Source organism: Corynebacterium silvaticum (assembly GCF_002162115.2).
Lineage (GTDB): Bacteria > Actinomycetota > Actinomycetes > Mycobacteriales > Mycobacteriaceae > Corynebacterium > Corynebacterium silvaticum.
The window spans coordinates 1,958,873-2,016,543 of sequence record NZ_CP021417.2 but is presented as its reverse complement, the minus strand read 5'-3'; the positions used below and the strand labels follow the sequence as shown (position 1 = coordinate 2,016,543).

At 55.7% G+C, this 57,671-nt stretch carries 46 protein-coding genes, 4 tRNA genes and 4 pseudogenes (2 of these 54 running past the window's edge); 22 read left to right on the top strand and 32 right to left on the bottom strand.

The window, feature by feature from the left end:
- Positions 1-315 carry the 3' end of a phosphoserine phosphatase SerB gene (gene serB / locus CBE74_RS21920; protein ID WP_087454447.1) on the top strand. The gene continues 963 nt to the left of window position 1, outside the view, so only the last 315 of its 1,278 coding nucleotides appear in the window; its start codon lies off the left edge, out of view; the stop codon is at positions 313-315.
- Positions 316-363: 48 nt separating this feature from the next.
- On the opposite strand, the pseudogene CBE74_RS21915 reads toward serB, so the two are convergent.
- The 3 genes and pseudogenes from CBE74_RS21915 to CBE74_RS21905 form a co-directional block, all read right to left on the bottom strand.
- Positions 364-774, bottom strand: a pseudogene (locus CBE74_RS21915) (GNAT family N-acetyltransferase); the annotation flags it as partial.
- Between the two features lie 65 nt (positions 775-839).
- Positions 840-2,805, bottom strand: a pseudogene (locus CBE74_RS21910) (ATP-dependent DNA helicase).
- A gap of 66 nt (positions 2,806-2,871) precedes the next feature.
- A complete protein-coding gene (locus CBE74_RS21905; protein WP_087454928.1) occupies positions 2,872-4,227 on the bottom strand; it encodes a nicotinate phosphoribosyltransferase in 1,356 nt (451 codons plus the stop codon).
- Between the two features lie 124 nt (positions 4,228-4,351).
- Between CBE74_RS21905 and clpS the strand changes: the two genes are divergently transcribed.
- The 7 genes from clpS (at position 4,352) to rdgB (ending at position 9,457) form a co-directional block, all read left to right on the top strand.
- The gene (gene clpS / locus CBE74_RS21900) at positions 4,352-4,732 is read left to right on the top strand and encodes an ATP-dependent Clp protease adapter ClpS (RefSeq protein ID WP_087454445.1); all 381 of its coding nucleotides are present in this window, start codon (positions 4,352-4,354) and stop codon (positions 4,730-4,732) included.
- 93 nt (positions 4,733-4,825) lie between these two features.
- Positions 4,826-5,362 (top strand): DUF2017 domain-containing protein, encoded by a 537-nt coding sequence (locus CBE74_RS21895; RefSeq protein WP_087454444.1) that lies wholly within the window; start codon positions 4,826-4,828, stop codon positions 5,360-5,362.
- An 85-nt stretch (positions 5,363-5,447) separates the two neighbouring features.
- A complete protein-coding gene (locus CBE74_RS21890) occupies positions 5,448-6,266 on the top strand; it encodes a rhomboid family intramembrane serine protease (protein ID WP_087454443.1) in 819 nt (272 codons plus the stop codon).
- A gap of 89 nt (positions 6,267-6,355) precedes the next feature.
- Positions 6,356-7,225 (top strand): glutamate racemase, encoded by an 870-nt coding sequence (gene murI / locus CBE74_RS21885; protein ID WP_375167324.1) that lies wholly within the window; start codon positions 6,356-6,358, stop codon positions 7,223-7,225.
- Positions 7,226-7,297: 72 nt separating this feature from the next.
- Positions 7,298-8,065, top strand: a complete 768-nt coding sequence (locus CBE74_RS21880; protein WP_087454441.1) for an MBL fold metallo-hydrolase — start codon at positions 7,298-7,300, stop codon at positions 8,063-8,065.
- A 37-nt stretch (positions 8,066-8,102) separates the two neighbouring features.
- Positions 8,103-8,837: a ribonuclease PH gene (rph, locus tag CBE74_RS21875; RefSeq protein WP_087454440.1), complete on the top strand. Its 735-nt coding sequence runs from the start codon at positions 8,103-8,105 to the stop codon at positions 8,835-8,837.
- Positions 8,834-9,457, top strand: coding sequence for an RdgB/HAM1 family non-canonical purine NTP pyrophosphatase (gene rdgB, locus CBE74_RS21870; RefSeq protein ID WP_087454439.1), 624 nt, complete (start codon positions 8,834-8,836; stop codon positions 9,455-9,457). Before rph ends, rdgB begins: the two co-directional genes overlap by 4 nt.
- Positions 9,458-9,527: 70 nt before the next feature.
- Here the strand turns inward: rdgB and CBE74_RS21865 are convergent, their stop codons facing one another.
- Positions 9,528-9,893: a DUF3817 domain-containing protein gene (locus CBE74_RS21865; protein ID WP_087454438.1), complete on the bottom strand. Its 366-nt coding sequence runs from the start codon at positions 9,891-9,893 to the stop codon at positions 9,528-9,530.
- Between the two features lie 76 nt (positions 9,894-9,969).
- The gene (locus CBE74_RS21860; protein WP_087454437.1) at positions 9,970-10,416 is read right to left on the bottom strand and encodes a hypothetical protein; all 447 of its coding nucleotides are present in this window, start codon (positions 10,414-10,416) and stop codon (positions 9,970-9,972) included.
- Between the two features lie 125 nt (positions 10,417-10,541).
- Here CBE74_RS21860 and CBE74_RS21855 point away from each other — a divergent pair.
- A tRNA-Leu gene (locus CBE74_RS21855) sits at positions 10,542-10,623 on the top strand.
- Positions 10,624-10,902: 279 nt separating this feature from the next.
- Here CBE74_RS21855 and CBE74_RS21850 read toward each other — a convergent pair.
- From CBE74_RS21850 to CBE74_RS21840, 3 genes are read right to left on the bottom strand one after another with little or no spacing between them, the layout of a single operon-like run.
- On the bottom strand, positions 10,903-11,931 hold the full coding sequence (locus CBE74_RS21850; protein ID WP_087454436.1) for a DUF418 domain-containing protein: 1,029 nt from the start codon (positions 11,929-11,931) through the stop codon (positions 10,903-10,905).
- A 45-nt stretch (positions 11,932-11,976) separates the two neighbouring features.
- Positions 11,977-12,603 (bottom strand): response regulator, encoded by a 627-nt coding sequence (locus tag CBE74_RS21845; protein ID WP_087454435.1) that lies wholly within the window; start codon positions 12,601-12,603, stop codon positions 11,977-11,979.
- Entirely contained in the window at positions 12,600-13,619 is a 1,020-nt protein-coding gene (locus CBE74_RS21840) for a sensor histidine kinase (RefSeq protein WP_087454434.1), read from the bottom strand. The genes CBE74_RS21845 and CBE74_RS21840 overlap by 4 nt, the downstream gene beginning before the upstream one ends.
- Before the next feature lie 326 nt (positions 13,620-13,945).
- On the opposite strand from CBE74_RS21840, the gene CBE74_RS21835 reads away from it, so the two are divergent.
- The 3 genes from CBE74_RS21835 to acpS all read left to right on the top strand — a co-directional run bounded on the left by CBE74_RS21835 (position 13,946) and on the right by acpS (position 24,084).
- Positions 13,946-14,209: a hypothetical protein gene (locus CBE74_RS21835; RefSeq protein WP_087454433.1), complete on the top strand. Its 264-nt coding sequence runs from the start codon at positions 13,946-13,948 to the stop codon at positions 14,207-14,209.
- A gap of 246 nt (positions 14,210-14,455) precedes the next feature.
- Positions 14,456-23,554: a type I polyketide synthase gene (locus CBE74_RS21830; RefSeq protein WP_087454432.1), complete on the top strand. Its 9,099-nt coding sequence runs from the start codon at positions 14,456-14,458 to the stop codon at positions 23,552-23,554.
- A 134-nt stretch (positions 23,555-23,688) separates the two neighbouring features.
- Positions 23,689-24,084: a holo-ACP synthase AcpS gene (gene acpS, locus CBE74_RS21825; RefSeq protein ID WP_087454431.1), complete on the top strand. Its 396-nt coding sequence runs from the start codon at positions 23,689-23,691 to the stop codon at positions 24,082-24,084.
- 4 nt (positions 24,085-24,088) lie between these two features.
- On the opposite strand, the gene CBE74_RS21820 is transcribed toward acpS, so the two are convergent.
- Together CBE74_RS21820 and bcp are read right to left on the bottom strand one after the other, a co-directional pair.
- Positions 24,089-24,742 carry a TetR/AcrR family transcriptional regulator gene (locus tag CBE74_RS21820; protein ID WP_087454430.1) on the bottom strand — a complete coding sequence of 218 codons (654 nt, stop codon included), beginning with the start codon at positions 24,740-24,742 and terminating at the stop codon, positions 24,089-24,091.
- Between the two features lie 40 nt (positions 24,743-24,782).
- Entirely contained in the window at positions 24,783-25,262 is a 480-nt protein-coding gene (bcp, locus tag CBE74_RS21815) for a thioredoxin-dependent thiol peroxidase (protein ID WP_087454429.1), read from the bottom strand.
- A gap of 88 nt (positions 25,263-25,350) precedes the next feature.
- Between bcp and CBE74_RS21810 the strand changes: the two genes are divergently transcribed.
- On the top strand, positions 25,351-25,626 hold the full coding sequence (locus tag CBE74_RS21810; protein ID WP_013912165.1) for a DUF3618 domain-containing protein: 276 nt from the start codon (positions 25,351-25,353) through the stop codon (positions 25,624-25,626).
- Positions 25,627-25,741: 115 nt separating this feature from the next.
- A complete protein-coding gene (locus tag CBE74_RS21805; protein ID WP_087454428.1) occupies positions 25,742-26,086 on the top strand; it encodes an antibiotic biosynthesis monooxygenase family protein in 345 nt (114 codons plus the stop codon).
- Between the two features lie 9 nt (positions 26,087-26,095).
- Here the strand turns inward: CBE74_RS21805 and CBE74_RS21800 are convergent, their stop codons facing one another.
- The 5 genes and pseudogenes from CBE74_RS21800 to CBE74_RS21780 form a co-directional block, all read right to left on the bottom strand.
- Positions 26,096-26,650 (bottom strand): isochorismatase family protein, encoded by a 555-nt coding sequence (locus CBE74_RS21800; protein WP_087454427.1) that lies wholly within the window; start codon positions 26,648-26,650, stop codon positions 26,096-26,098.
- A gap of 241 nt (positions 26,651-26,891) precedes the next feature.
- Positions 26,892-27,047, bottom strand: a complete 156-nt coding sequence (locus CBE74_RS21795; RefSeq protein ID WP_259484202.1) for a hypothetical protein — start codon at positions 27,045-27,047, stop codon at positions 26,892-26,894.
- Between the two features lie 54 nt (positions 27,048-27,101).
- The gene (locus CBE74_RS21790; protein WP_259484497.1) at positions 27,102-27,464 is read right to left on the bottom strand and encodes a zinc-binding dehydrogenase; all 363 of its coding nucleotides are present in this window, start codon (positions 27,462-27,464) and stop codon (positions 27,102-27,104) included.
- 111 nt (positions 27,465-27,575) lie between these two features.
- Positions 27,576-27,893 (bottom strand): annotated as a pseudogene (locus CBE74_RS21785) (NADP-dependent oxidoreductase); the annotation flags it as partial.
- Positions 27,894-28,109: 216 nt separating this feature from the next.
- Positions 28,110-28,182, bottom strand: a tRNA-Lys gene (locus CBE74_RS21780).
- 384 nt (positions 28,183-28,566) lie between these two features.
- On the opposite strand from CBE74_RS21780, the gene CBE74_RS21775 reads away from it, so the two are divergent.
- On the top strand, positions 28,567-29,754 hold the full coding sequence (locus CBE74_RS21775) for a L,D-transpeptidase (protein WP_087454426.1): 1,188 nt from the start codon (positions 28,567-28,569) through the stop codon (positions 29,752-29,754).
- A 62-nt stretch (positions 29,755-29,816) separates the two neighbouring features.
- Here the strand turns inward: CBE74_RS21775 and CBE74_RS21770 are convergent, their stop codons facing one another.
- The 5 genes from CBE74_RS21770 to CBE74_RS21750 all read right to left on the bottom strand — a co-directional run bounded on the left by CBE74_RS21770 (position 29,817) and on the right by CBE74_RS21750 (position 33,503).
- Positions 29,817-30,647 carry a dihydrodipicolinate synthase family protein gene (locus CBE74_RS21770; RefSeq protein ID WP_087454425.1) on the bottom strand — a complete coding sequence of 277 codons (831 nt, stop codon included), beginning with the start codon at positions 30,645-30,647 and terminating at the stop codon, positions 29,817-29,819.
- Positions 30,648-30,704: 57 nt separating this feature from the next.
- Positions 30,705-30,780, bottom strand: a tRNA-His gene (locus CBE74_RS21765).
- Positions 30,781-30,826: 46 nt separating this feature from the next.
- Positions 30,827-31,486, bottom strand: a complete 660-nt coding sequence (gene orn / locus CBE74_RS21760; protein WP_087454424.1) for an oligoribonuclease — start codon at positions 31,484-31,486, stop codon at positions 30,827-30,829.
- A 65-nt stretch (positions 31,487-31,551) separates the two neighbouring features.
- Positions 31,552-32,355 carry a mycolate reductase gene (gene cmrA / locus CBE74_RS21755; RefSeq protein WP_087454423.1) on the bottom strand — a complete coding sequence of 268 codons (804 nt, stop codon included), beginning with the start codon at positions 32,353-32,355 and terminating at the stop codon, positions 31,552-31,554.
- Positions 32,356-32,507: 152 nt separating this feature from the next.
- Entirely contained in the window at positions 32,508-33,503 is a 996-nt protein-coding gene (locus tag CBE74_RS21750) for an MDR family oxidoreductase (protein ID WP_087454422.1), read from the bottom strand.
- A gap of 274 nt (positions 33,504-33,777) precedes the next feature.
- On the opposite strand from CBE74_RS21750, the pseudogene CBE74_RS24660 reads away from it, so the two are divergent.
- Positions 33,778-35,607, top strand: a pseudogene (locus CBE74_RS24660) (S8 family serine peptidase).
- 97 nt (positions 35,608-35,704) lie between these two features.
- Here the strand turns inward: CBE74_RS24660 and CBE74_RS21725 are convergent.
- The 4 genes from CBE74_RS21725 to CBE74_RS21710 form a co-directional block, all read right to left on the bottom strand.
- Positions 35,705-36,412 carry a hypothetical protein gene (locus CBE74_RS21725; RefSeq protein ID WP_087454421.1) on the bottom strand — a complete coding sequence of 236 codons (708 nt, stop codon included), beginning with the start codon at positions 36,410-36,412 and terminating at the stop codon, positions 35,705-35,707.
- A 440-nt stretch (positions 36,413-36,852) separates the two neighbouring features.
- Positions 36,853-36,926: transfer RNA gene (locus CBE74_RS21720), tRNA-Arg, on the bottom strand.
- 103 nt (positions 36,927-37,029) lie between these two features.
- Complete coding sequence (locus tag CBE74_RS21715) at positions 37,030-37,230, bottom strand: YbdD/YjiX family protein (RefSeq protein ID WP_087454420.1); 201 nt, start codon at positions 37,228-37,230, stop codon at positions 37,030-37,032.
- A gap of 19 nt (positions 37,231-37,249) precedes the next feature.
- Positions 37,250-39,535, bottom strand: coding sequence for a carbon starvation CstA family protein (locus CBE74_RS21710; protein ID WP_087454419.1), 2,286 nt, complete (start codon positions 39,533-39,535; stop codon positions 37,250-37,252).
- Between CBE74_RS21710 and CBE74_RS21705 the strand changes: the two genes are divergently transcribed.
- The 4 genes from CBE74_RS21705 (at position 39,534) to CBE74_RS21690 (ending at position 44,043) form a co-directional block, all read left to right on the top strand.
- On the top strand, positions 39,534-39,875 hold the full coding sequence (locus CBE74_RS21705) for a hypothetical protein (protein WP_087454418.1): 342 nt from the start codon (positions 39,534-39,536) through the stop codon (positions 39,873-39,875). The two genes, CBE74_RS21710 and CBE74_RS21705, sit on opposite strands and share 2 nt — an antisense overlap.
- A 257-nt stretch (positions 39,876-40,132) precedes the next feature.
- A complete protein-coding gene (locus tag CBE74_RS21700) occupies positions 40,133-42,178 on the top strand; it encodes a bifunctional copper resistance protein CopD/cytochrome c oxidase assembly protein (RefSeq protein ID WP_087454417.1) in 2,046 nt (681 codons plus the stop codon).
- A gap of 186 nt (positions 42,179-42,364) precedes the next feature.
- Entirely contained in the window at positions 42,365-43,288 is a 924-nt protein-coding gene (locus CBE74_RS21695; protein WP_087454416.1) for an ABC transporter ATP-binding protein, read from the top strand.
- On the top strand, positions 43,285-44,043 hold the full coding sequence (locus CBE74_RS21690; protein WP_087454415.1) for an ABC transporter permease: 759 nt from the start codon (positions 43,285-43,287) through the stop codon (positions 44,041-44,043). The genes CBE74_RS21695 and CBE74_RS21690 overlap by 4 nt, the downstream gene beginning before the upstream one ends.
- Before the next feature lie 19 nt (positions 44,044-44,062).
- Here the strand turns inward: CBE74_RS21690 and CBE74_RS21685 are convergent, their stop codons facing one another.
- The 8 genes from CBE74_RS21685 to CBE74_RS21650 all read right to left on the bottom strand — a co-directional run bounded on the left by CBE74_RS21685 (position 44,063) and on the right by CBE74_RS21650 (position 55,161).
- Positions 44,063-45,508 (bottom strand): YcaO-like family protein, encoded by a 1,446-nt coding sequence (locus CBE74_RS21685; protein ID WP_087454414.1) that lies wholly within the window; start codon positions 45,506-45,508, stop codon positions 44,063-44,065.
- A 74-nt stretch (positions 45,509-45,582) separates the two neighbouring features.
- The gene (locus CBE74_RS21680; RefSeq protein ID WP_134316308.1) at positions 45,583-45,753 is read right to left on the bottom strand and encodes a thiazolylpeptide-type bacteriocin; all 171 of its coding nucleotides are present in this window, start codon (positions 45,751-45,753) and stop codon (positions 45,583-45,585) included.
- Positions 45,754-45,791: 38 nt separating this feature from the next.
- Positions 45,792-46,769 carry a hypothetical protein gene (locus tag CBE74_RS21675; protein ID WP_087454413.1) on the bottom strand — a complete coding sequence of 326 codons (978 nt, stop codon included), beginning with the start codon at positions 46,767-46,769 and terminating at the stop codon, positions 45,792-45,794.
- Positions 46,766-47,779 (bottom strand): lantibiotic dehydratase C-terminal domain-containing protein, encoded by a 1,014-nt coding sequence (locus tag CBE74_RS21670; RefSeq protein ID WP_087454412.1) that lies wholly within the window; start codon positions 47,777-47,779, stop codon positions 46,766-46,768. The genes CBE74_RS21675 and CBE74_RS21670 overlap by 4 nt, the downstream gene beginning before the upstream one ends.
- Complete coding sequence (locus CBE74_RS21665) at positions 47,779-50,379, bottom strand: lantibiotic dehydratase (RefSeq protein ID WP_087454411.1); 2,601 nt, start codon at positions 50,377-50,379, stop codon at positions 47,779-47,781. The genes CBE74_RS21670 and CBE74_RS21665 overlap by 1 nt, the downstream gene beginning before the upstream one ends.
- Positions 50,376-51,851, bottom strand: a complete 1,476-nt coding sequence (locus tag CBE74_RS21660; protein ID WP_087454410.1) for a nitroreductase family protein — start codon at positions 51,849-51,851, stop codon at positions 50,376-50,378. Before CBE74_RS21660 ends, CBE74_RS21665 begins: the two co-directional genes overlap by 4 nt.
- 35 nt (positions 51,852-51,886) lie before the next feature.
- Positions 51,887-53,437 carry a YcaO-like family protein gene (locus tag CBE74_RS21655; RefSeq protein WP_087454409.1) on the bottom strand — a complete coding sequence of 517 codons (1,551 nt, stop codon included), beginning with the start codon at positions 53,435-53,437 and terminating at the stop codon, positions 51,887-51,889.
- A complete protein-coding gene (locus tag CBE74_RS21650; protein ID WP_087454408.1) occupies positions 53,434-55,161 on the bottom strand; it encodes a hypothetical protein in 1,728 nt (575 codons plus the stop codon). The genes CBE74_RS21655 and CBE74_RS21650 overlap by 4 nt, the downstream gene beginning before the upstream one ends.
- A gap of 541 nt (positions 55,162-55,702) precedes the next feature.
- On the opposite strand from CBE74_RS21650, the gene CBE74_RS21645 reads away from it, so the two are divergent.
- Positions 55,703-56,269: a single-stranded DNA-binding protein gene (locus tag CBE74_RS21645; protein WP_087454407.1), complete on the top strand. Its 567-nt coding sequence runs from the start codon at positions 55,703-55,705 to the stop codon at positions 56,267-56,269.
- Positions 56,270-56,426: 157 nt separating this feature from the next.
- Positions 56,427-57,671: the 5' portion of an energy-dependent translational throttle protein EttA gene (ettA, locus tag CBE74_RS21640; protein ID WP_014526132.1), read on the top strand. The gene runs 426 nt beyond the window's last position; 1,245 of the gene's 1,671 nt are visible here — the first part of the coding sequence; its start codon is at positions 56,427-56,429; the stop codon falls past the right edge of the window.

Below are 57,671 nucleotides of genomic sequence, written 5' to 3'. Positions count from 1 at the left end.
GTGATTGGGAAGGTCGTCGATAGGGCAGCTAAGGCGGAATTCTTGGAAGAGTTTGCCCGCGAATCGGGCATAGAAATGCATCAGACTGTCGCAGTGGGCGATGGCGCGAATGACATCGACATGATCTCTGCCGCTGGTTTGGGCATTGCTTTTAACGCTAAGCCGGCATTGCGTGAGATCGCCGATACCTCTGTGAACTCCCCATTTTTGGATGAGGTCGTTCACATGCTCGGTATTACACGGGCCGATATTGATGCTGCAGATGACTCGGATGGAAAGATTCGTAGAGTCCCGCTGCCGCAGCAGAAAAACTAGTATTACGAGCGGTATTCGTCGGCGAGCAGGGAATAGACCATGGAGTCATCAGTCATCGTGGAGGCCTTGGCAAAGGAACCCGGCTTTCTCTGCAACACGCTGGCTGGCCTTGTTGTGGGGGTCTGTGCGTAGTTCAATGCGGCGGACGCCGAGTGAGAATGCATAGTCTACGGCGAGCAGTAATGCTGAGGTCATGAGGCCTTTTCCTCGTGACCATGGGTCAGTCATGTAGCCCACATCCATGGCATTGTGCTCTCCAACAAGTGGCCGTAACTCAATTTGTCCGCAGAAGCGGTCGCTTGTACGGGTCGTAATCACCCACCGCAGGTTGTCGTGTTCAGTCGTGATGAATTCTTTTGCGTTAGCAAGGGCGTAACCTGCGGGAACCGTCGTGTATTTCTGAGTCAACGGGTCAACGCAGGTGGCGGTGAGGTCGTGGGCGTCGGAAAGCAACAAAGGTCGTAGCCTTATCGATTCGTTGCTCAGGGCGGGAACGTGAGCCATGACAAGCCTTCCTAGTTCAATTACCTCGCGACGAGTCGGGCGAGAGCGGCCGCGCACTACCTGCGGATCGTTGGTACGCCAGAAAGCCGGCAGCGATTTAATAAAGAACGCCCCGTAGCGCTTGGTCACGATCCTACGGTCAAGGATAGCCACGACACCGCGGTCCGTCACTGACCTGAGCAATCGGCCTGCGCCTTGAGCAATGAGCAGCGCCGCATGGGTCGCCGCGACCTCCATGAAACCATTTCTGCCTTCTGCGTCGGCTGCGTCTTTACGCGCTTGTAGCAGTGGATCGTCCGGGCGTGGGAAGGGGATTCTGTCGATGATGACCAACGAACACGCCTTACCTGGGACATCCACGCCCTGCCAAAGACTGAGCGTGCCAAAAAGACAGGTGTTTTCTTGCTTAGAAAACTTTTCGACGAGCGCGCCGGTGGTGTCGTCCCCCTGGCAGAGGACGTCGAAAGGCAGGCGGGTGCGCATGGCTTCTGTGGCTTGTTGCGCGGCGCGGCGCGACGAGAATAACCCGAGGGTACGGCCGCCGGCAGCCATGATGAGGTCATATATTTCGTCGAGGACTTCGGGGCTTAAGCCATCGCGCCCAGGGTCGGGGAGTGCGTTGGGGGTGTAGAGAATTCCAGACTTGGCTGGGTCGAAGGGGGTTCCTGCGTCAAGGCTGTCCCACGACCCCTTGGGCAGGCCCCAACTGGCGGCCATCGCGTTGAAATTGCCGCCGATATTGAGCGTGGCAGAGGCTAGCACCACTGTGTTTTCGCTAAAAAGACGGGTGTGGAGCAGCCCCGCGATGGACAAGGGGGCGACTTTGATCATGACGCCGCGGCGGTCGTCGTGAAGCACCCACACAACGTCTTCTTGGCTGGCGGCGTCCTCCTCTTCAAAGACAGAAAGGATGCGGACAACAGAATTGTGCTGGTCACCCAAATGATTTGAGAGAGACATCCGCTCGGCGTGCCGTTCTGGATCGTTTGCTGCTTCACCTTCTGGTACCCGGGATGCGTGTTCACGGAGAGACCAGATGGCATCGCGGAGAGCGATTGTTTGCTGTTTGAGGGACTCAGGAAGGGACGTGAGCCTGCCAGGCTCCACGGCGAGCATCGCGTCTTCCCATTCTTTGGAGATGTCGATGAGCTTTTGGTCTTTGTCTCCCGCACCTAGTTTCCCCGCTCGACGCGAAGACATAGTCAGCGCGGTAACACCGATTTCATTGGTGGCTACGGCTGTGATTCTGCCGTCGAGTTCATGGGCCTCGTCGACGATGACCACCTCATGCTCGGGCAACACGTTGACGTCGGATAATGCGTCGATGGCTAAGAGCGCATGGTTGGTGACGATCACGTCTACATCATGGGCTTTTTTGCGAGCTATCTCTGCAAAACAGTCTTCCCCATGCGGGCAGCGGTTGGCCCCGATGCATTCCTGCGCGCTGACGCTGACCTGCCGCCATGCCAGGTCAGGAACACCGGGGTCAAGGCTATCGCGATCGCCGACTTCGGTCTCGTTGGCCCATTCATAAATCCGTGCCACGTGTTTGCCTAGCCAGGAGAGATCTTCCTCGTCGATCAGAGCGTCTTCTGGTTCTTCGGCCGCAGCGATCTTGTTCATGCAGACGTAATTTGCGCGGCCTTTCATGATGGCAAAGGTGGGTCGTCTGCTCATGTGCGGTTCGAGGGCGTCGGCAAGCTTGGGAAGATCGCGTTCCACGAGCTGCCTTTGCAGAGCGATCGTGGCGGTAGAAACGATGATCGTGGAGTCCGTAGCTTGAGCGTGACGCAGCGCCGGCACTAGGTAAGCCAAAGACTTACCAGTGCCTGTTCCTGCTTGAACCGCAAGATGACGTTCTGATTCGAGTGCTTTGGTCACCGCGTTGGCCATGGATACTTGGCCGTTACGACGGCTGCCGCCGAGGGCAGCTACCGCCGCATTCAGTAATTCATCGGTGGACAAAGCAAGGGGCGAATCTGACATAGGACACAGTGTAGAGGCTGCATCCAACGTTGATTCCCACGGCCCCTAGACCTGCAAAAAGGCTACTTAAAAACCAATGAATCGAGTAGAAAGAACAGGCTCGTCCTTGCTTAGTGCCAGCCCTTCCCACGGTAGTGTTATGAGCTGTTCTGCCAGATAAGCACGGGATTCTTCGAGTGTGGGCAGATTATCCACAACTATTCCGTTACGCATCAAAGGAATGGTGAGCTCATAAGAATTAAGCTGTCCGATCTGAGGGGTCTCGTGTTCATAAGGGAACACGATTTCCTCGACTGCCGTTCCAGTGGCGCGGTGGGTACGGACCGCTCGTTTAGTTCCTCCCACCATGGCTTTTCCTCGGGAGCGCTTGGCCACTGGGTGCCCATCGACTTCTACAAGCTTGTAGACCATTCCAGCGGTAGGTGCCCCCGAACCCGTGACCACAGATGTTCCCACACCGAAGGCATCAACTGGGTTGCCGCGCAGGCCTGCAATAGCGTATTCGTCCAGGTCAGAGCTCACCACGATGCCGGTATTATGCGCACCTAGGGAATCAAGTTCTTGACGCACCTTGCGCGTCATCACACCGAGATCACCAGAATCGATGCGGACAGCACCTAGTTGTGGTCCCGCTACTTCGATGGCAGTTTTAACGCCTTTGGCGATGTCATAGGTATCCACCAAGAGGGTGGTTCCTACCCCGAGGACGTTGATCTGGGATTGAAAAGCTGCCGACTCGTTGGGGGTACCATCATCGTTGACGTGCAGTAATGTCCACGCGTGTGCTGCGGTGCCGGATCCCGGAATCCCATAACGGTAGACCGCCTCAAGATTGGAGGTGCCTACAAAGCCTGCGAGGTACGCGGCGCGTGCGGCTGTGACAGCTGCGTACTCATGGGTGCGGCGGGAACCCATTTCAAAAATAGGACGACCATCGGCTGCCGTGACCATGCGGGCTGCCGCTGAAGCCACCGCCGAATCTGCATTCATGATGGAAAGAATGAGTGTCTCAAGGATTACGCACTCAGCGAATGTGCCACGAATGGTGAGGATGGGGGAATTAGGGAAGTAGAGCTCACCTTCCCGGTAGCCATCGATTTGTCCTTTGAATTCGTATGAACGCAAAAAATCGATGGTGGTAGCGTCCAAGAATGTCAGACTGGCGAGTTGTTCCTCGGTGAAACGGTAATGCTTAATAGCTTCGAGCACTCGGGCCGTTCCTGCGACAACACCATAGCGGCGTTCATTGGGGAGCCGCCTGGAGAAAACCTCGAATGTACAGCTGCGGGATGCGGTGCCGTCGGCAAGCGCTGATTGCAGCATTGTTAACTCGTACATATCGGTGAGCAATGCCGTCGATTCGAATTCAGTCACGCACACAAGTTTAGCCTTGAAAACGATGAGAGCTGAAGCACAAGTCATAAAACGCTTTTGCACATACTTGTGGTGCCGCTCACCACGGACCTCTTTTTGCTCCAGTCTTATAGGACTCTGATAAGGAAAGCCCCATGCGGAACAACGAAGGAATTGGGCTAGGCTGTGTTGTATGCAAGTCAACCAAGAAGATGTGACTCATCCCCTTAACGAGCTACCTTCTGTCGTTTTAGCACCCACTATGGACGTTGTGGTGTCTTCTCCGATGGCTACCCCCGAGCTTGAAGAGGATCTATCAGTGGACGTGGCCTCCAGCGAAAACCTGCCCTGGATGTGCATCGTGTGGGATGACCCGGTCAATCTCATGAGCTACGTAACGTATGTATTCCAAACGATTCTCGGATATAGCAAGCGCCGCGCTATCGAGTTGATGATGCAGGTTCACACAGAAGGCAAAGCCGTGGTTTCCTCCGGGGAGCGCGACAAAGTTGAAGGCGATGTGAAAAAACTCCACACCGCTGGTTTGTGGGCCACGATGCAACAGGGCGGCTAGCCCCTGGGGTCTGCGCCCATGCTCCCCACGTGCGTCCCGTAGCGCTTATACGCGAAAAGCTGAGTGCTCCTTTGATCGAAAGGCATAATCACTATGCAGCCATGGAAGAAAAAGAAAGGCCTCATGCGCGGGGTCCACTTTGTGTGTGCGTTTGAACCAATGGAACGAGAGGTGCTTGGCAACCTTGCGTCCACCGTGAGCGAGGCGCTCATTCATCGTGCACAATCCGCCCCTAAAGACGAGCTGGCAGAACTCACCGGTATGCCTAGCGGACATAAAGAAGCTCCCACCGATCCCGCTCTGGCCCGGCTACTTCCGGATTTTGAAAAGGAAGGCGACGAGGAATTCGAGGGGGATAATTCTTTGCTGCGCTGCCTGCACGAGACGGACATTACGCGTGCGAAGATCGAGCACTTGCAGGTGCTCGGGCAGGCTCTTGGTCCCGACGGCGGTGTCCATGTGGATATCACGGAGCCGGAGGCTCATGCCTGGATTGCGGCACTTAACGATATCCGCCTGTATGTGGCATCTGGGGAAGTCTTTGGAGCAGAAGCCGAAGAAGACCGAGACAGTTTGGTCGAATGGTTGGCATATAACCAAGAGTCGCTACTGACGGCGATGATGGGGTAGCCAAGGCGACTGGCCTAGGAAATGGGGACACCCGATTACTGGCAGCAGGCTGGGCGTTTTCCCAGCGTTTTACTAGCCGTAGGGGATGGAGCTGCGAGATTTCTTTACTAGGATGTGCTTCATTATGACGAACCGATTTAACCCCTACGCTCAATCAGACAGGAATACCTACGGCGGTGTATCAACTAGCGGTGGGTACCTTCTTCATGAGTATGGCGCGCAGTATCTTCCAACGCCGGATTATTCTGCGGATAGGGCGACACAGCGAGGCGTGAACACTAGTTCGTGGCGATCCATGGGGCGCAAACGTTTAGTTGACGCTACCGTACTGGCCTTGGGCTATGTGGTTATCATCTGGGCATTTCATATTGTGAACAACGTATTTTTTGGTGGCACCCTCGCTCAAGGACTTGGCGTGCACCCCCTGGATGGCGCCTCAATCTGGCACATCTTTACGTCACCGCTCGTGCACGGAAACTATATGCACATCTCAGCGAATACTCTCCCCGGGTTAGTCTTCGTGTTCCTCATCGGTCTATCTGGTCGTCGGGCATTCTGGGAAGTCACAATGATCGCTGCGGTTGTCGGCGGCATGGGCACCTGGATCTTCGGCGGGATCGGCACCACCCACATCGGCGCCTCTGGCCTAATTTACGGCTGGCTTGCGTACCTGGTGGTTCGGGGAATCTTTAACAAGAGCTTCTCCCAAGTACTGCTCGGCATGGTTTTAGCCTTTACGTACGGTGGTTTGATTTGGGGCGTTTTGCCAGGCGACGTCGGAGTCTCATGGCAAGCACACCTATTCGGAGCTATTGGTGGAATCATCGCAGGAGCGACCATCACTTCCGACGACCTACCAGCGTTGAAAGCGCGCCGGGAACAGTGGGCTCTTGAGCGCACTTAAAGCCGCTAGCCCGCAAAACGGTTGGTTGCGGTGCTTGTTATACAGTTCCCGCTGACCGGATTAGCATGGACTACGTGATACAAGACCAAATGTCGGATTCCTTAGAAGCAGAAGTGCCGGGCGTGGAGCCATCGATTGTGTACAAGGGCACGATTGATGCATCCTCGCCGATCGGCATTTTTGATTCCGGCGTGGGCGGATTGACGGTGGCCCGGGCAATTATGGAGCAGCTTCCCCAAGAGTCAGTGATATACATCGGGGATACTGCTCACAGCCCGTATGGGCCAAAACCGATCGCTCAAGTCCGGGAGCTTTCCATGCGGATCGGCGATGAGCTGGTGGCTCGCGGGTGCAAGATGATTGTGATCGCTTGTAATACGGCAACGTCAGCCGCGTTACGCGATCTGCGTGAGCGATATAGCATCCCTGTGGTCGGGGTGATTCTTCCCGCTGTACGACGTGCTGTTGCCACCACCCGCAATGGCAAAATTGGTGTGTTGGGTACCCAAGGAACAATTGCCTCGGGAGCATACCAAGAGCTATTTGCCGCTAGTCCAGGCGTGGACGTCTACGCGCAAGCTTGCCCGAGCTTTGTGAGTTTTGTGGAACGCGGCATTACATCGGGCCGACAAATCTTGGGGGTAGCCCAAGGCTATACGGAGGGGCTGCAAACCGCGGGGGTAGACACTCTGGTTCTTGGGTGTACTCATTACCCATTGCTGACAGGAGTGATTCAGCTCGCCGTGGGGGATAACGTCACCCTCATTTCTTCCTCGGAAGAATGCGTAAAAGACGTGCTCAAGACACTGAGCCGCAACGATATGCTTGCCGACGCCACCACAGATAAGCAACCTACTCGCTCTTTCGAGTCCACAGGAGACCCTGCCTTATTTGAGCAGCTCGCTATGCGTTTTCTTGGTCCACATGTGACGCACGTCGAAAAGCTACGGGAGGTGTAAAGTTCATCCACTTAGTGGATACGGCCCCTTTTTCGCTCGCTCTTGGCACGTAATCGTGGCACAGTAAAAAATATGAAGCTGACCATCCTCGGAAGTTCCGGAAGCCTGGGCGCCCCCGACAACGCTGCCTCCGGGTACCTCATTCAGGTGGATAACGCCCCCGGTATCCTCATGGACATGGGGCCAGGTGTCCTAGCGCAGCTCGAACGAGTCCAGAATCCCTCCGATGCGCATGTCGTTTTTTCGCACCTGCATGCTGACCATTGCGTCGATTTTCCTTCCCTCTTGGTGTGGCGTCGCTACCACCCGACGGCGGCAGCGAAGGGACGTAATCTGTGCTTTGGCCCCTCAGATACCCCCATCCGAATGGGGCGTCTGAGCTCGGATTCTGTGGATAACATCGACGATATGTCGGACACCTTTGCGTTTACACCGTGGGAAAATGCACAGGAAGAGCTGGTCGGCCCTGTGTCTATCACGCCCTATTCGGTTGTGCACCCGATTGAAACATTTGCCCTGCGCGTGGAACATAAACGCTCGGGCAAAGTTGTTGCGTATTCCGGCGATAGTTCCTATACAGAGAACTTGATCGACTGCGCGCGGAACGCCGATGTATTTCTCTGTGAGGCTACGTGGGGAGAGACTAGCGAGGGCAAAGCCCCCAACATGCATATGAGTGGAGCGGAGGCCGGTCGCATCGCGCGCCTTGCCGGGGCAAAGCGGCTCGTGCTCGTACATATACCGCCATGGGGGAACGCCGAAGCAACCCTTGAAAAGGCACGATCTGAGTACGACGGCCCCATCGATATCTCCTACCAAGGCATGGAAATCAACATCTAGTCTCTTGGTCGGAGAGTAGCTGCAGTAGTGTGGTGGCATGACTAATTCGAACTTTAAGCGCGCCGATGGCCGCGCAGTTGACCAAATGCGTACCGTGAAAATCACCCGTGGTTTTACCACTAACCCTGCGGGAAGCGTCTTGGTCGAGTTCGGTAACACCCGAGTTATGTGCACCGCTTCCGCAGAAATTGGGGTACCGCGCTTTAAACGAGATTCCGGCGAAGGCTGGCTCACCGCCGAGTACGCCATGCTCCCGGCGGCAACGTTGGATCGTAACCCGCGCGAGTCGATGCGCGGAAAGGTGAAAGGACGCACCCACGAGATCTCTCGTCTGATCGGGCGTTCACTGCGCGCCGCTGTGGATCTCTCCGAGCTGGGGGAGAACACCATCAACATCGACTGCGATGTTCTGCAAGCTGATGGTGGGACTCGCACCGCATCGATCACGGGTGCGTATGTGGCGCTTGCCGACGCCATCACTCATCTGCAAAAGCAAGGCGTCGTTCCAGGCAACCCGCTGAAGGATCCCGTGGCTGCTGTCTCTGTTGGTGTTATCGACGGAACCGTGTGCCTTGACCTGCCCTATGAAGAGGACTCCCGTGCCGACGTAGACATGAACATGATCATGCAAAGCGGCCGTTTTGTGGAGATCCAAGGAACCGGCGAGCACAATACCTTTGACCGTGATGAACTCGCACGCATTCTCGACTTCGCCGAGAAAGGCTGCGCGGAGCTGGTAGAGGCGCAAAAAGCAGTCTTGGGGATTGCATGAGAATCCTCGTCGCATCTAATAACGCCAAAAAGCTCAAAGAATTAGAAGTCATTCTGGAAGCAGCTGGTATCTCGGGCGCGGAGATCGTTCCGCTCAACGCTGTGGAACCCTACGCAGAGCCTAAAGAAGACGGCCGGCATTTTGCCGACAATGCCTTGATCAAGGCACGCGCTGGGGCGAAGCACACCGGCCTTATCACCATCGCGGATGATTCCGGTCTGGCGGTGGAAGAGCTCAACGGGATGCCCGGTGTCCTTTCTGCCAGGTGGTCGGGCGGGCACAGTGACGACGCAGCCAACAACAACCTTCTCCTGAATCAGATGGGAGATGTACCGGAGGGGCGTCGACAAGCAGCATTCGTGTCCGTATGTGCTTTGGTGACCCCCGACGGGGAAGAACACGTTGTTGAGGGGCGCTGGGAAGGGCGGCTGCTGACCGCACCCCAGGGCGACAACGGCTTTGGCTACGACCCGCTGTTTGTACCGGCGGAAGAAGACGCCGCAGGCACACGCCGCAGCTCGGCTGAGCTCTCGGCGGAGGAAAAGAATGCACTTTCTCACCGCGGAAAGGCGCTCACCCAGTTGGTTCCTGTGATCGCGCGGATCATCCAGGACGCGTAGAAAACACCAAAGCTCGGCACTAGGTTTGTACGTCTAGTGCCGAGCTTTATGCGTGGGCGTTTAGCGCTGCTTAGGACTCGTTGAGCTGGAAAGTCTTCTCAACATCTTTGCGGCGCCATGCCTCGACAAAGAAGGAAAGGAAAGGCACCACGCCGCCGAGGGCCGTGATCAGCCACTTGGCCGGCTCCCAACGCGCCTTGGTTCCCAAGTTCAAGGAAGCCACCAGATACACAATGTAGAGCAAACCGTGAACCTGGGCGATGTACTTGCCCCACTCAGGGATTTCCATTCCCAGTCCGTACTGACAAATCATCCGCACGACGAGGACGAGCAGCATAACGCCGGTTGCCCACGCAGAAATAGAGAAATAACGAAGGGCCTGGCGCACACGACGCTTACGCTCCGGGTGAATCGGGGTAGAGGTAGTCGTAGTCATACTGCTTTACAATCTCCTAGTTTTGATACTCGGTTAACAAGCCTACAGACAAACATCCATGGCAGCGATCAGAGCATTAACGACGACGTTTTTGCTGGTTAAGCTGGTTGAACTCTTCTACGCTCAAGGTCTTGCGCTGGGGCAGGAACGACTCATCGATCTCAGTGGAACTCTTTTCCTCCTGGGGCACTGCAGTAAAAGGAAGCTTTTCTTGTGCGTGCTCTTCGGCTTCTGTTGCGTTGCCATACAGCTCGGCATCGCTGGCATAGCGCTGATTCTCATACTCCATGAGCTTGCGATACGCATAGATGAAGAATCCACCGAAAAATGGCCACTGCAACGCATAGCCCAAATTCTGGAATGAGCCACTTCCAGACCTGAAGCGCGTCCACTGCCACCAAGCGAGCGAGAGAGTTGCTGCGACAACAACCACGAGAAAAACAATGTGCCATAACCGGACTCGGAAACGCCGTGGCTCAGTGGCCGTGGGCAGATCTGGGGACGTCTGGTCGGAGTTATTCACAGTGTCTTAGGATACCCGCTAACGTGGGAAAACCAACTTCTTCTTAAGCACAAGAACCTGGCGTTTTTCAAAATCACCCAATGACCCGTATAATCATCACACGTTGCGCAGTGAACCTGCGCTAAGCGCCCGTGGCGGAATTGGCAGACGCGCTGGATTTAGGTTCCAGTGTCTTAGGACGTGAGAGTTCAAGTCTCTCCGGGCGCACAGTATGAAAAGACCGTCTAACTGGGTTAGGCGGTCTTTTTCTTTTACCTTGCGTAGCTTTCCGCATCCCTTTTTGCTACTTGGCCCTAACTCACATCCGAAAACATTGTTCATCGCGGTATTGATGTGAGCAGTATGGCTGCAAGCGCTCTGGAAAGCCGATCACATCGTGGTTAGGTAATCACGATAGAGCAGCATTATGGATCCCCCTCCAATAGCAGAAGTCCTGCCTGGTTTCTCCGGATAAAGAAGACCAAACAGGACTAGTGCTGTAGCACGTTAATTCTGAAGAACAGTTTGAGGTGCGTCGTGGGTGTTTTCAACCGTCACACTAGGTTCACGATTATCTGAGCGCTTGGGCGCGAAACTCCACCATGTCACCATGCGCCAGAGGCACTCTAAGGGGCCTTGCCCAAGGGTACGATCCCACACCCAGCTCAGCACCATCTGGAAGACAAGCATCCCTGCGGTAAAGAGGAATGCGATGTCCCGAGCTTTTGGAGAATCGGGCAGACTAATCACTGCGCTAGCGGCCAGCATGATGAGCGTCGCACCGATGTAGTTGGTGAGTGCGAGGCGTCCCATAGGCGCAAAAGCTGTTTGTAGGAACGATCGAGCTGGCGTGTGCATCAGAAGAATTGCCAGGCAGATCCATATGGCAGCGATAGCGAGTCCTGCGATCGCTGACTCAGTGCTAAAGCCCGCGTTGCTTTTGTTCTGCCACTGCATCCAACCCGCAACAAGAGCGAAGGGGGTGAAAATGATCAGCGCATATGCCGGGATTCGGTGGTTCTGGGCTAGTACCGCAGGAACACCAAATTGTGCGAGGCCGCTACCCAGGAGGAACAAGCCAGGAATGAGAAGTGGCCCGCCGAGAGGGGCTGCAAGAACAGTTGCTATGACACCGAATGCTAAAACCCAGGCTCGGGGCATATACGTGGAGGGGAGAAGAATGAACAGGGCGGCTGCGGCATAGAATAGGAGTGCTTCGCCGGGGTGAACAAGTTGATGGAGTCCACCCAAGGCGGCGATGAAGAGGAAGCGGCGCAACAACGGGATGCGCCCGTAGTTCTTGGACCACATCAAGCCGAATCCGATGCCGAAGAGCAAAGAAAAGATCGGAAAGAAGCGTTGTTGCACTAGTAGCTGCATAATGTTGTAGGAGAAGCTTCGAGACGCAGCAGCTTCCCATACAGTGCCAATGTTGGCGAAGGCAATTCCACACAATGCTATTCCTCGAACAACGTCGAGCCATTCAATACGATTTTTCACGCGTTCTATCTTTGCCAATAGATCGTGCGTTGTAATCGGCCTAGGAGATGAAAATCCCTGAGCGCAGGTCGGCCGAAAGTATTACGTAGACATTTCCCCGGAACGCCACAACGCTGCGGCAATCTCCACTCTGTTTCGCACGAGTAGACGGTCTTGAATTCGTGCGACGTGGGTTTTTACCGTGGAAAGCGAGATGAAGAGGTCCGTGGCGATTTCTTGATTTGTGCGTCCATGCGCAATGAGCCGTGCGACTTCAAGCTCTCGACTGGTCAGTGGGAGTTCGGAGGAAGCGTCGTTAAGCTTGGATCGGCGTGCAAGTAAGAGCGACAGCACTTCTGGGGAAATGAGGACATCGCCGCGATGCGCAGAACGAACAGCCTCTACAAGTAGTTCCGGCCCAGAGTCTTTGAGCAGATACCCGCGTGCACCATATTTCAAGGCGGTGTCCACGTAGGTGTCATCGTTAAACGTGGTGACCATCATCGTAGATACGTGAGACGCGATCTGCTTGGCGACGTCTAAGCCGTTCATCCTCGGCATACGGATATCCAACAAGGCGACATCCGGGCGCAGTCTGGTGATAGCGTCAAGCGCCTCCGCGCCGTCAGAGGCTTCGTAGAGAATCTCCATGTCGGGCTGCGACCCGAGAATCATATGAAAACCGGTGCGCACCATGGCTTGATCGTCGGCAAGCACGATACGAATCATGGGATTACTGCCTCTACTTTCCAACCAGTTCCATGCGGGCATGCATGAAAAGTTCCTCCGAGCGTACGTATGCGTTTTCCTAGGCTATACAGTCCGCTGCCGGAGCCACTGTCTAAGCCGGGGGCGGGGATGCCACCTGAATCTTCAACGACTACTTTTAGCCCTTGCGGAATGTCTTCCAACATTACCGATACCGCTGCGCCATGGGCGTGTCTGAGCACGTTGGTGAGTGATTCGGACACCACGCGTTCTGCAGTAATGAGTGCTTTGGTGATCGCCTGGGTTTGGGCGGTGAACGTAGTCTCCCCGGAGAAGTCGTCGACTAGGCGCTCGATGTCTGCGATTGTGGCGCTTACTGGTGCAGTGCGTGCTTGGGATACGGTGTCTCGGATCGCCTCCAGAGCGCGCTTTCCAGAAGACTCGATCTGTTCCAGGAGTTGGCGCGAAGCAGAATCGGCCTGTGCTCGTCCCGCCTGTGCCAGGACGACGATACCCGCGATTTCGTGAGCCACAACGTCATGGAGATCATCCGCAATATCGCTTTTTACTTGTGCTCGGATTGCGCCTTCATGCTCTTTCAAACGTGCACGTTCCGAGTGGATGATGGTGCCAATGGCAAAACTCACTATGGTTGCGATGACAACAAGCAGCCACACGATAATCATGGATACATCGGAGAACACTAGCCGAAGCGGAATGAGCATCGCAGCGATTGCAGTGATGATGGACATCCAGCGGGGAGAAGCCGGCGAGGTGTTGGCAGCCAAGACGCCTGCCAATATGACTAATGACCAGTTGGCCGCGATCGTCCAGTAGCTTCCCAACGCATAACCGACGGCGACTGCAAGGAGGTTTCCCCACAAGGCCAAGTGCCAGCGGTGGTCCTTGATGCCAAGGGTCGTGCACAACCCGGCGGCTAACGCGGGGAGTGCGAGCATAGGTCTTTCTGTCATCGCGACTTCGATGATCAGCGCCAAAGCTAGAGGGAACAGCAGCAACGCAAGTTGAAACCCCATGAGATGACGTCGGAGGAAATTCACGTGATCGATGATAACCGCATCTGTGTACTAGGCGGGGAGAAGTGTGGGCCAGCTCCAAGCACACAAGGCTTTTCTCTAGAAAAAGTTCTTAGTGTATAAGTGCAGATCAGAGATGGTGTTATGGGATTTTAACGGTCAATGTTGAATGCGCTCGTACACTAAAAGGAAAGAACGTACGGAAGCGGTGCGAGGCTCGGTGAGTGGTTCACGATGTGCGTGTGACGCTTAGCGGGTAGGAACGGCAACATTGATAAAAGAAGCTCTCGCACGTGCTTGGCATGGACTAGTAAAGGTGGTTCTCTGTGAGTATTTCGCGGAATTTTGATGAGTACCTGGCGGATCGCGGTTTGGTGCAACTGGCAGAAGTAATTCCAGAGAATGAGTGTCAGGAATTTTGCCCGGCGGATTCTTGGTATGAGGGGCAGCGGGAAGAGCAGCAGTTGGAAGAACAGGGGGCGGCGCAAAACGCCGACAATGACACGTCCGGAGAAAATTTTCCTGGCCAAAGTGTCGGTGGGGAGTTGGCTCAAGCGCAAAAGCTGGTTGAGGATCTTTTGCTCAGCTAGATAGCTGTTTTTGTGGTGGGAAACATGTGTCTAACATCGAGTCGTTTATGTGTTGTAAAGCACTTTTGTGGTGTGAAAAGACACAAAAGGTGACAGTTTCCTCATATTTTGTGGCATATTAGTCAGGCAAAAGTTTTTACGACAATAGTGTCTCTAGAGTCTCTACTTTTTGACCCTATCGGACGCCATTGTCAGTGAACCCGTGAGCGCAGAGCGCCAGTCCAAGACAACAGGAGAGTTACTCAGGTGACTGAACACAGCATCTTTAAAGGGCAGCAGTCCGGATCTTCGCGTCTCGTTGAACGCTTTGATTCCGAGCCTTTTGCGCTCGTATTTGCCGGGCAGGGGTTTGATTGGTTAAAGACCCTCCGCGTATCAGTAGCCCAGGGTGCAGGGAAAACCTTGGAGCCAATCGTTGCAGAGGCAGCGCAACGTCTGATTCCTATTTCAGATGTACTGGCGGTTGCTAGGCCATTTGGTTTTAAGCCATTGGAGTGGGCCAATCAAGAGGACAATGCAAGCGTGGATGCATCCCAAGCCGCTATCAGCGTGCCTGGTATTCTCACGTCCCAACTAGCCACGCTGGACCTGCTGGAAAGCCAAGGCCTGGATGTGGATAAAGCCGCTGCGGTTATTGGTCATTCGCAGGGTGTTTTGGGTGTTCATAGCGTGCGAGACCTTACTCGTGCCGCAGAGATTCTTGCCATTGCAGAAATCATCGGTGCGGTCATCGGGCATCACGCTCGTGTCACAGGACTGGTGGCACGCGGTGGTACCGCTCCCATGGTCTCGATTGACGGCATTACTTGTGAACAATTGGAGTCCGCTATCTCTGCTGCATGCGGCGGCATTGATAAGGACATTCGCCCTGTAGTTGGGCTTAAGAACTCGCGTACTAATTTTGTACTCGTTGGGCGTCCTAAAGACAACGAGGCAGTGCTGAATATTCTGCGCTCGCAGGCAGCAGCTGATGCGCGTGCAGTAGAGGCCAAGAAGCGTGGCGGTTCTGCTTTCGCCCCGAAGATGACCTCGTTGAACGTTCAGGTGGCTTTCCATCACCCAGCTATGCTTCCTGCCGTTGAACGCGTGGTTGAGCTTGCGGAACGCGCTGGTTTGGATGGAGACCTTGCGCGGAACATCGCCATGGACGTCATGGTCACTCCGGTCGATTGGGGTTCTGATGTACAGACCGCGCTTGACCAGGGCGCACGATGGTTCCTTGACGTGGGACCACACGGAGGCGTGGTATCCCTGACCGAGCAAGCACTTCTGGGGCGTGGCGCAATGTCCTTCGCCGTGTGCGGCACAGAAGGCCAAGCACAGCTTTTCGACGCTGGCCGCGCGCCCATCCTCCCGCAGCCTTTTGCGGCTTTCTCGCCGACGCTGATAAAAACTCCTCATGGCGTGCGCGTAAAGACTAAGTTTACTGAGCTCACCGGGCGTAGCCCCATGCTCCTTGCCGGGATGACCCCGACCACCGTTGACCCGGAGATCGTCGCGGCGGCAGCGAATGCAGGCCACTGGGCAGAGCTAGCAGGTGGCGGCCAGGTCACCCCTGAGATCCTAGAAAGCAACATAGCCAAGCTCACCGGCTTGCTGCAACCAGGCGTGAACGCACAGTTCAACTCCATGTTCCTGGATCCTTATCTGTGGAAGATGCAGATCGGTGGCAAGCGGCTGGTGCCTAAGGCGCGGGAAAATGGTGCGCCTATTGACGGCATCGTGATCACGGCGGGTATCCCAGAGCATGAAGAGGCCGTGGCTCTCGTGCACGAGCTGCGTTCTGGCGGATTCCCGTGGGTTGCTTTTAAGCCCGGCGCGGTAAAGCACATCATGAAGATTTTGGCTATTGCCAAAGACGTTCCAGAAACCCCCATCATTATGCAGATTGAGGGTGGCAAGGCTGGCGGGCACCACTCATGGGAGGACTTGGATGAGCTGCTCATCAGTACGTATGCCAAGATCCGTGAGTATGACAACGTGGTGGTGTGCGTCGGCGGTGGCATAGGCACCCCGGAGCGCGCTGCAGACTATCTGACCGGTTCGTGGGCTCGTCATTATGGCTTCCCCGATATGCCTGTCGACGGCATTCTCGTGGGCACGGCTGCCATGGCGACCAAGGAAGCGAAGACTTCTGAGGCCGTAAAGCAGCTGCTGGTTGAGACGCAGGGCACTCAGGAATGGGTCGCAGCTGGTAGCGCAAACCAGGGCATGGCTTCTGGCCTATCGCAGCTGGGCGCGGATATTCATGAGATTGATAATTCCTTTGCCAAGGCTGGCCGTCTTTTGGATTCGGTGGCTGGAGACGCAGAGGCTGTGGCAGCTCATCGCGAAGAGATCATCGCGGCGATTGCTAAGACGGCCAAACCATACTTTGGCGATGTTGAAGACATGACGTACCAGCAGTGGCTTGAGCGCTATCTTGAGCTGTCTGGTCCTGTGGACGGACAGTGGATTGATTCGAGCTGGTACCGCAGGTTCGTGGAGATGCTGCACCGCGCCGAGGCGCGTCTGGTGGCACAGGACCATGGTTCTTTCCCATCGGTTGTCTCTGTGGAAGAGACGGAATCGCCACAGGTGGGCGTCGATACGCTCTGTGCGCATTACCCGGCTGCTGAGACCCTCGTGCACCCGGCGGATGCGGCGTGGTTCCTAGAAGCGCTGGCAACCCCGGGCAAGCCTGCTAACTTTGTGCCGGTCATTGATAAAGATGTGCGCCGTCGCTGGCGTTCGGACTCATTGTGGCAGGCCCATGATGAGCGCTACAGGGCGGATCAGGTCGCTATTATCCCTGGTACGGCTGCGGTTTCGGGTATCACGGTGGCTAATGAGCCAGTCGCTGAGCTGCTTGGTCGTTTTAACGCTGCTACCGTTGATCGCTTGGACGCCGCAGAAGCGGAAGAGGCTCAGGCCAGCGTGGTCGAGCGCGTGCTGAATGCCTCTGGTACTTCATGGGCGGGTCGCCAGGTCGATTCTCTTACCGCCCGACTGGGGACTGCCTCGGAATGGGATGTTGAGGCGAACGTTGCGATGCACGCACCGAGCGGGGCGCGACTTGTGGAACTTGATGCTGAGCACGCCGAGCTTCAGGTGCCGTTGCTGGGGTCTACTGCTCCTGGAGTGGCGGCCAGCATTGCTATCCGTCTCACCATGCCCGAGGACGCGCCAGCCGGTTGTGTACCGCTGGTTACCAGGGAAGACGCAGAAACCGCGATGGAGGGGCTGACCCAGATAGCTGCCGGTGGTGTATTGGGTTCCATGGACGATGACGGCGTGACTGCTGTCTGGCAGAGCGCCCTGAGCCGCGAGGATGCAGCTACCTATGAGACCGTGACTGCCGGCTATCTTCCTGCTTCTGTCGAGTCAGCAGGTATTGCCCCTGACATCCTGGTGGGCAAAGCATGGCCAGCTATCTTCACCGCAGTGCGCAATGCCGTAATCCCGGACTCTGACGGCGCGAAGGTCGTCGAGGGAATGCTCTCCTTGGTGCACCTTGAGCACCATGTCACTATGGTCGACCAGGACTTGTTCTCTCATTGCGTTACCGCCGAGGATTCCTCACCTGTATCCATTGAGGTGAGCGCCCGGGCGGAGGAAATCGTAGACACCACCATTGGACGCATCGTGAGCGTCCGCGCGGAATTGCGTGTCGACGGCACCCTGCTGGCACGCCTCAGCGAGCGCATGGCTATCCGCGGTCGCCGCGGGAATGCCGTAGCCCGGACGAACACCTCTGCTCTTCCCAGTGTCATTGACGCACCCCGGTCCTTCCGCGCGTTTGCAGCCGTCACGGCTCCGCAATCCATGCATCCTTTTGCCGTAGCGACGGGCGACCGAAACCCCATTCACGTGTCCGAGACCGCCGCAAAGCTGGCAGGCCTGGGAGAAGGCGTGATTGTTCATGGCATGTGGACATCTGCAATGGCCGAGCTTATTGCCGCTGGTGGCTACTCCGATGAATCTGTATCCACCCGACCGAATAAGGTCATGGAATATACCGCGACGATGCTCGCGCCGGTGTTGCCGGGCCAAGAAGTAGAGTTCCTGGTTGAGCGCTCGGGCATTGATTCGCGCGAGGGGCGCGGTGAAGTTCGTGAGATCACCGCAACCGTTCAAGGCTCTATAGTCCTTACCGCGACCGCGGTCATGGCTGCACCGACAACATTCTATGCATTCCCAGGTCAGGGCATTCAGTCGCAGGGCATGGGTATGGAATCTCGTGTGCGTTCTGCAGCTGCTCGTGACGTGTGGGCGCGTGCGGATCACCACACCCGCTCTGCACTAGGATTCTCTGTTTTGGACATCGTTCAAAACAACCCAACCGAGGTTCGCGTTGCTGGCGAGACATTCTCGCACCCCAAGGGCGTTCTTTTCCTCACCCAGTTCACACAGGTGGCTATGGCAACCCTCGGTGTTGCTCAGATAGCTGAGATGAAGGAAGCTGGGGCTCTCGACGAGAAGGCGTGGTTTGCTGGCCACTCTGTGGGCGAATACAACGCGCTATCTGCCTATGCAGGCGTTCTGTCCCTTGAGAGCGTAGTAGAGATCGTCTACCAGCGTGGACTTACCATGCATAGGCTGGTGGAGCGGGATCAGGATGGAAACTCCAACTATGGTCTTGCCGCTTTGCGTCCACACAAGATGGGACTCACCGAATCTCAGGTCTTTGATTATGTCGCTGGCATATCCCAAGAATCTGGCGAGTTCCTTGAAATCGTCAACTACAACCTTGCCGGAATGCAGTACGCAGTGGCAGGAACAAGCAAGGGACTCAAAGCCCTAAGCGCTGATGTGGAACACCGCGCGCCGGGCAAGCGGGCCTTCATCATGATTCCTGGTGTCGACGTGCCCTTCCACTCCTCGCATCTCCTTGATGGTGTGGATGCCTTCCGCGAGCACCTGGATTCATTGATTCCAGCGGACGTAGATCTGTCTATGCTGGTCGATCGTTATGTTCCCAACCTCGTAGCACGCCCATTCGAGCTCACCACGGACTTTGTCTCCGCCATACTTGAGGTGGCACCGGCTGAGATTCTTAAAGACGTTCTTGAGCGCTTTGATGAGTTGTCACAAGCACCGGTCACGCTTGCTCGCACCTTGCTGGTGGAGCTGCTGGCATGGCAGTTTGCGTCGCCAGTGCGCTGGATTGAGACGCAAGATCTGATCCTGCGCCCTGTCTCTGAGGGCGGCCTCGGCGTGGAGCGTTTTGTCGAGGTAGGCGTGGGCTCGGCACCGACTATCGCGAACATGATGGGACAGACTCTCCGGCTTCCGCAGTACGACGGCGCCGAGGTGGAAGTACTCAACATTGAGCGCGACCGCTCGATAGTCTTTGCCACCGATGAGTTGACACGTACTGTGGCTGCACAGGCTACCGACGCAGAAGCAGAGTCTGCTGAGGTCGCACAGGATGTTGCAACGGTTCAGGTTGCCGCAGCCGTGGCACCCACTGAGGTCCCGGCGGCCGCTAGTGGCGCTCGCCCAGACGACATTGCCTTTACTCCGGCTGACGCAACGATGATGCTGATCGCGTTGTGGACTAAGGTTCGCCCGGAACAGATGGGCGATGCGGACTCGATCGAATCCCTGGTTGAGGGCGTATCTTCTCGTCGTAACCAGCTGCTGCTAGACCTGGGCGTGGAATTTGGCCTTGGCGCAATTGACGGTGCCGCAGATGCGGAACTGGTGGAGCTCAAGAAGACGGTCTCGCGGATGGCTAAGGGCTACAGCGCCTTTGGGCCAGTGCTTTCCGACGCCGCCAATGATGCCCTTCGCCGAATCACAGGACCTACCGGCAAACGCCCCAACTATATTTCCGAACGCGTAGCGTCCACGTGGCAGCTTGGCGCTGGCTGGGCCGATCACGTTACGGCAGCTGTGGTCATTGGTGCTCGTGAGGGCTCATCCCTGCGAGGGGGAGACCTCGCAACCTTGACGCCTGCGGCACCCTCTAACGCAGCTGAGCTAGATCAGCTTATCGACGCTGCTGTGCAAGAAGTCGCTGCTCGTCAGGGTGTGGCAGTCGCACTTCCGGGTGGCGCATCAGCCGGCGGCGGAGTCGTCGACTCGGCAGCATTGGGCGAATTCGCGGAACAAGTGACAGGCAAAGAAGGCGTTCTTGCAGCGACGGCTCGCACGATTTTGTCCTCGCTGGGCTTGCATGACACCGCAGAAACTCAGTCCCTAGAAGACTCCGATGCAGATGCGGCGCTGTATGAACTCGTGTCTCAGGAGCTAGGCGCTGATTGGCCTCGACAGGTCGCCCCGAGTTTTGACGCCAACCAGGCAGTTCTTCTCGACGACCGCTGGGCTTCGGCGCGTGAGGATCTTTCCCGCGCAGCACTGGGAGAGGGGTCAGTGGATTCCCTCGACCTCACTGGCGCAGGTGAGATCGTTGCGCAGCAAGCTGAATTCTTTGGATTCGAAGAACTCGCTGCACAAGCGCGCTCACAGGAAGCACTCGCGTTTGCTGACGACGTCGCCGTGGTCACCGGTGCCTCACCAAACTCCATTGCAGCTGCGGTAACCGCCGAACTGCTCTCCGGCGGGGCAACCGTGGTCGTCACGACCTCCTCTTTGAACCATTCCCGCCTGCAGTTCTATAAGAATCTGTACCGGGAAAGTGCCCGTGGCGGTGCCGCGTTGTGGATTGTTCCTGCGAACCTCTCCTCCTTCGTGGATATCGACGGCATCATCAAGTGGGTTGGCGAGGAACAAACCGCGACGGTCAATGCCCAAAAGCAAGTGATCAAGCCAGCACTTGTTCCTACGCTCTTGTTCCCCTTCGCAGCACCGCGCGTCCAAGGTTCCTTGTCCGACGCTGGCCCGCAGGCAGAGATGCAGATGCGCCTCTTGCTGTGGTCCGTCGAACGCCTCATCGCAGGGCTATCGGAGTTGGGTACTAACACCCATGTGGGCGAACGACTACATGTTGTCCTCCCAGGTTCTCCCAACCGTGGTCGTTTTGGCGGCGATGGTGCGTATGGCGAATCTAAGGCGGCCCTCGACGCGCTTGTCACACGCTGGAATGTAGAAAAGTCGTGGAAGCCACATACCTCGCTCGTCCATGTTCTCATCGGATGGGTACGCGGAACCGGACTCATGGGTGGAAATGACCCACTCGTCGAGACCGTCGAAGCAGCCGGCGTTACCACCTACTCCACGCAGGAGATCGCCGAGATTCTGATCGGCCAGGTCAGCGCAGAGGTACGTCGTCAAGCTGCAGAAGCTCCGATAACCGTTGATTACACCGGTGGCCTAGCAGAGTGCGATCTCAACTTGGCTGAACTCGCAAGCAGCATCCATTCTCAGGTCTCGGAAGAAACAGATGCACCTGAAGAGAGCGCTCCGACTCTTAAGGCATTGCCTACTCCTGCTTCTACCGCTCAAGAAACCCGTCCAGATTTCCGTGGGCAGGTTCACCAGAATCTGGATGACATGGTGGTTATCGTGGGCGCTGGAGAACTTGGGCCATACGGCTCTGCTCGCACCCGCTTTGAGGCCGAGCTCACCGGCGACCTCGGTGCTGCAGGCGTTCTGGAACTGGCATGGACGATGGGGCTGGTTCACTGGGATGAAGACCCCAAGCCGGGCTGGTATGACGCTGACGATGAGCCTGTGGACGAGGCGGACATCTACGACCGCTTCCATGATGAGGTTCTGGCTCGCGTTGGCGTGCGTCGCTACCATGACGACTTCCACATGGTGGACAACTTTGCTCCAGAGCTCACCACGGTCTACTTGGATCAAGACCTCAGCTTTAGCGTGAACGACAAAGAAACTGCTCGTACCTTTGTTGATTCAGAGCCAGAACTCACCTCAGCGGTGCTGAACAAGGAGACCGGCGAGTGGATAGTCACGCGGAAAGCCGGGTCGGCTGTGCGCGTTCCGCGCAGGATGGCTATGAGCCGATTTGTCGGTGGTCAAATCCCAGAAGGCTTTGACCCCAGCGTCTACGGTATCCCCGCTGACATGGTGGATAACCTAGATCGCACCGCACTGTGGAACCTGGTGTGCACCGTCGATGCCTTCCTGTCCTCGGGATTCAGCCCCGCGGAACTGCTGCGGGAGCTTCACCCCGCACGGGTCTCCTCCACACAGGGAACTGGCCTAGGCGGAATGCAGTCCATGCGTGCGCTGTACATCGATGGTTTGCTGTCAGAGCCTCGCCAAAACGACATTCTGCAAGAGGCACTTCCCAACGTTATGGCTGCTCATGTCATGCAGTCTTATGTGGGTGGATATGGCCAGATGATTCATCCGGTAGCTGCATGCGCAACTGCTGCTGTTTCCGTGGAAGAAGCCGTAGACAAGATCAAGTTGGGCAAGTCTGACTTTGTGGTCGCCGGTGGCTTCGATGACCTATCCATCGAGGGAATCACCGGATTCGGTGATATGGCAGCTACCGCTGACTCTCAAGAAATGACGGCCAAAGGCATAGAAGATCGTTATTTCTCTCGCGCCAACGATCGCCGCCGTGGCGGATTCGTTGAATCTGCTGGTGGCGGAACCGTACTTCTGGCACGAGGCAGCCTGGCCGCTGAACTCGGACTCCCCGTACTCGGCGTGGTTGGATTCGCAGAATCCTTCGCAGACGGAGCGCACTTGTCTATCCCAGCCCCAGGCTTGGGCGCTCTTGGTGCTGCGCGTGGCGGAAAAGACTCTCGCCTTCTCGCGGATCTGAAACACCTGGGAGTCTCCGCGGATGACGTCCGGGTTGTGTCTAAGCACGACACCTCCACGAACGCGAATGATCCCAATGAGTCCGACCTCCACGAGCGTATTGCGCACGCGATTGGTCGAACAGAGGGCAATCCGCTGTACGTGATCTCGCAAAAGAGCCTCACCGGCCACGCAAAGGGCGGCGCTGCTGCATTCCAGCTGATCGGCCTTACTCAGGTTCTGCGCACCGGTGTCGTACCAGCTAATTACAGCTTGGACTGCGTCGATCCTGTACTTGCAAAGCACTCGCACCTGGTGTGGCTGCGTCAGCCGCTCAACATTGGGCAGCTGGCTCCTAAAGCCGGAATCGTGACCTCCCTCGGATTCGGTCACGTGTCTGCACTCGTAGCCATCGTGCACCCAGAAGCCTTCGCAGAAGCTGTTCGCAGTGAATGCGGCGAGGAAGCCCTTGCGACATGGCGTAAGGCTGCCGCAGACCGTGAACTCGCCGGTAGCCGTCGTTTACTCCGCGGCATGATGGGACGGGCCGCGCTGTACGAGCGTCCGGTGGAGCGAAACCTGGGCAGCAGTGGCGACGCTGGCAAGGAACGCGAGGCAGCAGTCCTCTTGAGCGATTCCGCACGACTCATCGACGGCATCCTCGTTCCTACCCCGAATAAGTAGTCTCCCCTGATCAAGGGCCTGCCCCACACCGACATCAACGTGTGGGGCAGGCCCTTGTTCGTGCGCACTACGCATATCGCGTAGATCTCCCACGCGATAAACTTCAAGCGTTCCCGAGAAAAGGAAGATGACCCATGTTTATTGGGACGGACCTCGTTCACATCCCTAGCTTTGCAGAGCAGCTACGCACGCCAGGTTCTTCTTTTGCAAACAACGTCTTCAGCGCGCTTGAGCTACGAGTGGCCGCAACAAAGCCGGATAGAGATACGCACCTTGCCGGTCGATGGGCCGCCAAAGAGGCCTTTATCAAGGCATGGAGCCAAACGATGTACGGCAGCGCACCCGTGATAAGCGCGGAGAACGTCGAGTGGCGAGACATCGAAATAGTTCCGGACGCCTGGGGGAGAGTAGTGGTGAATCTCCGTGGGGAAATCCAAAGACTCGCGCAGATAGACCAGGCGCAGGTGAGCATCAGTCACGATCATGACTATGCCATCGCGCAGTGCCTTATCCCAGGGGCTGCAGGATAAGAAGCTAGCCGGTGGCTACAGCAAAGAGATAGGCCACCAGCATCCTCTTAATTTCCGTAACTCGCGCGTGGAACATCTCATCTGTGGAAGCACGGTCATAGACCGCGTAGTTCAGCAGCGAGGAGACCGTGTGCACCAGCATGCGAGAGATTTCCGCCCGGCCTTCTTCTGACGTTTGCGGGGCGAGCGGGCGCAGCGCTTCTCCCACGATTTCTAGCATGGGCTTTTCTGTGGCCGCTGCTGTCGCTCGCGTCGCGGGAGTGGACTGAATGGCATGCCAGACGCTCCTGCGGGAGGGGTCTGCACGCCACATATCCGCCAGGTGATCAATGAACTCGTCGAGGAAGTCCGGCCACTGAAGCGCCGGGACCTGCTCAGAGAACTTTTGTATTTCTGCCAGGGAAGCCGCGGTGTCTTGGCGATCGAGCTCGCAGATCATCACGTATTTATTGGCAAAGAATTGGTAGATGGTTCCGATGGGCACCTCGGCGCGACGGGCGACTTCATCGAAGGTAAAGGACTCAAAGCCTACGTCGACAAGCACAGAGCGAGCAGCAGCGAGGATTCTGTTGAACCTCTCGCGGCTGCGTTGCTGCGCGGGCCTGCGGCGAGGGAGGAGAATTTCCCCGCTGGTCCTGATTACTTCGGGTTTGCCCATGGTTTACATCGATTGATTCTTTACTAGAGAAGACTGATAGTTATTCGCTGGCGAGCAGATCGCGGAGCACGCGTGCAACATGGCCTGTAGCACGGACGTTGTATAAGGCTAAGCCAAGCGTTCCGTCTGGTTCTACAAGAAACGTTGAGCGGATAACGCCCTGGACCACTTTGCCGTAGTTCTTTTTCTCTCCAAATGCGCCGTAGGCCTTCATGACGTCCTTAGATGCGTCGGAAAGCAACGGGAAATTAAGCTCATGGTCGTTGCGGAAGTCACTGAGCTTTTCCACCTTATCGGGGGAGATGCCGACAACGTTGATACCTAGATTGTCGAGCTGAGCAAGGTTATCCCGGAAGTCACACGCCTCCTTTGTACATCCAGGGGTATTAGCGCGGGGATAAAAATAGACCAGCACCCGAGAGCCACGGAAATCCTTAAGTGCCGTTGTGCCGCCCTTGTCATTGGGAAGATCAAAGTCGGGGGCCATATCGCCGATGGAAAGTCGCACTTGTTCAGTCATGGTCTAAAGGATACCGGCTACGCACACACAACGGGTTTCGGGCTAAGGTGTAAGGAGGAAATAGCGAAGAACTCAGAGGAGAGTATCCGTGGCACGCGATATTAATGACATTCAGCGCGACATTGAGCGCACCCGTCGTCAGCTCGCAAGCACCCTCGACGAGATTGTGGATCGTTCTAAGCCACAGAACTTTGTCGACGATGCCAAGAAGCAAGCAACCACCAAGCTACAAGACCCCCAAATCCAGAAGATTCTCGCGGGCATCGGAGTAGCTGTGGCCGGCCTAGTGGTCCTGGGCATCGCACGCGGACGCAAGAAGAACAAGGAACTCAAAGAAATCCAGCGTCTTCTCGCACAGCGCTAAAGCTTTTCGACGCCACCCCCTAGTAGCCCACAAGCCATATCCTCACGCTAACTGCCGTGCGGATATGGCTTTTTGCTTCTGCACGTCGTGGCACATACGACTAGCATCGGTGCCTATGAGCATCATTAAAATCAATGCATTGTCCGTGCCCGAAGGCCGCGGGGAAGAACTAGAGAAGCGATTTGCGGCACGCAAACACGCTGTGGATTCCACGCCGGGCTTTGAAGGCTTCCAACTCCTACGCCCCACTGCTGGTGAGGACCGTTATTTTGTGGTGACCAAGTGGGCTGATGAAGAATCTTATGCGCAGTGGCGCGATGGGGAAGCCCAGAGCCTGCATGGCCATGGCCGGGGCGAGAACCACGAGAACGCATCCAATTCCCACACTGGTGGTAAAACGCCCGTGGCACAGAAATCTGAGCTTTTGGAGTTTGACGTGGTGCTGGACTCTACGAAGTAGAGAGGCCAACTAGCGGAGGACACACCCGTGGTCTTTGAGACGGCGCAACATTGCGCGGGTGTTGTCCTCATTAACTGCGGCGCACAGGTGCGAGAGCACTGTCACATGGAAGCCTTCTTGTAGGCCGTCGAGCGCCGTAGCCTGAACGCAGTAATCCGTAGCGATCCCCGCGATATCAATCTCGCGTACCCCACGAGCTTGTAACCATGCGCCTAAGAGTTGACCATCTGCCGTGCAGCCCTCGAACCCTGAGTAGGCGGCGCTGTAGTGCCCTTTATAAAACACCTCGTCGAAGTGCATGGTGAAGAGCAATGGGTGAAAATCTGCGCCTTCTGTGTTGGCCACGCAATGGATGGGCCAGGTGTCGATGAAATCTGGGGTTTCAGAAAAATGATCGCCCGGATCGATATGCCAGTCTTTGGTGGCCGCAATATAGTCATATTTTTTCCCGTGCAGTGTTACGTATTCTGCAATGGATTGTGCTTGGATTGCACCTTTGACCGTTTCTAGTGCCCCGCCCGGACAAAAGTCATTTTGGACGTCAACAATGATGAGGGCTCGCATATTTTCCTTCCGAGAAAGCGGCTCGCATATTTTTTTCCTTCCGAGAAAGCACAGAGAAGGTATAGAATCCATATGAGGATACATCTCGGCTGGATGAACGCTGCATTGGGGTGTCAATAGGGGTAATTATTAGGGATAATGCTTTGCAACGCCACTCAGTATCCACAAACGCCAGATCCCCCGGCTAACCGAAAAATAGCAATCGTCTAGCGGGGGACCAGGTATGCGGTGTGGAAATCCTCTAGAACTCCACGATCATCTTGCCAGTGTTGCCACCTTGGAAAAGCTCCAAGAACGCGGAGGGGAGAGCCTCAACACCGTGGCGAGTAGTGACATCAAACTGTATTTGCCCAGTGACCACAAGCGGGGCTACGACCTGTTGAAACTCCTCAATCACATTCCATGTACTTGGGAACAACAAAGCCGCGCAGGGTAAGGCACTTACCGATGATTAAGCGCATATTGCGTGGCCCAAAGGTTTCTCCTTCGGAATTGTATTGGGAGATCGCCCCACATAGCGCTGCCCGGCCAAAGACATTGAGGTGGTCGATTGCGGCTTCAAGATGGTCGCCGCCGACATTATCAAATAGACATCAATGCCATTGGGTGCTGCTTGAGCGAGTGCTGCGGAAACATCACCGTCGCGATAGTTGAAGGCGGCGTCGAAACCTAGCTCTTTCAAGCGCTCAACCTTGGCGTCTGTGCCCGCAGAACCAACGACAAAACTAGCTCCGAGGTGTCGCGCGATCTGACCCGCAGCTGAGCCGACGGCACCGGCTGCCCCGGAGATAAAGACGGCGTCGCCCTCCTTCATCTCCGCGACTTTTTTCAACCCGATGTAAGCGGTCAAACCAGTCAGCCCTAGTATGCCTAGGTAAGCGTGAGCTGGGACAATGTTTGTATCTACCACCAAAGCTTCAGCCTCATCGACGATGGTCATCGTTTGCCACCCCTGGAAGTGACGCACGCTCGCGCCGACCTGAATCTTCTCGGACTTTGATTCCACGACGACGCCGACGGCACCACCAGACAGCGGTTGATCAATCTGGAATGGCGGGACGTACGATTCCGTATCGTCCATGCGGCCGCGCATATATTATGGGTCGACCGTCGCTACCTCATTGCGGACCAACACTTGGCCGGCCTGCAGTTCGGGGAGCTCGACGACCTCCTTGCGGAAATTCTCCAGCGTGGGCATTCCTTGTGGGCGAGACGCGAGAACCCATTGGGTAGTTGTGGTCATACGAAGATGCTCCTTTTCCCTTGATTGTTGTGTGTGAACTTGTGGTCCACGAATGCTTTTAACAATCCCTCAGAACCCCACGGAGATGAAAAATATTCCAAATTACGTATGTCTTGTGAGGTTTGAAGTTCGGGGAGATCAAAAGGAATAATGAGGTGCATAAACGAAAAATCTCCCTCCGCCTACATAAAGCAGGTGGAGGGAGATTATAAGAAGTGCGCCATCAGGGACTTGAACCCCGAACCCACTGATTAAGAGTCAGTTGCTCTGCCAATTGAGCTAATGGCGCATTGTTGTCCTTTGCGCCGTGCGGCGCGCTGTGCAACGAGAAGAAATATAACCCTATTTGATGGTTGTTGTAAAATCGCCTGGTCAGGACGTGTTTCTGGGTGGGTGTTTTATGGCTGCTTTGCGGGATGTGTATAAAGGGCTTTGGGGTGGGCGTCGGCACGCTAAAAAGAGGGGCGGGGAGCGTAACGACGGGTGCTCGGCAAACGATGAAGGGGAGGAAAAGCACTGGTGGTTTGGGTTAGATAACAATGTGGCAAACATGGGTTGCTGCGAGCCGGTATCAGTGGGAAAAGACGTTACGATGTGGGTTCGTTGTCGTCGTGACGAGGTGCCGCGAGGAAAATGCGGCATCGATCGTGGTTGTAGGAGAAGAAGGAAAATAGTGGCCAAAAGGGTATCCAAGCGATCGTATATAGGGGTAGCGGCGACGCTGTTGGGTTTCTCGTTGTTGATGGCTGGATGCACGATAGCTAATGGGGGCGGGGATGAATCGGGGCACAGCGAGCAGTCCTCGCAGCAGGTGGAGAAGAAGCTTGCTCCCGTCGCTAGCGTGAATAATGGCGAAACCGGGGTGGATCCCTCCGCGTTTGTCACGGTCAAATCCTTGGGCGAGGGCCTGAAGAACGTGACCATGACTAATGAGAACGGCAAAGAGGTTCAGGGCGAAATCTCCGCGGATGGACGTTCGTGGTCTACCACTGAGGTCTTGGGTTTTAACCGTTCGTACACCATTGTGGCGAAAGACAAGAACGGGGAATCTTCCACGACGGGGTTCCAAACAGTAACCCCGGCGGCGCAGGCATTTGGTTCTTTAGCTCCCCTGAACGGGGCGGTCGTGGGAGTCGCCCAGGTCATCGCGATGCGTTTTGATGCAATCGTGAATGATCGCAAAGCTGTGGAGGACGCAATCAAGGTGACCACCGAGCCTGCGGTCGAGGGCGCATTTTTCTGGATTAGCCCCTATGAGGTGCGGTGGCGGCCGGAGAACTTCTGGGCACCGGGAACCAAGGTCACCGTGGACGCCAAACTTTACGGCAAGAACCTAGGCAAAGGCGTTTACGGAGATAACGACAATTCTGCGACTTTTACCATCGGCGACCGGGTCGAGGCAGTAGCTGATGACGCAACAAAGACCATGACCATCTATCACAATGGCGCGCCTGTCCGGTCGATGCCGATCTCCATGGGCGCGAACAAGTGGCCGACCCCTAATGGGGTTTACACCATTGGGGATAAGAATCCTTCCCTGGTAATGGACTCGGAATCCTATGGGCTCTCCCATAAAGAGGGCGGTTACCGTGTTGATGTGAAATTTGCCACGCAGATGTCCTATTCCGGCATCTACGTGCATGCGGCGCCATGGTCTGTCTATGCACAGGGCAATTCCAATACGTCTCATGGTTGCATCAACGTGAGCACGGAGAACGCGCAATGGTTCCAGAACTTTGTTAAGCGAGGGGACATCGTCACCGTGCGGAACACGGTTGGCGGTTACATCAGCGGCTATGACGGCCTGGGGGACTGGAATATCGACTGGCAAACCTGGAAAGCCGGAAACTCGAATATCTAATATTTCCTCATGCTTTCAAGGCCTCGTAGCTCTATGAGTTACGAGGCCTTTTGCTCACCGTGCTAATCGACGCCACCCAGTGGCGCTCGACATACTCCCATATCTATGCCTTCGTGGTCGGTGATGTAGTCCTTGAGCGTCTGAATCGGGGCTTCCCCTTTGATCTTGGACACCAACTCGGAGAGGAGATCATTATGCGGAGGCTCAAGGCCCTTTCTGAGCGCCTCGAACCATTCGACGGTTTCCTTGGGTGCCATGTTGCCGGCGATGGATGAGAGGTAGGTAAAACCGGTGGTGGATACGCGGGAATTGATGTTGACCTCACCACCGGCATAGTAGCGAGTTTTAAAGGGGGTGAGCTCTTGAACGACCTCGTCAATCTTGAGTGTGCCGCCTGGATCTTTGATGCCGATGACGTGCGCGAGCATGCATAGCTGCGCCAGGGTGGAAGCGCTCGCGTCGAAACCAGTGCGTTCTGGGTGGTTGTAGATGATTGTGGGCTTACGGGCGGCGTCGATAACAGCTACCGCGTAACGACGCGCCTGCTCCTGCGTAGGGCGCACATAGGGCGGGAACCCCAATAAGATGCCATCAATCCGGCTTAACGACGCCACGTAGCGTCCTAGCTCCACAGCGTGGCGCTGTCGGATAGCGGCAACACCCACAAGTATCTCAATTCCAGGCGCCCAGGGATGCTGATTCACGGCGTCATACAGAGCATGTTTTTCAGAGGCGTCCATGCTGTGCTGCTCGCCGGTGGAACCACCGAAGAGGATTGATGTGATGCCTTGGCTGATAAGCCAGTCTGCGTGGGCCAGGGTGGACTCGATGTTGAGGGATTCATCGTGGTGGAAGGCCGTGGGCACGGCAACATGGATCCGAGCGTTAAGCATGCAGTGATTGTATCGGATGACAAAAACTCCCTGACTAAAAATAGTCAGGGAGTTCATTGGGGTGGCTGACGGGGCTCGAACCCGCGACACCCAGGATCACAACCTGGTGCTCTACCAGCTGAACTACAGCCACCATTGCCGCTTCAAAGCAGCGAGGACAATATTAACTCACAAATCTATTATTGCAAAAACTGCTGGTAGGACTGGGTTGCTTGGGCAGAAGCCTCAATGCATTCTGCGTTGGTGAGATCCTTTTTAAAGAGTACTTGGCGGTAGTACTCAAGTTCGCGAATGGACTCGACGATATCCGCTAGCGCGCGGTGTGCCATGCCCTTTTGCGGTTGGTTGAAGTACACGCGCGGGGCCCAGCGCCTGGCAAGCTCTTTGATGGAGGAAACATCGACCATGCGATAGTGCAGAGCCTCGTCGAGCCTAGGCATATAAGCATTGATGAAGCTGCGGTCGGTGGCAATGGAATTGCCCGCCAAAGGGGCCGGATGCTGTGGGTCGCAGTGCTTGGCAATCAGCTCAAGGACAGCGTCTTCGGCTTCCTTGATGGACACCGTAGAGGATCGAATCTCCTGTGTCAGGCCAGAATTTTCGTGCATCGTGGTGACGTAGTCATCCATTTTCGCGAGTTCTGCTTCCGTGGCATGCACAACAAGGTCTACTCCCTCGCCAAGAATATTCAGATCTGCATCAGTGATAAGTGCGGCGACTTCGACGATCACGTGACGACGAGTATCGAGACCTGTCATCTCAAGGTCTATCCAAACGAGGCGATCATTTTTAGCGGGGGTATCAGACATGTTTTCTAAGGTACCCGTATCTTGCGCCATTGTGGCAGCAAGGAGGTGTTTCTAACCACGAATTGACGCAAGATCGGGTGAAGATGCGTTGGGGTTTATGATCCTAGCTTTTTATAGAACCAGCCCATCAGTGGTGAAAGCACCGCAGTGGGGGCAATTGCGGAAATTGCATTCATTGTTTTTGATAAAGGCCCAGGAACCACTCGACGGGAGTTCGCGGCGAGCGCTGCGAGAGTTTCTTTCGAGCAGGACTCGTAGGTGGTCCAGAGGAAATCAGGCACAACCTTATCCACGATGGACTTTTCGGCGTCGTCGACGACCGCATCACGTACGGGCCCTGGCGCCAGCAGAGTACAAGCCACGCCGGTGCCACGAAGCTCGTAGTGGAGAGCCTCGGTAAAAGCGTTTACTCCTGCTTTAGTGAACACATAAGTGGCATTGTTGGGGATGGGGACATTTCCGGCGGCGGAACCAACGTTGCAGATGGCGCCCGTGCCGCGCTCAATCATGCCGGGAAGCACCGCGTGAGTGAGTTCAAAGACTGCCCGGGCGTTGAGCTCGAATTGTGTGTCTTCATAAGACCAGTCTTGGTCGATGAAAGGGCCAAAGCTTGCGATTCCGGCGGAATTGATGATGATGTTGACTTCCACGTCTTGAAGTTCGTTGATGAGCGTTGCGCGCTCCTCGGGGTTAGCAAGGTCGCAGGCCATAACGTCGACTTTGACGCTGTGGTTTTGTTCCAGCTCTTCCGCTAGCTGCTCAAGAACGTCACGGCGCCGGGCTACCAGAATGAGATTGTGGCCCATGCAGGCAAGATCCTTGGCGATCGCACGTCCGATTCCTTGGCTTGCGCCAGTAACTACAGCTCGTGCATGAATAGATGGTGAAGGTAATGCCACGGTAGTTCTCCTGAACATTGGTTGGAAAGCGCACAGAGTTCTCACCCATACTACGTGCGTCCGCGGCAGTACCGTAGTTATAGCTGGCTTTAACCCGTGGACGTCGCATAGCTTGTTGCGCAGATTAACGCCCACGTGAGCTCGGCCTGGCGTTAGTTGATCTCGACTACCGTCCTGCCGTGACGTTGGTTATTCATCAGCTCCTTGCCGGCATCGATGACGTCGTCTAGGCCGATAGTGGTTGTTATAGCGTCCAGAGCCTCTGTATCTAGGGCCTGTGATAGTAGCTCCCAAGCTTTTTCGCGGTGTTCTAGAGGTGCGTCAACGGAATTGATGCCAACGAGCGATACGCCACGAAGGATAAAGGGAAGAACCGTGCCTGGTAAGTCTGCACCTTGTGCCAAGCCGCACGCTGTAACCACTCCGCCCCATGTGGTTTGAGCGCAAGCGTTGACAAGGGTGTGGGATCCCACGCAGTCGACAACACCTGCATATATGGCGCGCTGTAGCGGTTTGCCCTTTTCGCTCAGTTCTTTTCGCTCCACGATGGAGCTGGCCCCAAGACCTAGAAGATAATCTGAGTGCTCCTCTACTCGGCCGGTCGCTGCGACAACGTTATAGCCAAGCTTGTGCAGTAAAAGAATGGCGATTGACCCCACGCCACCGGTAGCGCCTGTGACAAGGACGGGGCCATGATCGGGCAGAACCCCGTGTTGTATAAGCGCGTTCACGGAGAGCGCTGCTGTGTATCCTGCTGTGCCGATAGCCGCGGCTTGCTTCATAGAAAAAGTAGAGGGGAGGGGCACTGTAGACGAGGCGTGAATACGCTGGCGCTCGGTGTATCCGCCATGGCGGAATTCCCCGATTCCCGCGCCATTGGCAATTACTTTATCGCCGGGTTGGAACCGATCGGATTCTGATTCCAACACCTCGCCAACAGCATCGATACCGGGAACTAGGGGGAAGGTGCGGGCCACGCCACGATCCCCGCGCAGTGCCATGCCGTCTTTGAAGTTGAGGGAGGAATAGGCAACTTTAATGAGCAGATCGCCATCGGCTATATGTTCCTCGATGGATGGAAGGATGCGGGTGGTTATCTCCCCGGTCTCGGAAGACTGAACCACAACAGAACGCGATTGAGTAGTCATGTTTTCCAACCTAGCCCTCTTTGCTGAGTCGGGTGGCTGATAGTGCGAATGTGCACAGGCAAATCTGGATCAGGTGATTGAGTATTTCTGGGCACTCTCTTTTATCTCTATGAACTCGGTCTCACTCGGATAGGGGAGCTTTGCATAGGGGGGAGCTGAGAATTAAATGAAGCTTGCCGAGCAATGGTGGGTTTTACCCCATGATTTTTGTGGAAGAATTTTTGCCGGAAAAAGTTTCGGATCGATTTTCTTTCATCTCGTTATAATTCCATGCGTGAAAACTTATTCCCCAAGAACTGTATTCTCACGCAGGGGTGGCGTATCAGTGGTATGCGCTGCCATAACATTCGCATCTCTCGTTGCTGTCGCTGCTCCTGCTTTGTCCGTTGAAGAACCCAATGATTCCCTCGCTGTTGTGCAGCGCCAAAGCGTTGCTCCGACTGGTGAGGCGCCTGCTGCTCGATTCACTGTCACGTTCAACCAAATGACGACGCTGGATCAGGCTAAAAGGATGAACGTTCTCGATAACATTGTTGAAGAATTTTCATCTGATGCGTCTTTCGTCCGCCAGATGTTCGACGGCTCATACGTTGTTGAGCTAAATCCACCTGTGCCTGCAGAGAGAATCCCTTCCCTCCGAGGCACCCTCGAGTCCAAAGCTGAAATTGCGTATGCGGATATTGACCGCGTCCAATATTCCCCACTTCTCTTGCCGCACCTAACGACGAACACTACAAGTATCAATGGCACCTCTTTGACCAGTTCGGTGCGAACGTCGATAAGGCGTGGGCATCGGGTGCAGACGGTGCTGAGACCGTTATCGCCGTGGTGGATTCAGGCATCACTAGCCACGCCGATCTTAACGACAAGATCTTGCCCGGCTACGACATGATCTCTGATCCTCGGATCTCTCGGGATCGCGACGGTCGCGACAATGACCCAACTGATATGGGCGACTGGACCTATGATGGCACCTGTGGTCGCGACTCCCGGGCCGCAAACTCCTCCTGGCACGGAACCCACGTGGCAGGTATCGCGGCGGCGATCACCGACAACCATGAGGGCGTAGCCGGCGTTGCTCCTGACGAAAGATCCTTCCTGTCCGTGCTCTGGGGCGATGCGGCGGTTACACCTCCGATATTGCAGACGCGATCGTGTGGGCCGCGGGCGAGGACGTTCCCGGCACTCCTCACAACGACAACCCCGCCGACGTGATCAACCTGTCACTTGGCGGAAAATCTCGTCAGTGCATGCCGATCTACCAAAATGCCATAGATCGCGCATTGTCCCGTGGCGCAACAATAGCTGTGGCTGCTGGCAACGAGGATCTGCCAACCGATAACGCCCAACCTGCATCGTGCGACGGCGTGATTACTGTGGGTGCTACTGGTCCAGAAGGGCACCGAGCTGCCTACTCTAACTACGGACGCCACGTAGACCTTGGTGCACCTGGTGGCAATATGAGGCCTGTCTTTGGCAACCCTACCCCGGCCGCCGGCATCCTTTCCACCGTTAACCGTGGTCTGCGTACCCCTGAGGCCAGTGGCTATTCCTACATGGAAGGCACCTCTATGGCCACCCCTGTGGTTTCCGGTGTCATCGCTTTGATGAAGGCTGCGGATCCTACGATTAGTTCAGACGAGATTGAGCGCATCCTCCGCGACACGGCACGTCGCTATACGACGGAACCAGGTCCAGGACAAGGAAAAAGACTGCGCACGGGATGGGGGCAGGGGTTGTCGACGCCCACGCTGCGGTGTGTTCTGCACTAGCCTGTAGCGGCCGTAGCTGTGACGACGCCCGTCCTGCTCCTAAGCCGGTTGCTGTTCCTACGCCGATCGTGGAAACCGTTCCTGCGCCGGCTCCTTCCGGCCCCGAATTGGTTGACCTGGACCCTAGCGACTCCCTCGCTCCAGAGCTCGACCTTCCTATTGTTGACGCAGAACCAGCACCTGTGGCTGAGGCTCCCGTAGAGCCCCGTCCTATTGTGTGGAAACCGGTTTCTGAGGAAAGGGAACGCCCTGGTCGGGACCACAGAAAAGAGCCCGCAAAGCAGCAATGCAGCCGCTTTGAACGACTTCTTACATGGAAGAAGTGCTCTTAAATCCTTTGTAGACGCATGATAAAAGGCGCGCCCCGCTTGTCGTAGTGGGGCGCGCCTTTTATCATCTTGCTTGCTCTCAACCTAGCGTTGGTTTCCGTTATAAACGAAAGAGTCTCAGTAGGAGGCTGAAGAACTGGGACAACGTGCGTAAGAAACCTTGCCACAGCGAACGGAAGGTCCCTGGTGCGCTGGACTGATCTATCACGAGGTTGGGGCCCATGGTTTGGGTGTTGCTATGGTAGCCATCGACCGTAATTCCTATTGTACGTGGTTCTGGGGACCTGGCGTCGACGGTGTATGTGTATTCGACGGAGACTTTTTGACCTAGTAGAAGATTTGTGAGGTCTTTATCTTTAAAACTGATGCCCTTGGCTTGTTCCTGTATTTCCCAACCCTTCTCGATGAGTTTTGTAGGGGACTGCTGGTCGATTGTGTAGGTGACGGACTCCTTGTTTAGGTGCCCTACCGCGGGGACTAATTCTGTGAAGTCGCTAAAGCCTCGGGCATTTCCATCTTTTGATTCGATGGTGACCTTCACTGTTACGGTGTCTCCGTGGGAAGCATGGGCCGTTTTGGGATCAGATGGGGTCCGTGCGGCTCCGTTGGGGTCTTTTACCGTGATCTGGCGTGTTAACGGCACGGTTCCCGTAGTGGAGCCATCTATCGCATCAATTGTTGCCGTTACTGCATTGCTTGAAGCCTCTTGGGCGATAGCGCTAGGTGCTGCGGATAAAAGGGGAGTTATAGCTGTAAAAGCAACGATAGCTGCCAAAGATTTGGTAATTCCGGTTCTGGACTTCTGCATAGGGCCTTCCCACTTATTTCTACAAAAAGCTTATAAAATAAGCCTTTTTAGCTTAAATTTGGATTAAAATTTACTATGTTGGGGAGCTTAGGGCAAAGTGGGGTCGTGTGTGTTGGGGAATTGTCGTTTTTGAGAACGCTAGCGAGGGTGTGCTTTGTAAAACGCCAGGTGGGGATTTCTAGCGTTCTCAAAAACGACAATTTTTTGGGAGGCGGGGTGACGTAGCCTGCATTTCCATAGACAAAAGGGGGCTTTGCGGCATGATACGAGGACTTTGTCTATGGAAATGCAGGCCCGGGGAAGAGAAGGTGGGGTCTAGCGCATAGGGAATATAAATTCCACGACATTCCCACGACAAAAGCACCTCAAAAAGCCCCAAAACAGCAAAAATAAAATCCTCTCCTACCCATAAAAGTACAGGTAGAAGAGGATTCCAAAAGCGCCCCCGGCAGGATTCGAACCCGCGACCAATCGGGTAGAAGCCGACTGCTCTAATCCACTGAGCTACGGAGGCATTGATGGAAATAATACTACGGTGTGTGTTTTCCTCATAGTCGAGGAGGGGGAGGCAAAAGAAAGGCCGAGAACTATGTCTCGACCTTGTCTTTTAGTAGACGCTAACAGCAGCGGGAGCCCGGATTGGAATCTTGGTCAGCCCAACGCTGGCGCCAATATTCACGTTCGCTGGGAATCGATTCGTGGGGATGGTGGGCGCGTCGGTGGGCTACAAATTTTTCGTAGTCTTTTTCTCCGAGTACTTCACCCCAGTAACGTAGCGGGGCGGTTGCCCATCGCAGCGTTGTTGAAAGAGTCTCCATTGTTCCTCGCTAGTGAATGCTAGTGGTGGCTATGGGCATGTGCTTTAGGCGGATCGTATTCGTTCCACGCATCTACCAGGACTTTTTCTACGTCAGATGTGCCAAGTGACGTTGGTGCGAAGAAATTAGACTGGTGGAAGGGCTCTTCAGAAGTGTGTACTTCCTCGCCACGCTTGAGCTGACCCAATGCACGAATACAGACTACAGCAGCTGCAATAAGAACGATGATCACAAGTACTGCGAACAGCACGGACAGGAAGCCCTGGACTGCAGTGTTCCTGACAACGGCCTCCATGGCCTCTACCGACTTTGCAGTGCCAAAGGAAGTCTTTCCTTCTGCGAGTGCATTCTTGTAGCGGGTGTGCTGAGCCCAGTATCCGATGGCCGGATTATCAGAGAAGATCTTCTGATAAGAAGCTGTCATGGTGACTGCAACATCCCAGAGCAGTGGTAGACCTGGGATCCAGACCCACTTGAGAAGGCCCTTCTTAACGGTGACCACGACAACGAGCGAGAGCGCGACAGCTGCAAGAAGCTGGTTTGCGATACCAAAGAGTGGGAAGAGAACGTTGATGCCACCTAGCGGGTCTGTAACTCCCATGAGGAGGATGGAACCCCAGAGAGCACACACAATGACTGTGGAGAGCCAGTGGCCTACGGTCCAGTTAGGATCGGCGAATTTCTTCAGACCAGGGATGTTGGCCAGCGTGTCTGTCATCATAAAGCGAGCCACGCGGGTACCAGCGTCGACAGTGGTGAGGATGAAGAGAGCCTCGAACATGATGGCAAAGTGGTACCAGAAGGACTGCATACTAGCATTGCCGGTGATATCCGTGAGAATCTGCGACATACCGAAAGCCAAGGTTGGTGCGCCACCGGTACGTGAAATGATGGTGCTTTCGCCCACTGCGTCGGCAGCCTGTGTAAGCGCATCGGCGGTGATGCCGGCGCCTGGAAGACCGAGACCGTTGACAAATGCTGCTGCCTGGGCGGGGTCGAGCCCGGTAAGGGTAGCGGGGGAGTTCATCACAAAGTAAAGGTGGCGGTCGATGACCACAGCGGTGATGAGGGCCATGATGGCAACGAAGGATTCCATGAGCATGGAGCCGTAGCCGATCATGCGCATCTGGGATTCCTTCTCAATCAATTTCGGCGTTGTTCCCGCAGAAATGAGCGAGTGGAAGCCGGATAGGGCGCCACAGGCGATGGTGATGAAGAGGAATGGGAAGAGGTTACCTGCAAAGACCGGGCCGTTGCCGTCGCGAGCGAAGTCGGTGATTGCGGGCATGTGGACCTCGGGTCGATTGACCACGATGGCGATTGCTAGGAGGGCGATCACGCCGACCTTCATAAAGGTGGACAAGTAGTCGCGTGGGGCAAGTAGCAACCACACAGGCAGGATGGCTGCCACGATGCCGTAGCCAATGAGGACCCAGGCCAGAGTGACCTTAGACCAGGTGAACCAGTCCGTGCCCCACTCAGTGGAGGCTACCCATCCGCCGGAGATGATGGCCAGGAGGAGTAGAACCACGCCAATAACCGAAACCTCGGTGACTCGTCCTGGGCGGATATAGCGCATGTAGATGCCCATGAAGATTGCGATCGGAACGGTCATGGAAATGGAGAACACACCCCATGGGGAGTCGGCAAGCGCGTTAACAACAACAAGGGCAAGAACCGCGATGATGATGACCATGATGGTAATAACGGCCAAGATACCGGCGGCGCCGCCTACGTTCCCCATCTCATCGCGGATCATCTGGCCGAGTGAACGGCCGCGGCGACGCGTGGAAATCCACAGGACGAGGTAGTCCTGCACGGCACCGGCGAAGATCACACCGAGAACGATCCAGAGAGTACCTGGCAGATAACCCATCTGAGCGGCCATAACGGGGCCAACCAGCGGGCCGGCGCCGGCAATAGCGGCAAAGTGGTGGCCAAAGAGCACGCGACGGTCTGTAGGAACAAAGTCCTTTCCGTCGTTGATGTATTCGGCTGGGGTAGCGCGATCATCGCGTGGCCGGACTACCTTGTATTCAATAAGTCGTGCCCAGAATGCGTAGGCAATGAAGTACGAGCCGACTGCGGCGAAGACGAGCCACACAGCGTTGATTGTTTCGCCTCGGGCGAAAGCGATAACGCCCCAGCCGGCAGCGGCGATAAGCGCGATAATGATAAGTATGACGCGCGATTTGAGGGACATCGGGCGTGAGTCTTTAACACCCACGGGCAGCGGTGCTGTGTCGCCGTGGATGTATTCCACGCCCTTCGGGGGCGCTTCGATTGTGGGAACTGGATTGCTCATGTGCAATGACCTTCCACTCTGGGGCGGTGTCGATGGGCAAGCGATAAAAGTGAGGGCGCTTGCCCATCAAGAAACCGAGTTTTATTGCCTAGATGCGATTCGTTCTCGGGTAGATGCTGCGTTGAGAATCGAGGGGCACATCGTGTGGCCGTGCATTACAAAAATGTTCAATTATGGGTGCCTGTGCGCGTTCGATGCTGGGAGCAACGTGCAGCACACCGTCGAACTGCTATGCGCTGAGAAATCTGCCCATACAACTATGGATAAGGATTCCGAAGCATGTGTGCTCCAAAGGAACGCGAAGAATATAACCGCAATGATCTCCTTTTCCGGCTCATAAGGGATAAGCGGGGACGCATGTAGAATATCCTTCCGTATGACAATTCAGCCTATGGCACTAAGGAGTAGGGTAGCTTAACAAAGGCTCACTGCTATAATTTGTTTCATTTATTTGGCTTAATGTGGCGAAGGTTAAACTTTTGTTTGGTTAAGCGTGCTGTTGGAATTCTCTTCCATTTAGCTTGGTTTTTCCTTCTTGGCCTAGGGAAACACGTCGAAAGCGCGCAGCTTAAGTAGAAACGGTTAGGCTAGAAAACTATGTCGAATGCTTCTTCCCCCGTGGTTCGAGTCACATGGCCGTTATATCTTGTTTTTTTGGTAGTTGCGGGCCTTGTGGGGGCGCTAATCTCGTGGGCTTTTCTGAGTGAATCCCTAGCCGCATTGGGAATCCCGGACCCCGGCCCGGTGACCACCGCAGGCCTGCCGTTCTTCCGTGCGGCGGGTTGGATGCTCGCGGCCCTTGGCGTGGGGTCATTTATGTTTTCGGCCTTTTTTGTTTCTCCCCGTGCAGGTGTTTCGTTGGACCGCGCGGAACTGAGCGTCGACGGGCATATTGCGGCGCGGACTGGATCGATTGCAGTGCTGTGCTTCGGCGCTATCGCGATCCTCATGATTCCGCTTGTGCTTTCCGACGTCTCCGGCCAGCCGTTTTCCCAAACCGTACAGTTACATAACTGGCCGGTTGCTATTGCGAAGGTCCCGGCGGCGCTGGCTTGGTTGTGGACAGCGATTATCTCTGGCGTCGTCGGCGGGCTGTCGTTATTGAGTAAGCGCTGGAAGTCTCAACCCGTGTGGTTTGTCGGGGCAATCGCCACGATCATCCCATTGGGGTTGGAAGGGCACTCGGCGGCTGGTGGCGATCACGACTATGGAACGAACTCTCTTTTATGGCATTTGCTTTTCATGCTCTTGTGGGTCGGTGGCCTTATGGCTTTGATCGCGCATGGTAGGCGCTTGGGTCCGGATCTGGGGCTTGCGGTGTCGCGCTATTCGCAGGTTGCTTTATGGTTGCTTGTTGCCATGTCGATCTCGGGTGTGATTAATGTAGCCATCCGAGTGCGCGTGGGGGACTTGCTTACTAGTGGATATGGCAGGTTGATCGTCGCTAAGGCTGCGATCACGATTGTCGCGGCGGTGCTTGGTTTCGTGCATCGCACAATTACTATCCCGCAGTTGCAAAAAAGTGAGAATACCCGGGGGCTTTTTGCTCGAGTCGCGATAGTCGAGGTGCTGGTCATGGCTGCGATCATCGGCGTTGCGATCTCTCTGGGAAGGACTCCGCCGCCTCCGCCTCGGGTGACTGATCTTTCCCAAATGTCGATCATTATGGGTTATGACCTCACCAAGGCACCTACATTCTGGAATGTATGGACGGTCTGGCGCTTTGACATCATGTTTACCACCGTGGGAATCGTGCTCACCGTGGCGTATATTGTGGGCCTTCTGCGGCTTCGTGCACAGGGAAAACAATGGAAATGGCAACGCACGGCGTGGTTCCTGTTGGGGAGCGTAAGCCTTAGCCTCTGCATGAGTTCGGGAGTGGGGCTCTACATGCCGGCGATGTTCTCCATGCACATGGTGACGCACATGGTTCTATCGATGGTCATCCCGGTCTTTTTGGTACTAGGAAATCCGCTGCAGCTTGCTCTTGCAACGCTGCGCCCGGGAACGCCCACTCAGCCTGGACCAAGGGAATGGCTGGAACAATGTATTGAGTCCAAGACGCTGCGCGTGCTTATGCATCCGGCATTTAACACGATTCAGTTTGTCACCATTTTCTACCTCTTGTACGTCACGCCTTGGTATGAGGTGATGGTGTCCGAGCATGCGGGTCACCTCTCTATGAACTGGGTATTCCTGCTATCGGGAACGCTTTATTATTGGGAAATGATCGGCGGAGACCCTAAGCCGGTAAATAATTCGGTGCTGTCTCGTCTCGGGTGGCTGGTGTTCTCGATGCCTTTCCACTTGTACTTCGGCGTGTACCTCATGCAGCTTTCTAAAATCTTGGCAGAAGGCTTTTACTCTCAACTCGGTTTGCCGTGGGCAGTTGATCTGATGCATGACCAAAATGTTGGCGGCGGCATCGCGTGGGCCTCTGGCGCCTTCCCACTGGTCATCGTTTTCGGCGCTTTGTTTATGGAATGGCTGAAGGAAGATCGTCGAACGGAGCGTGAGATCGAGAAGCGAATTGAATCGGATGACGATGAAGATTTTGCTGCCTACAATCAGATGTTGGCGAGGATGAACGCAGGCGAACAGAGGGCGGCGGCTGATTACCATAGCCGAGAGTTTGATAAGTAGCTTTAAAAAAGATAAGTGGCCCGAGAAGTTGTGTAAGGGTTAAAGATAGCGCCTTTGGCGTGGTCTTTTGCCTGTGTCTAGTGGGTGGCTGCTTGACATAGGGGCTTCTAAACTCTTGATGGTTACTCATTATTTTAAGTGATATATACCCTTTTTATTGGCTAACTAATCGGCTAACATAAGTTTATGAGTACGCCAGTCATTCAAGTCTCCGAACTTACCAAGTCGTTCCACTGGCACGGCCAACGTAGGCTTGTTGCCGTCGATCACGTATCGTTTAGCGTTCCACAGGGCCAGATTGTTGCCTTTTTAGGTCCCAATGGTGCTGGGAAATCGACAACGATCGACATGATTCTGGGACTCAGTTCGCCGGACTCCGGTCAGGTGGAGGTCCTGGGTCAGTCCCTGCATAAAGCCACGTGCTCTGGCAAGTGCCAGGCAGTGCTTCAATCCGGTGGGTTGCTACCTGACTTCACAGTGCGTGAAACCGTTCAAGCACTTGCTGCCGCGCATGGGGCGCGGGGTCGGGTGAAAGACGTGATGAAGCGCTGGGACCTGTCCAGTTTTGCTCGCAGAAAAGTGGGTAAGTGCTCTGGCGGACAGCAACAGCGATTACGCTTTGCTTTGGCCATGCTCTCAGATCCACAGGTACTTATCTTGGATGAGCCCACTGCCGGATTGGACGTTGAGGCACGTCGGAAGTTTTGGCGCATCATGCGCGAAGAAGCTGATGCTGGCCGCACAATTATCTTTGCTACTCATTACATCGAAGAGGCGGATGATTTCGCGGAGCGCGTCATCTTTATCAGCGAGGGAAAAATCGTGGCTGATGGCCCCATCGAAAAAATTAGGGCGTCAGTTCGAGGCGCAACCGTTAGCGCTGTTATTCCGAGTGCTTCCACGAAAGAGCTCGCTGGATTGCCTGGGGTTAAGAGCGTAAGTATTAACGGCGATCGAATCACGCTAGACACTACTCAGCCAGACGACGTTGCGCGATACCTCCTTAATCGCACATCTGCTTATGACTTGTTGGTTTCAACGACATCGCTTGAAGACGCATTTATTGAGCTGACTCATTCACGCGATGCTAAGGCAAAGGACGCAGCATGAATATTCGGTTTGGTCTCATAGACGTCAAGCGCATCGTGCGTAATCCGGCGAACCTGGTATTCGCAATCTTGTTGCCAGCGGGAATGTACATCCTTTTTGGCGCTATCCAAAGTTATGCGGAGATCAAACTGGGGCACGGCAATGTAAGTGCGACAGTGATGGCATCGATGGCTGCTTATGGTTCTGTCACCGTGGCGACGAGTCTTGCTGCTACTTCGGCGCTGGAGCAGGAAAAAGGCTGGGGTCGCCAGCTGGCGATGACCCCTCTCGTTGGTGGGAAATACATTGCTACCAAGGTGTTTGCGGTATTGGTGGTTTCCCTTGCCCCCGTTATCGTGGTGTATACCATCGGTGCTTTGACGACGGCCCAGATCGAAGGCGATCTTCGGTGGGCTTTGGCGTTCTTAGCGTCATGGCTTACGGCGGTACCTTTTGCGCTCTTTGGGCTGGGAATCGCACTGCTTATTCGAGGTGAGGCGGCCTTGTCCATTGCCTCTTTTGGTGTACTGATCTGCGCATTTTTGTCCAACATGTTCATTCCGCTCAGCGGGTTTTTGCTCTCCATGTCACGTTTCATGCCGCTCTACGGGGTAAATAAACTAGCGCGTTTCCCTATATCTGGCGCAGAAGAAGCCGCTGCGAATGGGACGTTAGCCTCTGTTCCCTTGTGGTGGGCCGTAGCTAATATCGCCGCGTGGGCTGTTGTGTTTGCGCTACTAGCCTTCGCGGCGTCGAAACGCCAGCAAAAACGATAAGAGCAGTGCCTCGGAGCGGTTATGCAAAGGGGTGGCACGTCGTTTCTACTGGGTTTATGACGCCACCGGTTGCTTGGCTGCAAAGCTGGGCGGGTCGCTCCATAAATTGTGCTCGTTGGCGGTCCCAACCAAAGTCGATAGGGACGAGGCCTGGGACGACTACGGTCACGGCTGTGAGGTCATATTCCTGGACCTCGGCCAGCGTGGTGTTTATGCGGATGGGGTCAAAGCCGGCGTCGATAAGCGCTGCAAGGGCAGACGGGGTAACTGGGTCCTCAGCCCTGCTGCACCGACGCGGTGGTTGATCTGTGCCGAGTAGCCTGTCGATGCGGGTTGTCCACTCTGGAAGCGACACCTGATTAGCGTGGTCAAGGACAGAACGAATACGTTCCGGCACAGCTGACCCGGCACTGCGAACGCGCTGCCGCTCGGGGTAAAAAGCCCAGGCTTCGTTGAGTGCTGCGATGGCTGCGGCACGGAGCGAATCGCGGCAGGCCGATCCTAAAGACACTGCCGCGCCGTCGTCGACGCAGGCGATAACCACGGGGAATCCGAGATCGGTATAGGCGCGGGCGAGCCGGATCCGAAGCCCCAGTATCCGCGCGCGGCAGAGTAGCGGACCGAGTTCTGCAATAGAGCTGGGGAGGATGGGCTGGGTAGGAATTGATCGCGCCCATGTGGACATGATGGCATCGCGTTCGATGAGCTCAAGGCATGCCGCATGGGTGGCATCGGCCAGTGAAACTCCAATGGCTGAGCCAGAGGAATTGCCCACGGCCCAACGACACGCTGGAACATCTCCGTAATAAACGCATTCAACGGGCAGAAACGCAGAATCGTGCGTGCGAAGATTGCGGCCTTCCACCCACATGTGTGGCTCATCAGGCGACCATGGAACCAGACTGCTATTGAGGGCGAGCATGTCCGCTCCGAATCCTAGCTGCGTAGGAGACACCGCTTTTCCTGAAAAGCTGGTCGCTGGTCCCACGGTCACTCTCCCCCTGGAATGAGCACAGCACAATCTCTCCAGGCCTTCCAGGGCTGCGATATTTCGGCTGTGATGCAGCGATTCTTTCTGTCCCGACCAGGTGAGGTCGAGATGGCAGAGAGGAGTTCTTATGCGGGTTGCGCCAGAAAATGGGACGGACGTAGTCCAACCTTGATCCGAGTGACCAGGGCCAAGAATCCCCACGAAGGGGGCGAGCGCAGAATGGACTATCCCATCGAGGGCTTCCAGCGGGAGCCTATGAGACCCTGCCCCCGCAACAGGCGTGGGGCGAGGAGCCTTAATGATCTGGCCGGTAAGCACATGAATCGCCCAGATGGAGTCATCTGATAGCTCGGCAGCCGCATCGCGGAGGACTTTTATGGCGCGCTGAGTAGACAATCCGGCCGGGCGGCGGAAGTCGGCTTTGTGCGGTGTATCTGCAGGAGCAGTAAACGCGAGTAAAGAAGCACTAGTCATGTCGCATGCAGAACCGGAGCACAACGGGGAAGTCGCTGTGCTCCGGCAGCTTCCCTAGGGAGGGAAGCTTGGAGCTAGGAGGAAGAAGTGGAAATGCAGGAAGAGGAAGACGTGGTGGACGAACACATGCTGAAGAACGCGGTGTCATCAGCATCGACGTAGTCGTTTACCTCGAGGCCCTCGACCTCCATTGCGAGCAAGTCCAGATTGAGGCCGGACATGGTGTCCCTGTGCATGTTTGTCATGATGGTGTGCTCCTTTCATGGGACGTTGTGCGGTTGGACTACTGATATGGGCTTCCAGGGAAAACTATAAAGAATAGCACTATGATTGCCCATAACATTATGGTACCCAGATAAAGTGAAATGTAAATAACAATTATGGTAACGATTTGCTGTTGAAATATCTCCGAACGTAGTTGTTTTCTGCGTGCAAAATTCCATGCAAACTTTGGTAAATTATTGGTTCTGGATATCGCCTCCAAAATCTTTGTTCCATCTGAATTAGGTACGGGAATAAGCGAACCGATAAACGTTATAAATAAGATTCTGGGGAGCCATGCGGCGCCGTCGGGAAGCACCCCCTCGTGGTAGAGAACCACAGTAAGGCCCGTAAAGATCAGCGTGGTCGCAGGCCCGACCGCAAGCACTGCGACTCTCCCGGCGCGGGAGGACACCGCCAATATTCCAGGTAGCTGCAGGCTGAGGAACCGGCGGGGAAAAGAAGCAGTGGAAAAAGCTGTCGGTTTGATTCCGGTCAGCAGGAAAAATGCGATGCCGTGAGCGCATTCGTGGGCGATGATAGTGATGATGACGCCGGCGAGAATCGTGAAAAAACCGGTGAGGTCAGGCGCGCTATGCGCTTGGGTAAAAGCGTAGCCCGCATACACGATGATGGCCGTTGATGCTGCCGTAAGTGCCATGATCAGGGTGACAAAAGAAACGAACCACCCTCCACGGGGTCGCCCCAATATACCTATGGGATGCGAAGACGCGCTGGTATCCGAGGTCGTAGTGAGCAATCCTCGTTGCTCCATGGCACGTATGGCCTTAGCCACGTGCGGGATGGCGAACATCCTCATGTCTACGCTATCCCCGTTGTCTCGTTGCCGGAAGAGGTCCAGCAGTATCCAGGCCTGAGGCCCTAGCTCGCTGAGCTCACCCTGCGGATTACGCGCTACGGCGAAACTTCGATCAGGACTGTGGATGATCGGGCCCAACGCCGCGCCGGGAGCAAACCGAAGGTCGTGAATGCTGGTCATAGTGCCTCCCGATATAACGTGTGCAGTAAATAAGCTAGATAGGCCTCATCTGAGATATTGACGGACATCCTGTTGTTGGTCATGTGGACATAAGAGCGCAGAAGAAAAATGGAATTCTCTTTCCACGTGTGGCCGGCCTCTGCGGCAGAATCACCAAAGTCGAGTTCTCGGGAGTCATATGCATCGTGGAGTTTGTCCATGACAGAGGTCATGCGTTGAGTGAAAGTGGCATAGGGTTCGGGGAGGCCTGAGCCGTCTGGGGCGTGGCGCAACGCATCCCGAAACGGCGTGACTGCGCGTGAGAGGGCATGGGCCTCGGCGGAGATTTTGTGTTGTGCCGTGGGCGAGGTGTAGCTGGTGGGCATGGAAAAAGACGAGGTCCAGCCTGCGTGATAGCTTTCCCAAAAACGTCCTATGGATGCGTCGGAAGCCAAAACTGTGTGCGCGGTGCAGACCATTCCTAGCGCAGCTGCGGCTAAGCGTGACGTGCGCGCTTCTAAAACTCCAGCGCACAGAAGCTTTTCGACGAACAATGTCGAGGCTTGGAAACCGTCCTGACTAAGCGACATCCCTATCCGACCACCGTAGCGGTCATATTCACGCTCGTAGTAGCGTTCTCGGATGCAGTTATCTGGCTGTAGACGGGGCAGGCCATCCTGGTCGATATAGTCAGAGAACCTGGACATGGGGTACTCGTGTTCAAAGAGACGTCGATAACCTTCGGGATTGCGCAGGGACAGCTGGGGCGCGCTGGAAGGATGGGAGTCAATCCACGGTTGGATAGCCTGATGCGCTGCGCATACGACGCGCTCGCGATCTGCCGGATTGTAAAGCTCTAGCCTTAAGCGGACGTGTGCGCCTTCCAGCCAGTAATTCATATGGAAAAATCGTTTTACCAGGCCTTCTGCAACGCATGTATGAGCAAAAGGCAGCAAGCAGTCGCGGAGCAAGAGAGAAGGGTCTTCTCCATAAAAAATATGAAAAGCAAGCCAGGGGTCGGTTGTACGCATTAGATACCCTCCTTCAAAGAGCGTGTTCCTGTGACTATGTATTCCTGCGCTACGCCGGACTCGCCGACGTGGGGAAAGAATTCCTCAATCACAAACCCGTAGTGAGCGTTGCGCAATGCGCGTATGAGGTTGGTGATCGTTCCCATGATCTGGGAGTTATAAAACTGGCCTTTACCCACAACGCCGTGGGCATCGAATGTTCGCAGAACTCCGCACTCGGGTAGGGCGTGATGTCGGGCAATGCTGCGCCACCACACCAGTGCCTCTTCTAGGAGACACGGAATATCCATAGATGTGCTTGAGGTGGGAAAAGTCCAGCTTTCTCGCGCAAGAACAGCATCTCCTAGGAGCAGACGAGCCTGATGCACTATCTCTGAACTCGTGCGCGGGAAAAAGTCCAAGGAACAATGCATGGGTGGCGCTAGGAGCATGAGGGCTTGCGTAGATAGCGGCAGCCCCCGGTCAGTGATGTACCCCATGTATGCGGGGAGGAGTTCGGTGCCGTGGGCGTCGAAAAGCTGCAAGCGTCCGCTAGATGCGCAGTAGGCCAACTGCGTGTCTGCTAGTCGAATATCAGACGCCCGTGTGGTTTTTCGAGGGTGCCCCGGGATGAGGAGAGTGGTTGGGTAGGTGGCCGGATGCGCGTTGAGGTTGGAGACCACTTTTCCGGCTGTCAGCTCGACAAGCGTCACCCCAGCGTCAGACGCATAATCCGATAATTCGGACCATGCGCGTGCTGCGGAATCCGGCATCGCATGCGCGAACCGAGACCACGGGAAACCTGGGCCGCCGAGCGTCCGGTTAATTACGACTTTGGACTCGTCGCCTTGCTGAACGTATGCGTTTAAAGATCGAAGCGGATACCTACGAGACTGCACAAGGGGGCGATAGTCGGTGAGGAGGTTCCGTATATCCACGGGACCAGCGTCGTTGTTTCTTAACTCGGCCACGTGTGCCAGGAAGCGGCGGCGTGCTCGAATCCATTCCCATGCCTTACCCAGTGGCAAAGATGCAGTGGACTTCAGGTCATTTTCATCAACTGCCTCAATATCAACCTGTCGCAGTGGCGTGAGGACCTCGGCGACAAAACTATTGACCACCGCCGGAACATCGTGGCAGATTTCCCCACGGGGGAATTTTGCGGATACAAACTCCTCAAACAACGCGCGTTCTGCCTGCCGCACATCAAGCAGATCGACCAGGTCTGCCAGAGCATCCCAGTCAAGGGATGTGCACGAGTCCACGGCGGGGGAGGGAATCGTCGATTCTTTCCCGACCCCATCCTCATACACATGGGTATGGAACATCGGCATGCTGGGATCGACGAGTCGCCTGAGGCTATCCATGTGGTGCGCGAGCTCCAGGGTCTGAGTATGCCTGCGGTCAAAGTCGCTTATCGACGCCACCGCGTTGCACCCCTCCGCGATGCGGGCAATGAGACGCGCAGCAGATGCGGCCTTTTCTGACCCACGTGCCAGGTGCATAACTATCGGCTGCTCAGATACCGCTGTGGACGGGGATAAGTCGAGAGCGGGAACAACTAAGGCTGAGATTCGGATGGCATCGAGAACAATGCACCTTGTTTGGGCCTTGCTTAAACCCGTGTGTGCCGAGAGCTCTGTGGCCAGTTGCTCACACGTGTAGTCGTGGTTCTGTGCAGCACCTGCGGCTAAGGCCATGACCTTTCCAAATAATCCATGGGAATCGACCACTCGGCGTTCCTCCCGATAAACGGCGAGGTCCCGATCGCCGACGTGCCCTAGATATTCGACGGAACATCGCGGCAGCGCGCAGTGACCATTTTCTGATAGCGCGTCAGGATTAACCAGAACCGGAAGCGTGGCAATAAACTCAAAGTCCTTCTTCATGGCCGAGAAAATCTGAGCCATGGCGTAGACGTTCCAACGCGCAATAGTGTGCACAGATGCCGGGACATGAGGCTCATCCGGGTGCCGGCTGGCGTGGGACAACTGAGACGGCGCGATTGTGCACAGGGCGGAAAACGGTACCGTCCGGGTGGCGCTGCGGATCACATAGCCCAGCGCTGTGCGGTGTGCACGAGCTAGCTGCTTGGCAGACATCGCACGATCTGCACCCAGGCTCCGGATGGCTTTTGCAGCGGGGACCGACGTGACCAATACTGCCGAATCAACTCGCTGGTCTCTGGCGATCTTCCCGATGCAGTCGCGCTCTTTTTTCTTGGAACGCATAAGTACGTCGTGCAGTTGCGCTGATGACAGTACTTTTTCGGAGGCAGTGATCGCCGTATCCGCAGCAGTCGCTACGCCGGCAGGCAACAGCAAACCAGCGGATGTAGCTTTAGCCAGCAGGGCGCGGACCTTGCGCACGTCATGGTGATGCGCGGCTCGCTTGAGATCGAGTAGCGTACGCCGCAACACTGTGTTTGCACACCCCGCAATGTCCTGGTGGGCCGCAGAACCAAGAGTATCAAGGGCCGCGTCTACGCGGAGCCGCTGGTCCAGATCGGCAGTAAGTAGTGCTTCGGTGGGGGCGTCGCAAAGCTGCCGTAACGCCTCATACGGCACACTGCAGCTGCGAACCAGGGATTCGTTAAGAAGCTTCCAAGGAGTGGTTGTCATAGTAACGAGTTCCTCCACCGTGCATGAGGTCGATCCACACCCACAAGGATGTTGAGGGCCGGGATGAGATTATCCGCTAAACCGAGGTAATCGCGCTGGTACTGAGCATCAAAGCCCAACACTGCGCCCACAGAGATCCGTTCTTGTGCCGCAACCTCATAGGCCGCGTGACAGTAGGCCCCGACCTCAGCGCAGGCCCACCGATAACCAGAGGCACCGTAGTCAGTGGTTACCCGCCGCAGATCTGCGCACAGCACCAACACGGCTGAGCTGCGCAGAGGGTCGTAGTTTTTCAGGAGATAGGTGTTGTGCAAGAACTCGGGAAGTTGAGGGCACGGGCGTGCGGGAGCTGCCGCAGGATATGCCTCGACATCAGCTATAAGCGAATGCGTTAAGCCCGTAACGTTGACGCACAACGCAGCTGCCTGGATATCCGAGAAATAATCGGTTTCAGGCGGGGTTCCCAGGAGCGCAGTGGCCGTGGCGCGCCCACGTTGCACCATGCGAGTAAGCACGTCTACGTCGATTGCAGCTCCGGAATAACGCCCAAAAGAGCTGGAGCCTCGCTTGGTTGCTACTGGTGGCGGTGCGGCGATTCTTTCTGTAGAAAAAGGTGCACGCATACTCTGTGTTTCTCGGAGTCGCTGCTTTTGTAAAGCCGCAGTGGTGGGAAAACGCACGGGCACCGTTCCCGAGTGCGCGAGACGAACAGCGGTCTGGGGAACAGCTGTCTGAGCAGCAGCGCCTGAACGGGAGCTGCTAGGCAGAGTGAGCGTGCAATATATGGCCTCGTCGAGGGGATCGTTACCGAGGAATTCGGAGAGAGCGAGCTCATCGGGGGACCAGTCGATAGCCACCGGCCCCACAGTTGCATCCAGCTGGGAGACCAATGCCGCGACAATGATCCCCACATCCACGGAGGTTGCTTGATACGCAAAGTCACCGTACTTAAACGCTGAACGCCAAAACTCCACGGTAACCAGCAGGGTCTCACCGGCGACACAGGAGTGTTCGCCTCGTGGGGAATCAGCCCTCAGCTGTTGCCATTGGCAGGTTATGGGGTTGAGTAAGTACAGGCCAGCGGGCAGGTGGCTATCTCCGGAGCTGTATCTGTAGAGATTAATTGGGTAGAGACCTCCACCTGAGGCCGTATTCCGAGACCACTGGAAAGATGCGACCTCAGCTCGGGTCCGCGTAGGCGAGTTGCAGTCGACTTCTGCACGCAGATGAGTTCTGAGCAGGGAACCCTCCAGCGCCCGCGCAATAGCAATGTCCATGGGGGACATGGCGTGTGCACGAAGCTGGAAACGAGGTGCACCCGGAACAATTTTTGCGGGATAGGGTTGGTGGTTCCAAAAAGGTCCTTGAGCAGGGGAGACCATGCCATGTTCTTTGCGTTCCAGAATGAGCTGCGTGTATTCGGCTGCAGCGTTATCCGTTGTGGCCCAGAAGTCTGCAGTACGACGATCCATAGGACTCACGACCTTTCATTGAAGCATGAGGAACATTAAGGAAGCGGATGCGGAACAAGGTTGAGGCGGGGAGGCATACTGGGAGGGGCTAGGCCCAAAGCGCGAAAACATGTCATCTGTTGTTTCAACCGAGGCATATGTAATGCCCGAGTCAGCTGCCCGATATATTCCAGTGGCAAGAGACCGGGGACAATAATCTTGACCGCGGAGAGTCCCACCATTCGGTGATAGTCCTGGGTGAAGTCGACAACATAGCCATAAAATCCATGCGTTTTGAGGCATGTGACTAGCTCGGAGAGCGACAGCCGTGGGCAGCCCGGGATGTCGGAGACACGGAGTAGCTCTTTTCGGGGCAGAAGTAGGAAAGCGGCGGCGTCGATAAGCTCGCGGGTGGCAACGCTTAAACGATGAGTCGCCCCCGAACCGTCCGCACGCACTGCGGCGGCGTCCGACAACCGCGCGGTAGCAAGCAAGCGCGACTGTGGATAATCCGCCATGACCTCCCGCAACGCCTTGCGTACTGCGACATGAGGATCGGGCGCAGCGGCTGCCCCAACACACAAGAAAGTGCGCTGCACATCCGTGCACACCGCAATAACGCTGGGAACCCCTGCGCTCAACGGGCAATAAAACGCGCGGATAACAAGCCCCTGCCTGCGAAGATGCCGCAGCATTGCCAGGTAGGCGCGATCATTGATCGAGTCAACGTCAATCTCTGGGACGGACATGGAACCATGCCATAAGGACAGGACAGCGTCGCGTTCAATGACTTCCACTAGCCCGGACATCACCGCATCCTCCCATGTGCGCCCCACCGCGGCACCGCTGGAAGAATCAAAACAAAAACGAGCTTGTGCATCAGACCAGAAAAACACCATATCCGTGGGCACTACCCATGCGGTTTCATCTCCCAAGCGAGTAGCGCGTGTCCAATCGCGGCAGTCTTCATAAGAACGGTTCCACCGTGCGTCTTCCACCCCAAAGTCAGCGGCAGGGACGCGCGGAACATGCGTATCGACGCTTCCCGTTCCCCCATTCCCACACGCGGACGCGCGCTCGACGGCTTCACAAAGAGCCAGCTTTCGGCTCTCAGCAATAGTCGGCGCCTGACCGCTCCAATGGAACGCAGGACGAGAACCCACAGCAGGCACTGTTCCACGGGAAACCATCATTCCGGGACGACGAATCTCCGTGATCGGCCCCGCCCCACACGGCGCCAACACAGGCCCCGTGAGATCGGAAACCTCTGCGCTAGCAGCATAATCATGGTGTGCATTGCAGTGCGGGCTTGGCGGAATAAACACCGTAGAACTGGAGAGACACTGCGCATCAGTAGCCGCCAGTCTCCAGCCTCCTCGGGGGCGCTCGACGTACTGCACACGCTCAGACAGCCAGCGTCTGATAAAACCGGGTACGTTAACAGCGTCAACCCAGTCCGCAGCCTCTTCCGTACGATCCACCCATGCTTCTAGACAGACTCTGCACACTTCGGAAGGGATTGCTATCCACTGCTCGTGACGCGGGGGCAGGGCGTGCGCTGGGAAACTGCGCGCCGGGCAGTGCAGGTACGCGACGCGCGTAGTCATGAGACAAGAGGCCGATGAACGGCCGGGTCGATGGCAGGCAGGGCAGCATGTATCCACGTGCGTGGGCGCAACGCTACGGCAGTGAGCCCGGCGGCAGAGAGACGAGGATCTGTTAAATGCTCAGTCACTGGCTCCGCGGTAAGGCAGAGCACACCGGATTCTCTTAAGGCTAACGACGGAAGCGCATGTGACCAGCTGTCGTGCGGCGGACAGTGCTTGTCTGCATGCAGTTGTGCAAGCGCGAGGTGTCCGTAGGCGGCGGATACCGCGGCTTGTTCCGCCGACTCTCCCGCCGCCACGACGCTAAGAATCGGATTGTCACATTGAACAACGACTACCGAATGGTCCCACAGAGGCGTGAGCTCTAAGAACGTAGACGTGGCTGCGCCATAGAGTTCCTGTGCATCTCGCACACAGGATGCGGCCTCAGCGCCTGCATGAAATGGAACAACCGCCGAGGTGCCCTGCGCTGCAGAGCGAAAAGTCCAATAAGCGGCTGCGCGTGGGAGAGCGCGTTCCGTGGCTTCTTCCGAGGAACTTCCTACAGCAGCTGGTGTGGGAAGCCCGGTTGGCTGCATCAAAGCGCTGCCCGGCATAGCCTGTGCTAGCTGTTGGGAGAGAAGGACGCGGGTAGCGGCTTCCTCAACTGCTCGTTCACGTGCAGCCTCCAGAGTGTCTGGCGCCCAACCGGTAACAATCCAACGACGTTGATCGGGACCGGTCACGGATACTTGAGATAGTCGCAAGGGCATCTGGGTTATATCGTCGTCAAGGAAGCGCGGTGTGAAACCTAGAAGCGGATCAACCAGGGGAAATAGGGGAGAATCGCCATTATCGCGCTGCTGGTGCTGCTGGCCTAGTTGGTGTTGGGTCACCTCACCGGTGGAAAGGTCGATGCGAACTAGCGCTTGTGTGAGCGTTGCCGGCATGACGCCAGAGACAATTTTGAAAGCCTCAAAGGACGCGACGATTCCAGCCATCCGGATAAGAGCTTCTGGAACCTCGGCGGTTTCTTCCTCAACGGATAAAGACTCCAACACGCGCGTCGCAGCCACTGCCTCGGCCGCGACATCTGATGCGATGACTAAGCCGTTGCCAATTCTGCGGACAGTGATGGTGGGGGTGGCGTTGTCCAGCTCGCGCCAACTTAGAGAGAGCACAGGTTGGAAGCGCGACGTATCCGGAGAAAGCGCTGCACAACGCACTGCGGCGCAGCCGTTTTCTTCCAAACTGGCTTTGATCAGACGGGCGCTTTCCGTGTGGTCGCAGCGGATAGCAAAAGGCGTGTGGTAAATCCGTTCCAAAACGGCGATGGGCGTGGGCGTGTAGTTTGCGAGGAGCCTTAATATCCCGTCCCAAGGGCCACCCCACTGGCATGCGGCAACAGAAGGGTTTTCCGGGGTCAGCCGTGTGAGCATCCCATGCTGGTGTAACTCGGATTCGAATAGCTCGATGGTCTGGGTACCAGCGGCACCCAGATGCTGAAGTGCATCGGAGAAGAGTACGTCGCCTTCAAAGATGGGGGCCGCGGCACGGAAAGCTTTGTATGCGCCTGGGCCGTCGATAGAAAACCGACGGAAGTCATCGTGAAACTCCACGCCCGTGGGTGTTTCGGAGAACATCACATTACTGTGCAGGAACGGTCGCCATCCTTTAGCCGCTGTGGAATTCTCAGTCTCTGGCAAGCCGGTGGGACGTGGGGAATTCTGTACGATACGGGTCATACGATCACCATTCCTTTAGGGGAGCAATCTCACACAAACCCTCAATTCAGCGCCGGATTCCTAGAGCACAGGGCGCTTTTCGTCGGGAACGAGCGTGCCGACGAGCGGGGTGATGGCCCGGGGGGGGGGTAATCCGAAGAAGAATCAAAAATTCATTGACAAAAGCTTACCGCAAAATGTGTCTTAGGTTCGGAAAAGTTATTAAACAGATAGATATTTATCAGAAACTGCTGATGGCGAGCGTGTCTTTGAAATGAGCCGTCGTGGGTGGCTCATTCCGCAGCATAAAAGGCTCACAACATCAAGAGCCGCGTCCTATTCGGAGATTTTCTGTGGATAGTTTGTGCCTGGAAGCGGAGTTGTCCACAGAAAAACAATCTGCCAGGGAACGGGGATACTCGCGTGCAGGGAAAGTGCGCAAGATGTAGAAGGCAGGACGGTCGGCGTTAACCCTTGCGTTGCGGCGTAAAGCTCTGCACAATGACGCAGACCTGCGTGGTTATCAGCGCATACCAATGAACTCAAGGAATGGAATCACATCATGCATATTCAAAGCACCATCGTAGGAAATCTCACCAACGAGCCAACATTCGTGCAATTCACTAGTGGCGGAGTCTGCAAGTTTCGTATCGCTGCGAGACGCAGAATGTGCAAGAATACTGCGAACAACGAAGCTCCCGGGGGAGAGACTCAGTGGATTGATACGGACCAAAACTACATTGACGTGGAATGCTGGGGTCAGCTAGGTGTGAACGCCCGGATGTCATTGGAACGCGGGCGTCCCGTGATCTGTTCTGGCTATTTGGTCACTCAAGAATGGACTGATGCCGCAACGGGAAAGCCGGCATCAAAGATAGTTCTCAAAGCTAACTACGTGGGGTTTGAGCTGAGCCGTTACGTTGTGTCTTCACGTAAATCGACTGTGGAGGACATTCACCATGTTCCTGGACTACCAGCTCCGGACAATACGGATAACCAACCCTTTATTCCGGACCGGGACTATTCAAGAACCAATGCTTTTTTGAGTGAAGGAGATGATGGTGCCGCGAGCATTTCCGATGAGCTAGTAGGAGCAGCGGCAACAGGGTCCCACAATCCGCTCTTTTAAAAAACTTGCCGAATAACAGAGGCGGCGGGTTCACGCAGTGAGGAAATAAAACCTCTTTTAGGTTAGGAGAGCACAGCGCGGGGCGAATTTATAGGAAGAGTGATGTACCCTTTGACGTGACTGAAACCTATTTCAACATTTAAAGGGGAATATCACTGTGGGCGAATTCATCTACACGATGAAAAACGTGCGCAAGGCTATCGGTGACAAGCTCATTTTGGACAATGTCACCATGGCCTTTTACCCAGGCGCCAAGATCGGCGTTGTGGGCCCGAACGGCGCTGGTAAGTCTTCGATCCTCAAGATCATGGCTGGACTTGACCAGCCGTCCAACGGCGAAGCATTCCTTGACCCCGGCGCTACCGTGGGCATTCTTCTTCAGGAACCACCACTGAACGAGGAGAAGACCGTTCGTGGAAACGTTGAGGAAGGCCTCGGCGAGATTTTTGAGAAGAAGCAGCGCTTCGAGCAGATCGCCGAGGAAATGGCGACCAATTACACCGATGAGCTGATGGATGAGATGGGCAAGCTCCAGGAAGAACTGGATGCCGCCGACGCCTGGGAGATCGACTCTAAGATCGACCAAGCGCTTGAGGCACTGCGCTGCCCGCCGTCCGACGACCCGGTTACGCATCTCTCGGGAGGCGAGCGTCGTCGAGTAGCACTGGCTAAGCTGCTGCTTTCTGAGCCCGACCTTTTGCTTCTCGACGAGCCCACCAACCACCTAGACGCAGAATCCGTGCTGTGGCTGGAAAAGCACCTTGCAGACTACAAGGGCGCTGTCTTGGCGGTCACTCACGATCGTTATTTCCTGGACCATGTTGCAGGCTGGATTTGCGAGGTTGACCGCGGAAAGCTTTACCCTTATGAGGGCAACTACTCTACCTACCTGGAGACCAAGGCTCAGCGACTAGAGGTCGCGGGCAAGAAGGACCAGAAGCTGCAGAAGCGGTTGAAGGAAGAGCTCGCATGGGTGCGCTCGGGAGCTAAGGCTCGTCAGGCTAAGAACAAGGCACGTCTGCAGCGTTACGAGGAAATGGCTGCAGAGGCTGAGCAGTACAAGAAGCTCGATTTTGAAGAAATCCAGATTCCTACTCCGCCGCGTCTGGGCAACCAGGTTGTGGAAGTAGATCACCTGGATAAAGGTTTTGACGGTCGCGTCCTGATTAAAGACCTCTCTTTCACCCTGCCGCGCAACGGCATTGTGGGCGTGATTGGTCCTAACGGTGTGGGTAAGTCGACGCTGTTCAAGACCATCGTGGGCCTAGAGAATCCGGATTCCGGTGACGTCAAGGTCGGTCAAACCGTCAAGCTCAGCTATGTCGACCAGAACCGTGAGAACATCGACCCAGAAAAGACCGTGTGGGAAGTTGTCTCCGACGGACTCGATTACATCCACGTT

Excerpts from the sequence above, each read along its gene's own strand:
- CBE74_RS21645 (WP_087454407.1), top strand. The coding sequence starts at position 55,703 with ATGCATATTCAAAGCACCATCGTAGGAAATCTCACCAACGAGCCAACA.
- rdgB (WP_087454439.1), top strand. The coding sequence starts at position 8,834 with ATGAGAATCCTCGTCGCATCTAATAACGCCAAAAAGCTCAAAGAATTA.
- CBE74_RS21710 (WP_087454419.1), bottom strand. The coding sequence starts at position 39,535 with ATGAGCAATCCAGTTCCCACAATCGAAGCGCCCCCGAAGGGCGTGGAA.
- CBE74_RS21770 (WP_087454425.1), bottom strand. The coding sequence starts at position 30,647 with ATGCTTAACGCTCGGATCCATGTTGCCGTGCCCACGGCCTTCCACCAC.
- CBE74_RS21880 (WP_087454441.1), top strand. The coding sequence starts at position 7,298 with ATGAAGCTGACCATCCTCGGAAGTTCCGGAAGCCTGGGCGCCCCCGAC.
- CBE74_RS21725 (WP_087454421.1), bottom strand. The coding sequence starts at position 36,412 with ATGCAGAAGTCCAGAACCGGAATTACCAAATCTTTGGCAGCTATCGTT.
- CBE74_RS21675 (WP_087454413.1), bottom strand. The coding sequence starts at position 46,769 with ATGACCAGCATTCACGACCTTCGGTTTGCTCCCGGCGCGGCGTTGGGC.
- orn (WP_087454424.1), bottom strand. The coding sequence starts at position 31,486 with ATGGCGCAAGATACGGGTACCTTAGAAAACATGTCTGATACCCCCGCT.
- CBE74_RS21790 (WP_259484497.1), bottom strand. The coding sequence starts at position 27,464 with ATGAAGGAGGGCGACGCCGTCTTTATCTCCGGGGCAGCCGGTGCCGTC.
- CBE74_RS21665 (WP_087454411.1), bottom strand. The coding sequence starts at position 50,379 with ATGACAACCACTCCTTGGAAGCTTCTTAACGAATCCCTGGTTCGCAGC.
- CBE74_RS21660 (WP_087454410.1), bottom strand. The coding sequence starts at position 51,851 with ATGGATCGTCGTACTGCAGACTTCTGGGCCACAACGGATAACGCTGCA.
- CBE74_RS21705 (WP_087454418.1), top strand. The coding sequence starts at position 39,534 with ATGTGCAATGACCTTCCACTCTGGGGCGGTGTCGATGGGCAAGCGATA.
- CBE74_RS21695 (WP_087454416.1), top strand. The coding sequence starts at position 42,365 with ATGAGTACGCCAGTCATTCAAGTCTCCGAACTTACCAAGTCGTTCCAC.
- CBE74_RS21895 (WP_087454444.1), top strand. The coding sequence starts at position 4,826 with ATGCAGCCATGGAAGAAAAAGAAAGGCCTCATGCGCGGGGTCCACTTT.
- CBE74_RS21800 (WP_087454427.1), bottom strand. The coding sequence starts at position 26,650 with ATGCGAGCCCTCATCATTGTTGACGTCCAAAATGACTTTTGTCCGGGC.
- rph (WP_087454440.1), top strand. The coding sequence starts at position 8,103 with ATGACTAATTCGAACTTTAAGCGCGCCGATGGCCGCGCAGTTGACCAA.
- CBE74_RS21845 (WP_087454435.1), bottom strand. The coding sequence starts at position 12,603 with ATGATTCGTATCGTGCTTGCCGACGATCAAGCCATGGTGCGCACCGGT.
- murI (WP_375167324.1), top strand. The coding sequence starts at position 6,356 with ATGTCGGATTCCTTAGAAGCAGAAGTGCCGGGCGTGGAGCCATCGATT.
- CBE74_RS21680 (WP_134316308.1), bottom strand. The coding sequence starts at position 45,753 with ATGACAAACATGCACAGGGACACCATGTCCGGCCTCAATCTGGACTTG.
- CBE74_RS21655 (WP_087454409.1), bottom strand. The coding sequence starts at position 53,437 with ATGACTACGCGCGTCGCGTACCTGCACTGCCCGGCGCGCAGTTTCCCA.
- clpS (WP_087454445.1), top strand. The coding sequence starts at position 4,352 with ATGCAAGTCAACCAAGAAGATGTGACTCATCCCCTTAACGAGCTACCT.
- acpS (WP_087454431.1), top strand. The coding sequence starts at position 23,689 with ATGTTTATTGGGACGGACCTCGTTCACATCCCTAGCTTTGCAGAGCAG.
- CBE74_RS21690 (WP_087454415.1), top strand. The coding sequence starts at position 43,285 with ATGAATATTCGGTTTGGTCTCATAGACGTCAAGCGCATCGTGCGTAAT.
- CBE74_RS21685 (WP_087454414.1), bottom strand. The coding sequence starts at position 45,508 with ATGACTAGTGCTTCTTTACTCGCGTTTACTGCTCCTGCAGATACACCG.
- CBE74_RS21650 (WP_087454408.1), bottom strand. The coding sequence starts at position 55,161 with ATGACCCGTATCGTACAGAATTCCCCACGTCCCACCGGCTTGCCAGAG.
- CBE74_RS21750 (WP_087454422.1), bottom strand. The coding sequence starts at position 33,503 with ATGACTACTCAATCGCGTTCTGTTGTGGTTCAGTCTTCCGAGACCGGG.
- CBE74_RS21890 (WP_087454443.1), top strand. The coding sequence starts at position 5,448 with ATGGAGCTGCGAGATTTCTTTACTAGGATGTGCTTCATTATGACGAAC.
- CBE74_RS21865 (WP_087454438.1), bottom strand. The coding sequence starts at position 9,893 with ATGACTACGACTACCTCTACCCCGATTCACCCGGAGCGTAAGCGTCGT.
- CBE74_RS21805 (WP_087454428.1), top strand. The coding sequence starts at position 25,742 with ATGAGCATCATTAAAATCAATGCATTGTCCGTGCCCGAAGGCCGCGGG.
- CBE74_RS21670 (WP_087454412.1), bottom strand. The coding sequence starts at position 47,779 with ATGCGTACAACCGACCCCTGGCTTGCTTTTCATATTTTTTATGGAGAA.
- CBE74_RS21715 (WP_087454420.1), bottom strand. The coding sequence starts at position 37,230 with ATGGAGACTCTTTCAACAACGCTGCGATGGGCAACCGCCCCGCTACGT.
- CBE74_RS21820 (WP_087454430.1), bottom strand. The coding sequence starts at position 24,742 with ATGGGCAAACCCGAAGTAATCAGGACCAGCGGGGAAATTCTCCTCCCT.
- bcp (WP_087454429.1), bottom strand. The coding sequence starts at position 25,262 with ATGACTGAACAAGTGCGACTTTCCATCGGCGATATGGCCCCCGACTTT.
- CBE74_RS21840 (WP_087454434.1), bottom strand. The coding sequence starts at position 13,619 with ATGGGGTTTCAACTTGCGTTGCTGCTGTTCCCTCTAGCTTTGGCGCTG.
- CBE74_RS21700 (WP_087454417.1), top strand. The coding sequence starts at position 40,133 with ATGTCGAATGCTTCTTCCCCCGTGGTTCGAGTCACATGGCCGTTATAT.
- CBE74_RS21905 (WP_087454928.1), bottom strand. The coding sequence starts at position 4,227 with ATGACTTGTGCTTCAGCTCTCATCGTTTTCAAGGCTAAACTTGTGTGC.